Source organism: Psychrobacter sp. BI730 (assembly GCF_013414195.1).
Taxonomy (GTDB): Bacteria; Pseudomonadota; Gammaproteobacteria; order Pseudomonadales; family Moraxellaceae; genus Psychrobacter.
Genome location: NZ_JAATTV010000009.1, coordinates 57,672 through 115,342, shown reverse-complemented (window position 1 = coordinate 115,342; position 57,671 = coordinate 57,672). Strand labels below are relative to the sequence as shown.

The following is a 57,671-nucleotide window of genomic DNA, read 5'->3' as shown; positions in this document are numbered from 1 at the left end:
CCATAATAAGCGACTACTGCGTTAACCTCATTTAAAGTACGATTTGTACATCTACGCTTAGTCTTTGCACTTGGTTTCTTTGTATTAACATTATTATGGATTGACCAAGAGTTTGTTTGAGTATTTACATAAAAAATATAGAGAAAGTTATGCAAAAAGACAGTAATAAAAATTATAAAAGCCTATTGGTTAACGTCGAGCAGCACGTGGCGACAGTGACCTTAAATCGTCCTGAGATACGTAATGCTTTTAATGATGAAATGATTGCTGAGCTAACCGATGCGTTCAATACGCTTGGTGCTGATGATGAGGTACGTGTCATTGTGCTAGCCGCTGCTGGCAAGGCTTTTTGTGCAGGCGCTGACCTCAATTGGATGCGTGCCATGGCAGATTATAGCTATGAAGAGAATCTAGCGGATGCTGATAAATTGGCGCAAATGCTTAAGACTATTTATGAATGCCCTAAGCCAACAGTCGCGGCTATTCAAGGCGATGTATACGCAGGTGGCATGGGTCTAGTCGCTGCTTGCGACGTAGCCATTGCGGTCAAAATTGCTAATTTCTGCCTCAGTGAAGTGCGTTTGGGCTTGGCCCCTGCCACTATCAGTCCTTATGTTATCCGAGCGCTAGGTGCTAGAGCATCGCAGCGTTATTTCTTAAGTGCTGAAGTATTTGATGCCAAAAAGGCACGTCAGCTTGGTTTTATCCATGAGCGTGTTAGCGAAGAAGGGCTGGCCGATGAAGTGGCTGCATTCTGTAATAAGGTCGTCAAAAATAGCCCTGATGCGGTAAAAACCTGCAAACAGCTATTACACGATGTCGCGGGTGCGCCTATTACAGATGAGCTGATTGCTGACACGGTCAAAGGTATCGCTGATATCCGCTCATCAAAGCAAGGCAAAGAGGGCGTGCAAGCCTTTTTGCAAAAGCGTAAACCTGATTGGCTAATGGCAGACTAACTAGTAGCAGAACAATGATAGGCAAATGGGTAAATAGACAAGACGTCAAATAATAACGACAAGACACAGGGATAGTTATGTTTTCTAAAATTCTAATCGCCAACCGTGGTGAAATTGCTTGCCGAGTGGCCGCGACTGCTAAGCGTCTTGGCGTCAGTACCGTTGCTGTTTACTCCGATGCGGATCGTGAGGCCAAACATGTGGCTGTCTGTGATGAAGCTATCTATTTAGGCGGTTCGGCACCGAAAGACAGTTATCTAAAAGGCGATGCTATTATTGCGATAGCGCTTGAGACGGGCGCCCAAGCGATTCATCCAGGATATGGGTTTTTAAGTGAAAATGCTGATTTTGCACAGGCTTGCCAAGATGCTGGCTTGGTATTTATTGGCCCATCGGCAGATGCTATTCGCGCTATGGGCGGTAAGTCTGAGTCTAAGCGCTTGATGGAGTCGGCTGGCGTGCCGCTGATCCCCGGTTATCATGGTGACAACCAAAATGCACAGTTTTTGCAGCAGCAGGCCGATAGTATTGGCTATCCTGTCTTGATTAAAGCGAGTGCAGGTGGCGGTGGTAAAGGTATGCGTATCGTTGAAAAAAGCAGCGATTTTATTGACCTGCTAGACTCCTGTCGCCGAGAAGCGATTACCAGTTTTGGCAATGATCAGGTATTGGTTGAAAAATACGCGCTAAAACCACGTCATATCGAAATCCAAGTATTCGGTGATACGCATGGTAATTATGTGCACCTGTTTGAGCGTGATTGCTCAGTACAGCGTCGCCATCAAAAAGTACTAGAAGAAGCGCCAGCGCCCGGTGTTGATACTGCCATGCGTGAAGCGATGGGCACAGCGGCAATCGAAGCAGCACGTGCGGTTGATTACGTGGGTGCAGGTACGGTTGAATTCATCGTTGAGCAGCGTGAAGACTCTATGAATTTTTATTTCATGGAAATGAACACGCGCTTGCAAGTTGAGCATCCAGTTAGTGAGGCCATTACGGGTGTCGATTTGGTCGAGTGGCAGCTGTTGGTTGCTGCGGGTCAGCCATTGCCAAAAACGCAAGACGATCTGGTTATCAATGGTCATGCTATTGAGGCGCGTATCTGTGCCGAAAACCCTGACAATAATTTCTTGCCAGCGACAGGAACTTTATTCACTTATCAAAAGCCTGAGCATAGTACCTTTAACATTACCGATGTGCGTATCGACGATGGCGTACGTGAGGGTGATGTGATCAGTCCTTTTTACGACTCTATGATTGCCAAGCTTATCGTGCATGCTCCTACGCGCGAGCAAGCGTTGGCGAGACTAGACCATGCATTGGCACAGACTCGTATCGTTGGTCTGCCAAATAACGTGGCATTTTTGCGTTATATTTTAAATACCGATTCATTTAGCAACGCCAATCTTGATACGGCATTGATAGAACGTGAGCAGGATAAGCTTTTTGATCAGCATCCGCTTGGATTATCGACGCTTGTGGTGACTGCTATTGCTCAGAAGCTTGCGAGCGAAGCGACCACGGAGAGCTCAGATCCATTTAGCAAGCCAACGGGTTTCCGTGCTTACAGCGATTATGCTCGTTCATTTAGCTTGGCTTATGATGAGCAGGCTTATAGCGCTCGTATCAGTAATTGGCATAATGCGAGTTGTACTGATAGCAAAAAAGGCGGCGATAATCTCAGTAGTTTTACGCTCGTCATTGGTAAAAAAATCGCGAATACGCAGGATGATAGCAATATCAATGTGGCTGCTCAGACCGAAACGGTTTATGAAGGTCAGATCAGCTATGATAGCAGTGACACGCACAATCATACTTTATGGTTAGATGGTGCACGTATCAGTGCCCAAAGCTGGGTAAATAACGAGACAGTCTACGTATTCACAGATAGCGGACGTGATGAAATTACGCTTATTGATATCATGGCACATGTGGGCGAAGACACAGCAGCAGTTGGCAGTTTGAAATCACCAATGCCAGGACAAGTGGTTGCATTCAAAGTAGCTGTTGGCGATACTGTGAAAAAAGGCGAACCACTTGCCGTCATCGAAGCTATGAAAATTGAACACACGATTACCGCACCGACAGATGGTGTGGTAGCAGAGCTATTATTTGCAGCAGGTGACTTGGTCGCTGATGGTGATGAGCTACTGCGCATCGATAGCGAAAGCGCATAGCTGACGAAGCCTAATAAAAAAGTCTCATAAAAGGGCAAATAACAAAAAGGACGACAAGTATGAGCCATTCGTATCCAAGCCATGTCAGCATCGTTGATGTCAGTCCGCGTGATGGACTACAAAACGAATCCATGACGGTGCCGACTGAGGTTAAGCAAACGCTTATCAATGATTTGATTGCGGCGGGTGTCAAGAAGTTAGAGGCGACCAGTTTTGTCTCGCCAAAGTGGGTGCCACAAATGGGCGATAACAGCGCGTTGCTCGACGCACTAGCACCGACGCGGCAGACGGACGTTTGCTACTCGGTACTGGTGCCCAATATGCGCGGATTTGAAAATGCCATCGTACATCGCCCTGATGAAATCGTCATCTTTGGCTCAGCCAGTGAAACCTTTAGTCAAAAAAACATCAACTGTAGTATTGATGAGAGTATCGAACGTTTTGCGCCAGTGGCTGCTGCGGCAAAAGCGCAAGGCATCAAAGTACGTGGCGTGATTTCTTGTACGGTTGGTTGTCCTTATGAAGGTGAGATTGACCCTAGCCAAGTAGCGTATGTCACCAAGCGTTTGATTGAGATCGGTTCAGAGCAGATTGGCATTGCCGATACGATCGGTGTGGGTACACCGCTCAAAGTACAACGAGCCTTGCAGGCAGCACTTGAGTATGCCGATATCTCTATGCTATCGGGTCATTTTCATGATACTTATGGTCAAGCATTGAGCAATACTTTGGCTGCCTTGCAGATGGGTGTGAGTGAGTTTGATACCTCTGTCGCTGGCTTGGGCGGTTGTCCTTATGCTAAAGGCGCAACGGGCAATGTCGCGACTGAAGATGTGGTGTATATGCTGCATGGCATGGGTATTAGCACAGGTATCGATTTGGGAAAATTGGTCGTGGCAGGCGAGCGTATCAGTGCGTTCTTAAAGCGTCCGAATGGCTCAAATGTGGCACGTGCCATCATTAATAAACGCCAGTCTTAATTAGTATAGTCAATGCACTGTGAAGGTATGACAGCGTTAACCTCGTTTGAAGTATTCGATATACATCTACACTCGGTTGCCTTGCCATACTTTCACATTAAATTGACTATGACATTAAAAACGGTATCAAAAATACAGTTATATTGGCTTTAAAAAACAGATTAAAATTCAAGATATTAAAAATATTTATATACAAGGAATAGTTATGAGTTTACCTGGATTGAATTTTCAACTTGGCGAAGATATCGACGCCCTACGTGATGTCGTACAGCAGTTTGCAGCAAACGAGATCGCTCCACGTGCTGCTGAGATTGATAGCAGTGATGAGTTCCCAATGGATCTGTGGCAGAAGATGGGTGACCTCGGTCTACATGGCATTACCGTTCCTGAAGAGTACGGCGGCTCCAACATGGGCTACGTTGCCCATATGGTCGCGATGGAAGAGATTAGCCGAGCTTCGGCATCGGTAGCGCTTAGCTATGGTGCACACTCTAATCTATGTATTAACCAAATCAAACGTAATGGTTCTGAAGAACAAAAGCAGAAATATCTGCCGAAACTAATCAGCGGTGAATTCATCGGTGCATTGGCAATGAGTGAGACAGGCGCTGGCTCAGACGTCGTTAGTATGAAGCTAAAAGCTGAAGAAAAAGACGGTAGCTATATTTTGAACGGTAGCAAAATGTGGATCACCAATGGTCCTGATGCTGACGTAATGGTGGTCTATGCCAAGACCAACCCTGAGATGGGTGTAAAAGGCATGACGGCCTTTATCGTTGAAAAAGGTATGGAAGGTTTTGGTACCGCACAAAAGCTAGACAAGCTCGGCATGCGTGGCAGCCATACTGGCGAGATGACTTTTAATAATGTAAAAGTACCAAGCGAAAATATCTTGGGCGGTCTCAATGAAGGCGTTAAGGTATTGATGAGTGGCCTAGATTACGAGCGCGCTGTATTGGCTGCAGGTCCTATTGGTATCATGCAAGCAGTGATGGACAATGTTGTGCCTTATATCCATGATCGTAAGCAGTTTGGTCAAGCCATCGGTGAGTTTCAGCTTATCCAAGGTAAAGTTGCGGACATGTATACCATACTGCAAGCCGGTCGTAGCTTCCTATATACCGTGGGTAAAAACCTCGATATGTTGGACGCGCGCGGTGCTGGTCATAGTCGAGAAGTGCGTAAAGACTGTGCCAGTGTGATTCTATGGTGTGCCGAAAAAGCCACATGGATGGCAGGCGAGGGTATTCAAATATTTGGCGGTAATGGCTATACCAACGAGTATCCACTTGGTCGCTACTGGCGCGATGCCAAGCTGTATGAGATTGGCGCAGGTACCAGTGAAATTCGCCGTATGCTAGTCGGTCGTGAGCTGTTTAACGAGACCAAATAAGAAAGTATTGTGGCAATAACTAGAAACACGTTAGCTATTTTCTAATAGTAAAATAAAAAAGCAGCACGTTCAAAACGTGCTGCTTTTTTTGTGTCAACGTTAAACCGAATTATCTATAAGCGGTTAAGACTTATTGCGATAATCAAAGTATCTTGCCAAACCATTTAGTAATAAATCATCACGTAAGCGCACTGGACGATTAACGTGCTGCGAAATAATAGCTGCATCACCGCCTGTCATAATCAATTCAAAATTAGGGTGACGATGGCTAATCTCATTGATCGCGCCGACGATAGAGAGCAAAATACCGCGATGTACCGCGTCTTGAGTGGTTAAGCCTTGGTTGACGCTATCAAAAGTACCGTTCGAGATAGTGATTTGCTTAGTACCAGAGAACAGTGATTCACGTTGCAGGTAGATGCTAGGGAAAATATAACCGCCCAAATGCTCAGCATGATCAATCAAATCAATGGTTACCGCTGTACCACAACCAATCACACACTGGCGTTTTTTCTTATCGACCGCACCGAGCATCTGTAGCCAGCGATCACAGCCGAGCTGCTGATCATTGTAAGCACTTTTCATCAGCGCATGTGCGGCATCGACATGGACAAACTCAAACGGAATATTCAAACGACTGAGTGTCTCTGATACTTTGGCATTGAGATTGTCACCCAATACCGATGAGATACCAATAAAGTCAGGCGCATAACGCTCAAAGCGATCCGTCAGACCCATAAGTAATTCGGCAGGCGCTTGCAGGTGCTGCTTGGCATCATGCGCGACTATTTGTCCGATATCATCGGTGAGCCAGTATTTTAGGCGGGTATTTCCAAGATCAAGCCAGAGCATAAAAGTCCCTTTATATAGTGCTCGTTAATGATGATGTTCATCAATATAGTTGTCTAAGCCTAATAAATAACGTCGATGCGTCCAGTAAAAAGCGTAGAAATCTTACCGTTATCTTGGCGCAATTGCAAACAGCCATGTGTGTCGACACCGCAAGCGATTCCTGTCACGACTTTTTCTTCGTTATTATAGTCCTGGGTGACGCGCAAATGTAGACCTGATAGCGCATCCATCGTCGCAAACTGCTCCAAAAAACTATCCAAATAATAAGTATGACCCGTTGGCTGTTCTATGCCCAAATGCTCAAAGCGTGTCATCGCCGCCATCAATGCTTTGCACATCTGCTGATAGAGCATTGGTAGGTCTGGTAGGCTCGCAGGTTGTGTCTCTAAAGACAGCATCTCATTAATGTCTTGTAAGCTAATCGCTTGGTAACTCATGCCCTCAGACGTTTGTGTGGTGAGCTTTGGTGCTGCCTGTACGTTTAGGCCAATACCTAGCACCACACCGATCAACCTACCAGCCTTCGTCACTGGCTCTATCAAAATCCCAGCCAGTTTATTAAAGGGTAGCGTACGCTGATTTGCTACATCACTATCCAATACGGAATCCAATACCGAGCTGTCCGTCATAGATTGCTCTTTGGATTGTTCTTTAGATTGGCTCTGAGCTTGCTGATAAAAACCCAAGTCATTTGCCCATTTCACACCAATTGGCGTCAGTCCCTGCGCTTGTAGTTGCTCGTTCAACATCTGAATGACGGGCATTTTTGCCAGCTCAAGACCAATGATGAGCGATAATAAGCCACTGATTGGCATATGCACAGGATGGTATAGCGACAGATAGACATTGCCGCGCGGTGATTGCCACGAGCGCCCGTGCTGTCCACGACCTGCGCTTTGGGTTTCCGCGGTCAAAACGTGTACGGTGGCGACATCTAACGCCCCGTTTTGCAGGGCTTCTATCAGCTCACTATTGGTCGAGGCGCTACTAGCCACATGACGGTGATTGAGCTCGGATAAATAGGTAGAAAAACTAGTGAGTGGCGGCATAAGTTTAGTCGATGTGGTTAAAGGAAACTTTGATATACTGAGCGATTGTTGCGGTCAGACAGTACCGAGTAAACAGCATAAAGGTCGCGTTGAGATTTGGCAAATACAATTAAGCACGCCTAAGCGCTAGTGAGTACTATAGTGCCAGTCAGTATTATAAAAGGTTCGTTCTATGATGTTATATGTGTGGTTTGTGATTGCAGGCGCGTTTGCAGGTGTCAGCGCGGGACTGTTTGGCGTCGGCGGTGGTATGATTATCGTGCCCGCATTGGTTTGGATTTTTACCGCTTATGACTTTTCGCCAGAAGTAATCACCCATTTGGCCATCGGGACGTCACTGGCAACTATCGTAGTGACCTCAATCAGCTCATTGACTGCACACAACAAGCGTGGCGGCGTGCGCTGGGAAGTATGGCGCAAGATGGCGCTTGGGTTGGTCATCGGTAGTTTGGTTGGCGCTGGTATCGCGGATATGATTGATGGACAGGCGCTACAGGCTATCATTGGTTTCGGTGCGCTATTAGTCGCTCTAAAAATGCTGTTCTTTTCGAATAAAGAGCAGGTGGGCAAACCGTTACCATCGGCCGGCATCCAGTTTGGTGCAGGTACTGGCATTGGTATGGCGTCCTCTATTTTTGGCATTGGCGGCGGCAGCTTGACCGTACCTTTCTTAAATTGGGCAGGGCTTCCGATGAAACAATCAGTCGGCACGTCAGCGGCATGTGGTCTACCAATTGCTTTGGCTGGAGCAGCGGGCTTTGCTTGGTTCGGTCAAGACGTGGTCAACCTGCCTGAGGGTACGATAGGGTTTGTCCATGTCACAGGATTTTTGTTTATTTCAGTCGCCAGCTTTGCGATGGCAAAGGTGGGCGCCAAGCTTGCCCATATCTTACCTGCGCTCATGCTTAAGCGCGCATTTGGCATATTATTGATATTTGCTGGAGGGCAGTTGTTACTGAGTGGATTGGGTGTTTTATAGCAATAATGAGTTTTTATAAAATTAGTATGCAAACCGTGAGACATTATTAGTATGAAAGCTGCAGAAAAATACCGCCGTGTTTTCGGCTCAATGAATCATCTAAAAGACCAGTTATCATGGACGACGGGTCTCTCTAATATGGTAGAGTTTTTGGCATGGGAGCCGCAGCGTATTTTAGGTATTACTAAAAAGCAATACGTACGCCAAATCATTGAATGGGCGGCCCACCCAGAGTTAAAGGACAAAAATATAGAGGAGATTGAGCAATCAGTCATCAAAAAGCTCAATACAAAAATGAATGAAACTGAGCAGCTAGAGACGTATTCAACGCAAACGATGGGTATCTGTAATGCGAGAGAAGCCGTGCGCCGCGTAACGTTCTTTTCTGAAGACTATCTCAATAAAGAATTCGATATCTTTTTGAGTTTGTGCAGTGATGTTTATCTGAACTTATTTTATCAGCAATTTATCAGCTTTGAGCCGAGTGGATCATGGTCGACACATGGTAATAGCGGTATGTTTGAAAACAGTACAGAGCTAAAAGCCATGTATATGGACAACCTAGCCTATAACCATCAGGGGAATGTATTGATAGCGAATGAGTTAAAACTCGCTGGTCGGAAAAACCCAGACCCAATCCTAAAGTATTGTTTGATGTATGAGCACTTATTAGAAAAAGGCTTTATCGATAAAGGGGCAAAGTTTTTATTGTTATTTATCGGTGGTGACGCGCTAAAGCAAAACAAGCAAACGCTCGTAGATCGGGAGCTGGCTCTATGTCATAAACGGCCAAGAAAGTATCAGCATTTGCTAAGACCAGAGCTGTTAGAAATAGTCGATCACTTAGAAGTAGCAAGTATCTCTTGGTCAGCCTTCATCGAGTTTAATAATCGCTACTTAGCAGAAAATAGCGTCTGCCAAGTGGAGCAAAAACTATTACGAGGGTTCCATCAAAGCCTAGAATCAAAATCGTTTATGCACTTAGCAGTTTAACCCTAAAAACCCACTACAATTTCAGGTAGAATAGCCGCCTGTTTTTGCTAAGTTTATTGACTCTTCATGCGTTTAAAATCCCTAAAGCTGGCAGGCTTCAAATCCTTTGCCAATCCAACCACTTTTACTTTTCGTCATGGTATCACCGCCATCGTCGGGCCGAACGGCTGTGGCAAATCCAATGTGATTGATGCTATCCGCTGGGTGCTGGGCGAAACCTCAGCCAAGCAGTTACGCGGCGGGGCGATGAGTGATGTTATCTTTGCTGGTACGCAGGATAAGACAGCAAAAAGTGTCGCCAGTGTTGAGCTGACTTTTGAGCATACCCAAGATGAGCAGACTGGCATTCGCCACGAGTTTAACTTGTACCAAGAGCTATCGGTTCGCCGTCAGGTAAATAAAGATGGCCGCTCAGATTATTTTATCAATGGTACGCGTTGTCGTCGCCGTGATGTGGTCGATGTGTTTTTAGGTACAGGGCTGGGTGCACGTAGCTATGCGGTGATTGAGCAAGGCATGATTGGGCGCATTGTTGAGTCTAGTCCCGTGCAGCTGCGTGAGTTTATCGAAGAGGCGGCAGGTGTCTCGCGCTATCAGGCGCGCCGTGAAGAAACACAAAAGAAGTTAGAGAGAACAAAAGACAATCTAGCGCGCCTGCACGATATGCAAAGCGAGCTATTACGCCAACAAAAGTCACTGTCTAAACAGGCGGCTAGTGCGCAGCGTTATGAAGAGTTGGCATTAACACTAGCTGATATCGAGCAGCAGCTCGCTATTCAGCAGCTCTATCAAGCTAAGCAAACGCATCAACAGCAGAAAGTAGCGCATGAGCGTAGTGCTGCTGAAGTATCAACGCTACAGGCCGATTATGACACGCTCAAAGCTCAGCAAGACAAGCTCACTGCTCGTATCAACCAAGAGCAATGGCTCAAAGACGATGCTCAAAGCGCTCACTATCAGCAGCAGCTCGGCTATCAACAAGCGGAACATAAGCTAAGTGATGCTAAGTCACAGCTGAAAGCTATTGAGCAGCAACTGTCTGGCTTGGCTCAACAGCGTGCGCAATCACTCGCTGATATTGAACGCCTAAAAGCTGAACAAGCTGAGCAGAATCAAGCGCTAGAAGCGTTACGCCCGCAGCTGACTGAGCTAACTGATAAACGCGATAACTATAAGCGCAATGAGCAGCCGCTACAACGCGTGTGGCATGAAACGCAAAATAATCTGTCACGCTTACAAGATAAAGCCCGTTCGCTTGAGCAGCAGCAAGCCATTAACGCTCAAGCACAGAAACGCCATCAGCAAAGCTATGATAAATGGCAACGCCGTGAGCAAAACTGGCAAAATCTGTGGCAGCAATTACAGCAGTCTATAGCGCCGTCTGCATCTGACAGTGCTGATGTGAGTAAAACGGATGATGAGCAAGTTCTAAGTCAACTGCTAGAACAACAAGTCACTGAGCTAAACACACAGTTGCAGCAAGTTGAGCGTCAACGCGAAGCCGTCGATGAACGCTTGTCTGAGATACAACCGCAAGCGCACAGCTTGCAGCAGAGACTAAACGCACAGCAGAGCAAGCTGAGCGATAATGAAAAGCGTCATGCGCTGCTGGCAGGCGAATACGATACCCTGCATCAAATACTGCATCCGAAACCTACACAAAAGCAATCAGCAAAGTCGAAAGTTATCGAGACAGATAATGCAGATAGCGATGGCATACATCATCAGCCGTTAGCTATTGCAACGCTACGTGAGCAGATTGAGCTAAGTGCAAAAGGGCAGAAGTATGCGCCGCTACTCGATAGTATCCTAGCATTATGGCTAGACAGCCATGTGCTGGTTGCTAACCAACAAGCGAATCAAATTAAGCAATCAGACGCTAATAACGCTAACGGTATTTCTCAAAGTGCTGATAGCTTATGGCAAGCGCTTGAGCATGACATTACAGATTTACTGACTTATCAAACGGCACAAAACACGTCTGCCAGTGCAAATGATAAAGCTCTAATAGAGACAGGTCATAGCCTATGGTTGCCTACGGCGCAAAATGATATTAGTGACCATGACTTTATCAGCGAATTGCCAGATAGTTTGATTGATAAAGTGTTGCCATTATCGCAGTTGATTAAACAGCCTACATTAGCGCTTTGGCAGCAGTGCTATATATATACAGCGCAGTTTGAGACCAGTCAGCAGCATGAGATTGACACACTTACTGATGTTCTAAAGTCATTACCACCATCAGCGATATTGCTCACCGCAGATGGTTGGCTCATCAGTCGTCATGGAACCATTAACTTAAGCAAATTCGCTGGTGCACAGGATGAGCAAAACGATAGCAATAGCCAATTCCTCACGCAGCGTCTGCAACAGCGTACGCGTTTGCAAGCGTTAGAAGACTTACTTGATGAGTTTGAAAGCAAAATACAAGAGCAGCAAAAATCTATTGCAAAAAATCAGCGCGATTATGATGCGTTGATGGTTAGCTTGGAAGAAACGCGCGCGCAAGCCGAGCAGTTAACCCGTGATAAGCATAAATACCAGCAGCAATTAATTACCGAGAGAGCTAACGCCGAGCGCTTGCAAGCGGATAGCCAACGCCTGAACGCTGATAAAGCAACGCTTGAGCAAGAAAAGCAAGAGTTGGCACAAGAGCAACAAACCCTTGAACAAGAACAACAGCATATTGAAAGCGAGATTGCTACGCTAACGCCGCAAATAGCAGAAGCACGAGCGACAACTCAGCAACTGCAAGCTGAGCGCAGCGAGCTAAACCGTGCGCGTCAAGCTGATGATGATGCTTGGCAAGCATTGCAGCTGCGTATTCAGCAATACGAGATGCGTTTAGAACATAGTGTTAGCAGTCTGGCTCGTGCAACTGAGCAACACGACAACTCGTTAGAGAATGAGCAAAGTCTACAGACGCGTCATGAGCAGCAGCAAACTAAACTGCCAGAGCTACAAGCAGCGCTACAGTCTGCCCAAATAACGCGCGATGAGCAGCAAGTGCTATTGAATGAGCGTGATACTGCGCTAACAGCACTAAAACAAACGTACGCTGAGCAGCAGACGGCATTTGATACATTGCAAAATACATTGCAAAAGCAGCAAAGCGAGCTTGCCCATCATGCTACTGAGCTGGCATTAAGCGCGGCACGGTTAGAGGATGCTAGCGCACACACGCAGAGCGCTTTAGATGCTTATTATCGTGTAAGTCATAAATATAAAGCGCAAGCAGAGCAACCGCAACAAAGCATAAGCGTCTCAAACTTGCTAGCAGATTTCATCGCTCATGATCGCCGCGTCCGTCCAGACAAAATCGCTGAGCTAGAGTCCGAGCGCGCCAAGTTAACCCAGCAATTGAGTAAGATTGGGTCAGTGAATTTGGCAGCAGTCGCAGAGTTGGCTGAGGTGAACGAACGCCTAGAGCCACTCGCACAGCAGACGGCAGATATCGCGGCCAGTATGCAGACATTGACTGAAGCGATTGCCTCTATTGATGAGACGACCAAGACGCTGTTTATGCAGACACTTGATGCGGTCAATAATGAGCTGGCCAATTTATTTGCCAAAGTCTTTGGCGGTGGACAAGCTAGCCTGACGTTGAACACTGATGAGATGCTAGCCAATACGCCAAAGTCCGAACAATGGCGGGCAGGGCTTACCTTAATGGCGCAGCCAAAGGGCAAACGTAATAGTCGCTTAGCGGTATTATCGGGTGGTGAAAAAACCCTTACTGCATTGAGTTTGATTTTTGCGATATTTAAGCAGCATCCTGCACCGTTCTGTGTGCTTGATGAGGTCGATGCACCGCTTGATGATGCAAACGTTGCGCGCTTTACCAGTCTCATCCATGAGCTGGCAGATGATTTGCAGTTTATCTTTATCAGTCATAATAAACTGACGATGCAAATTGCTGATGAGCTAAAAGGTATTACCATGCCAAGTGCAGGCATTTCTACACTAGTCAGTGTGTCGCTTGATGAAGCTGCGCGTTACGTAGAGAGCTAAGCGTGAAATAGTCGACATTAAAAGTGCTATGAGAATCAGCGCGATGCAAATATAATCAATCAATTGGCATAAATGCAAATAAGCTTGACCTCAGTCCAGCATACTGGTTATAAAGTACACAATGTGGTGACGATATAGGTCAGCCATGCTAGAATATTGCCATTTATGCTCGTTTGTGTATTCCCTTTTGTTATATATACTAGGATGTATTTATCATGACCGTTATTCAGTTTATATTGATTGCCATTGCCGCGTTTATCGTGCTCGCAGGGCTGTTTATGGTCATTCGTAGCTTTAAGCGCCGCGGTGCTACCGAAGCTGCTGCGGTCAATTATGATAAAAATGGTATTCCGATCATACCGCGTCACGAGCGCAATATCGTCGATCAGCCAGACCTTGATGATACGGTCGCAGGCGAGACGAGCATCGGTCCAGATCGTAGTTACTTGGATGCTGTGGTTGAAGAAGAGCCATTGACGCAAGCGCATACCAACGTTGACGCTCAACTAACGGCTGAGCGTGACCATATAGCAGCTGACGACCATGACGTCATCGATGAAGCCGACTACGCGCGCTGGCAAGAAGAGCAGCGCCGTGCCGATAGTGCTGAGTTTGTAGAAGTCGCAGATCAGATGCATATCGAGCAAGAGCCTGATGCATTCTCTAGCCTAATGTCAGCGACCGATAGTCTGATGCCAACCATTGATACGGCAGAAGAGCCAAGCTTCGATGATAATAGCCCGATACTGGATCAGCATCTATCAGAGTCAGGTGATGATGCGCAAAACGGCCCGTTGATTAATGCCAAAGACAATATCAATATCACCATCTTGCCGCACCAATATCGTGACCGTCCAGCGGCGATTATCCGTGGTCGTGATCTGTTAGCATTGATTGATAAATACGGTCTACGCTATGGCGCGATGAATATGTTCCATCGCTACGAGCAAAAAGACGGCACGGGTATGCTGTGGTTTAGTATGATGGGCATTACTGATAGCGGTATCGCACCGTTTGATCCGCATAGTGTTGCGACCAACACCTATAACGGTATCGTCGTGTTCTTGTCATTGCCGCATCCACAAGCCGTGCGCAGCTTTGATAGTATGATGAGCATTGCTTATATGATGGCAAGCGATCTTGATGCAATTATGCTTGATGAAGAGAACGAACCAATCACGCCTGAATACAAGCAACAACTGCGTAACCAAGTTCGTGATTATGAGGGTTAACGTTTTAAAAGCTACGAAAGTTAGAAGCTATACATATTGAGAGCTGCTTAATAGCAGAAATCATAAAAAGGGCAAATAGCGATTAACGTTATTTGCCTTTTTTAATGAGCTATAGTTTCTGCAAAATGCTAACCATAGTAGACTGAGCAAGCCTGACATGGTATTTGATTTATATAGGATTGACTATACCGAGCTTCCTACAAACTTGTTATCATATCGACATCTTGAATTGCAAAAAAGACGCCGACTATGACTGACTCTACCTCATCAAATAATTCTAAAAATCCATCTGCTCAAGTAGAAAACCAAGCGCCTGCGACCTCTAATATACCCAGTCCTACCGATAGTAGTACGGATAATAGTGTAGAGATTGTCTCAAAAATGCGTGCGCTTATTGAAGCGATTAAGACGCATAACTATGCCTATTACGTGCTGGACAATCCAATTCTAGAAGACAGTGAATACGACCAGTTGCGTCGCTCGTTGCTTGAGATTGAAGAAGAATATCCAGATTTGGTGCAGCCAGATAGCCCAATTAATCAAGTCGGCGATATGCCGCTATCTGCCTTTACCCAAGTCACGCATGACATTCCAATGCTGTCGTTGGGCAATGTCTTTGAGTATGATGATTTGCGCGATTTTATGCGCCGTGTCAATGACCGTCTTAGCGTGTCGCAGCAAAACCCTGAGTATGAGATGGAACTAAAGCTTGATGGACTGGCTGTCTCACTGAAGTATGAGCATGGTAAGTTTGTCCAAGCGGTCACGCGCGGTGATGGGCAGACGGGTGAAGATATTACTCAAAATGCCAAAACCATTCGTAACTTGCCACTATGGATAGCCGATGCGGCTGACATTGAGTTGCTAGAAGTACGCGGTGAGGTATTGATGCCAAAGGCAGGATTTGAGCGTCTTAATCGATTGGCAGAAGAGAAAGAAGGTAAAACTTTTGCTAATCCGCGCAATGCCGCTGCTGGTAGCTTACGTCAGCTAGATCCAGCGATAGCAGCCAGTCGTCCACTGGCATTCTATGGCTATTCGGTCAATCAAGGTTTGCCAGATACTATCGACACTCAGTCAGGGGCGCTGGCATGGCTTACCGAGCTTGGATTTACAGTCAGCGCCGTAGAAGTGGTGGCAAATCCACGCGCCGCGCAGACCTATTATGAGTCAGTGATAGAAGGGCGTAGCGATCTGCCATTTGAAATCGATGGCATGGTGATTAAGGTAAACAGCCTTGCGTTACAGCAGCAGCTTGGGTTTTTATCTCGCGAGCCGCGCTGGGCGACTGCCTATAAATTCCCTGCCGAAACGGTGATGACGCGTCTCAACGATATCGAATGGCAAGTCGGCCGTACGGGTCAAATCACACCAGTTGGTAAGCTTGAGCCTGTCAAAGTCGGCGGCGTCACTGTCAGTAATGTCACTTTGCACAACTTTGGCGAAATTCAGCGTTTAGATGTGCGCGCAGGCGACACGGTCAGCGTTCACCGTGCAGGTGATGTCATCCCCAAAGTCACTCGTGTCTGGCACGATCAGCGCCCAGCCGATAGCGAGCCGGTCACGCTACCTTCGACTTGTCCTGTCTGTGACTCTCCTGTCGTGCTGCCTGAAGATGAAGCATTGGCGCGCTGTACGGGTGGGCTGTTTTGCCCAGCGCAGCAGCAAGAAGCGCTTATCCATTTTGTCTCGCGTCGTGCGATGGATATCGATGGACTTGGTGCAAGTTGGCTGATTAGCTTCTTTGAGCATGGTCTGGTCAAAACCGTTGCTGATATCTATCAGTTGCACAATCATGCGGATGAGATGGTCACCTTTGAGAAACTGGGTGGAAAATCGGTACAAAATATCATTAACGCTATCGAAGCCAGCAAGCATACGACATTGGCTCGCTTTATCTATGCACTCGGTATTCGCGGTGTTGGCGAAGGCACCGCACAGAACCTTGCGCAGCAATTTGGTGATCTTGACGCATTAATGACTGCCGATATTGAGACCTTGATAAAAACGCCAGATGTTGGTGAAATCACTGCCGAGCTGACTTATAAATTCTTCCACGCGCCGCACAATATCGAAGTCATCACGGCATTACGCGCGGCTGGTGTGCATTGGGATAAGGTCGAGCAAATTGCATCCGAAGGTCTACCACTCGATGGGCAGACGTGGGTTATCACAGGTGCGCTCGATAGCATGGCGCGTGATGAAGCCAAGGCGAAGCTACAAGCATTGGGTGCAAAAGTTTCGGGCAGTATTTCTGCTAAAACCACGGCATTACTAGCAGGCGAAAAAGCAGGTTCAAAAATGGCGAAGGCTGAGAAGTTGGGTGTGAAAGTGGTGGGTGAGGACGAGTTTTTGGCGATGGTTGGGGATGAGAACCGTTAAAAAATTGCACTGCAATTTTAGGTTCGCAAGTGAAAATCCCTTAGAGGGGATTTTCTGGTTAGGTCATACTTTAATAACACGCCCGTCCCTAGCGCAAGAGCAAAAGATTTAAAAGCATGGCCTCAGCATCGCTTACTTTAATAGTGGGCGAATATGCGGGTCATGAGCCGTCTTTCTTTAATGGTTTACTCGGCGCTCGTCCCTCGCGTATGGCTATCGCCTTGTATAGAGATAAGGTAGACATTGTAGAGGTGTAGAATTCACTTCATGTACTTTTTACAAAAAGAGTTTTTAGGCTATAAGTTTTATCTGATAAATATGTGAAATAGTCTACACGAGGGATTGATTTCAGTTATTTGCTATACATTATATGGCGCCGTTGAGTGCACACTATAATAAATTACTACTTCTAAATAATTTTTGTAGCTGGTAAATCTCTAGGATTTTTGATATGAAAGTTTTCAATTCCGACGAACCTTGCGAATTCACTCCAAAAAAATATCATAACTTCTTCAGCTTTTTTACTTAACTCTGTATCTACTAATAACGAATTCTTAATAAAATGGCAGGGTATTAGTATGTTGTCACTAATATCATTTACCTTATACGAACTTTGAATAAATGCTACTTGATGTATATTTGAATATTTAGGCGTTCCATCTACATTCGTTTTAAGAAGCTCTCTACAAATGTAACCAGCCAAAATTTCAGGCTGATAGAAGTCAGCACGCTCATTAATTATAGTTAAAAATCCATATGTATTATGAGTCATGCCGAAGCTATTGATGGTTGATTTTATTTGTTTGTTTGCCTTCCTCATTACTTCTTCTATTTGTCTAAAATACAGGTTATCCAACTTAGTTGTAAGTTTTTCGCCATCTTGTAGTATTTGAGTAGCTTCTCTAAAGTTATGTTGCCCATAAAAAACAGGAAGTCCCTCAGCTTGATTAATTTTATCTGTTTCACTTTGCACATAACCTATAACTTTATCTCGTGGATTGGACTTTAAGGTTTTTAGTTCAATGACAAGCAAATTATCAATAAGGTAATCTGCAACCTTTTCTTTATCTGAAAATGTTTTGGTTACTTCATCTAAGTCAGTAATCCCCTTCAAATTTGCGACGAACTTCTTAAAGTTTTCTTCAGTGGCAAATTTCGGATAGTCATCTTGCATCGATTTTTTCCTATAAAGTAGACTTACTTAGTGGTCACAAGTAGTATTCCGCACACCTTTCACTTTGAGCAATTTTATTATTTTAAATTTGTAAATACGCTATTATGGTACTTCTCCATGCGCCTTTGCGTCACCTTTCTTACCATCTGGCTGTATCACGATAGGTAATACCAGCCCTTTGGCAAAGTCATCAGACAGCACATAATCGTAGGTACTGGCAGCAACATCGGTCGTGGTATGAATGATAAGCGTCATTTCATTACCATCGGTTAGCTCGTGTGAGACATAGGTTTCGCTGAGTTGATCCAAGGCTTTCGATAACGCTTCGTTACTTGCCATGCTCACCGTCAGATTATGCTGAGCGGTCGCAGCGTCCACTTTGAAGTAATCTGCATAGTCTCGGACATTTTGACTGTCGATGGCAAACGGATACTTATAATTGGTAGGGTCAGCAGGCTTTTCGCCGCTATCTACCAGTGACCAGTCGATGGTGTCGGCTGCTGGGGCGGATGGATCTGCTGTTGTCTCCGCAGTTTGCTCAGCGGCATCGACAGAATCGGTAGCGTTATCGCAGCCTGTCAGCGCCCACATGCTTGCCGTTGCAATTACCATCATATTTATCAGACGCTTCGCCATCGAGTTACCCTTTTGATTGTTGGTCATGATTGATTTGCTTTACCTGCTATTTTGACAGCTTTCTTGGTGCTTCTCTAGCGAAATACATCAGATGGTAAGTTTTGATAGAGTCAATCCTCTATAAAAGAATGACAGCGTTAACCTCGCTTAAAGTATCACAGTTACAACTGCACTCGGCTGCCTTGTACTACTTTTAAATTGAATCAACCATATAGTCAAGTCTATATAAATCCGCTACATCGTCATCCTCGCTAAGCATACTAATGTATAACTTGCACTCGGTTTCCTTTTATCGAAATTATATTGAACTGACTGTACAACCGTCTATTTGGAACTGGTTTTTATAGCCGTCTTTATAAACGTATCAAACGAACACGCATAAAAAAGCAGCCACTATTTAATGACTGCTTTTTATCTATTACGACTATTTGTCTATTACGATATGAGCTTATCTTTAATTGATTAGATTTGGCAGTTTACTTGGTATTCTTTACCATCAGCCCACTTCATCGCAAAGATACCTTTGTCACCTTTCATGTGCCATGCATAGACGACTTCTGGGTTTGAGTCGTTTACATAGCTTGCGACTTCGCCTTTCACTTTACCGTTTAGGATGATTGGCTGCTCTGCCCATTTTACTTTTGGTAAGGTAGCGTTGAGCATCACTTGTTCTTTGTTGATAGATTGCTTTGCCATGATTTTGCTGTCATCGGTACAGGTGTATGGTGCTGGTGCCATACGATCATAGGCAGCGGTTACTTTTTCTGGAACTGGCGTATCAGTTGCATCTGGGGTAGTGGGTGCGGTAGTCGCACAAGCGCTCAATAAGGCAAGGACTGGTAGGGTGGTCGCAATTTTAGTTATCATTTTCATAGTGCTCTCCAAAGCTTTTCGCTGATGTCATTTACTTGTTCTTAATGATGCGTTTAGCATATGAGGGTTATAGTAGCGAAAACGAACCATTTCAATGTTAGAAATTGTTCATTACCTGTTAGCTTCGTTACCCAACCGCTGTCTAATGTAACTTGCAATTTGCGACATGGTGAAAAGTAAGCCGTGTTAGCTATGAAGTGCGCGTCTATAAAATTGGTGCATAAAAAAGCGTCTATCAACGAGTGGCTGATAGGCGACTTTTTGTTTTACTTAACATGCTCTAGATTGAGCATGTATTTTTATACTATGAACATTACTTGCTATGAATACTACTTGGTTTTGCGCGGTGGCAGACCCGTATGCTGAGTCTGGAAATTGCCTTTGCTGACTTTCTTCTTACCCGCCATGCCTTTGCCTGCTGCACCTTTAGCTGACACACTGTTGTTTGACGAGCCATTACTGCGCTTCACTGAATCATTGCCAACACGGCTATTCTTTTTGCGCGCTGATTGATAGCTGTCCTGCGCTGCATCACGGCCTTCTAAACTGGCATTAAATGGTGGAATCAAGCAACCACGGTTTTTACCGATCAAATCACTACGGCCCATGTCTTGTAGGGCTTTACGTAGTAGTACCCAGTTTTTTGGGTCATGATAGCGGAGGAACGCTTTATGCAGTTTGCGCTGCTTGCCAGATTTGACGATATCCATGTCACCTTCACTACGGCTGACCTTATGTAGCGGATCTTTGTGCGTGTGGTACATGGTGGTCGCAGTCGCCATCGGGCTTGGATAAAATGCCTGCACTTGGTCAGCGCGATATCCGTGACTTTTTAGCCAAAGTGCAAGGTTCATCATGTCTTCATCTTTGGTACCCGGATGGGCGGCGATGAAGTATGGAATCAGATATTGCTCTTTGCCCGCTTCTTGGCTGAATTGCTCAAACATAGCTTTGAATTGATCATAACTGCCCATGCCAGGCTTCATCATCTTTGATAGCACGCCTTCTTCAGAGTGCTCAGGCGCAATTTTGAGATAACCACCGACGTGATGACTAACCAACTCTTTGACGTATTCAGGATCTTTTACTGCCAAATCATAACGCAAGCCTGAGGCAATCAGGATTTTTTTCACGCCTTTGATATCACGGGCTTTGCGATATAGCTTGGTCAAGTTGCTATGATCGGTCAGCAAGTTTTCGCAGACATCAGGATAGACACAAGACGGCTTACGGCAGTTCTTTTCAATCGTCTCGTCTTTACAATTGAGGCGATACATATTGGCTGTTGGTCCGCCCAGATCAGAGATCACACCTGTAAAGTTAGGCGCGGTATCACGAATGGCTTCCACTTCACGTAAGATAGAGTCTTCTGAGCGGTTTTGAATAATACGGCCTTCGTGCTCGGTAATTGAGCAGAAGGTACAACCGCCAAAACAGCCGCGCATAATATTGACCGAAAACTTAATCATGTCATAAGCAGGGATACGCGCATCGCCATAGCTTGGATGCGGTAGACGGGCATATGGCAAGTCAAATACGTAGTCCATCTCTTCTGTCGAGAGTGGAATCGGTGGCGGGTTCAGCCAGACATCGATAGAAGTATGCGAGTTACCAGCACCGCTGCTATGACGTTGTACAAGCGCACGCGCGTTACCTGGGTTGGTCTCTAGATGCAAGATGCGGTTGGCATGGGCATAGAGTACAGGGTCAGATTTGACATGCTCATAATCAGGCAGACGAATCACCGTTTCCTCACGGGGCGGCATCTTGATCTTGTGCTTGCGTGCGGTCTTTGGCTTATCAAAGCCGCGCATTTGCACTACTTGCGTGTCGGTGTCTACTTGATTGGCGTTGATGACTTTATTGGCAACTGGCTCAGCGACAAAACCCTGATACTGTGACGACATTGATGAAATGGACGACGGCATGGCTTGCCCAACAGGGGAGTCAGATGGCTTTTCTTGCTCGATTGAGCATTGGTCTACATCTTCTGTCATCACATAAGGGTTGATGATTGGATCGACACGGCCAACGGTATCAACATCATTACTGGCGACTTCTGTCATGTCCGATTGCCAATGACGGCGAGTCGGTGTCAACAGATAAGAGGTGCCACGCAGTTTACTCATTTGCTCAAAGCTATAGCCTTTAGACAGACCATGTACCACATCGACGATCGCACGCTCAGCATTACCATATAGTAAGACATCAGCACGCGCATCCAGCAAGATACTACGGCGGACTTTGTCTGACCAATAATCATAATGAGCGATACGGCGTAGACTGCCCTCAATACCGCCCAAGATAATTGGCACATCAGGATAGGCTTCACGGCAGCGCTGGCTATAGACGATAGCTGCGCGGTCAGGGCGTTTGTTTGCTACATTGCCAGGAGAGTAAGCATCATCGCTACGGATTTTACGATCTGCGGTATAGCGGTTGATCATGCTGTCCATGTTGCCCGCGGTCACGCCATACGCATAGACGGGTTTGCCCAATTCCATAAAGGCGTCTTTGCTCTTCCAATCTGGCTGCGCGATGATACCAACACGAAAGCCTTGCGACTCAAGCAAGCGACCGATAATCGCCATACCAAAGCTTGGATGATCGACATAGGCATCACCTGAGATGATGATGACGTCACAAGCATCCCAGCCTAGATCGTCCATCTCTTTGCGGCTCATCGGCAGATAAGGCGCTGGCTCGTAGCAGCTCGCCCAGTGTTTGTCATAATCGTAAAGTGGCTTGGTGCCTTGTTTAAAGGCAGTGCGGGCGATGGTATCGGCAGACATGGGCGGACCTGTTAATTAGAAAAATGGCACTAAAAATACAGCCCTTATTACCCAGTGATAATAAAGGCGAATTTAAAAGCGCTCATTTTAACATGAATCGCCTTCACTATGCGACCTATTCTATGAGTGGCGATTGCCGATAAGTTATTGATAGCGTGAGATAAACTGCTCATGCAAAGTAAGCTGCCAGCACCACGAGATAATAGTAAAAATAGCTTAGCTATAACTGTCACGCTGTTATTTTCATCACTAATTCTATAAAGGTCATTATCAGCTTCATAAAACTTATTGTTAACGAGCATTCTCTGTCCTAGTTCAATTTATGCTCATATCGTTGCAAGCATAATTATCAAAATACTGTTTTTTCTGAAACTGGTCATTTGTTCTCTTGCATTTTTAACTTGCTTTAATTGCTAATAATAGATTTTGGTACAGGTTTTGCTCCAACCCTGTTAGGGCTTATTTGTGTGCATCAATGAGTAAAAATAGTGCATCGATAACATTTGAATAGCTGGATAAGTGTTTGGAGATAAAATGAGAGCATCATCTGTAGGACTAGACACGATAAAGACATTGTTAAAACGATCACAGTCATCGCTAAGTAATAGGCTGGTACTAAGTACAGTATTGTTTGCAGCAATGGGTAGCGCCCAAGCCGCTGAGACTGACACATTGACCGTGGCACAGCTGCTCGAATATCAAAATGTCGCTTGGATTATCTGGGGCGGGGTATTGGTGTTCTTTATGCAGGCAGGTTTTGCTCTACTTGAGAGCGGATCAGTACGAGCGAAAAACGCGGTAAACGTGATGATGAAAAATTACACTGACATGTGTATCGGCGGTCTGGCGTTCTACTTGGTGGGTTTTGGGCTGATGATGGGTACTAATAATTCAGGATTCGTCGGCACGGATCATTTTATGCCAGTCGCGTTGTCCAATATGGACTGGGCTTTGATGTTCTTTCAGATGATGTTTGCAGCGACAGCGGTGACGATTGCAAGTGGTGCAATGGCAGAGCGCGTTTCATTTATCGGCTATGCGGTAGCGGCATGTTTGATTTGTCTATTTATTTATCCTGTGTTTGCCAGCTGGGTATGGGGTGGTTATTTTGGTGGCACGGGTTGGCTAGCTGAACTTGGCTTTATTGATTTTGCTGGGTCTACTGTCGTGCATTCTATCGGTGGTTGGTTGGCGTTGGCAGGTATCTTAGTCATTGGCCCAAGGCTAGGCCGCTTCGCACCTGATGGCACGCCAAGGCTAATTGCAGGGCATAACATGACGTTGCTAGCGCTTGGCGGATTTATCTTATGGTTTGGTTGGTTCGGCTTCAATGCTGGATCGACATTGTCTATCACTGGCAATATTGGTCTAATCGCAATCAATACTTTTGTCGCAGCAGTCAGTGCGGTGGTGAGCTACATGCTGATCTCCCGATCGCTTAACAAAGCCATTTTGCTGAGCGATAGTGTTAATGCCAGTTTGATTGGTCTGGTATCGATTACTGCAGGTTGTGCGACCACAACGCCTGTCTTTGCCATCATCATCGGTGCGGTTGCTTCCGTGGTGTATATCCTATCGTCGCAAGCGTTATTAAAATTCAAAGTAGACGATGTGGTCTCGGCAGTGGCAGTACATGGCTTTGGCGGGGCGTGGGGTACGCTCGCAGCAGGATTATTCTATACAGGAGATTTATTTAACTTATCGCGGCTAGGCGTACAAGCGTTGGGCGTCGGCGTGGCGTTAGGCTGGGGACTGGGATTGGGGCTGGTAATGTATAAGCTTATCGATCTAAGCTTTGGGTTAAAAGCAAGCCGCTTACATGAGCAGCGCGGTCTTGACTATACCGAGCATGCAGAGCTTGGTTACCCTGAATTTCAGAAGCAAATGTTTGATTCCAAGAGTTTAACCGAGCGGCATTTATAGGAGAGAGCTGATGAATATTGATACTCAATCCGTAGACCAAGCTGTGACTGCGATGGCAGAAGTGCTTGCCGATTATCTACATCCTGAAGAGGTGCGACTGCTTAAATCGCAGTGGCAGCGATACTCGACTGTCTCTGTAAAAATGATGCAACAGTGCGTCTTGGATGCGACAAGGCGCTATCCTGAGCTGCAAGTTTATAAGTCTGATATTAGGAAAGGCTTTTGGGCTACGTTGCAAACGGACAGTCAGCAAACAGTCGAGTCTGATAGTCACAATGGTTATAATAGTCACAATAGCCATAATAAAGCAATCAAAGTGCCAGTTCCTGTCTCTGAGTTGGTTTTGGCGTTTTATACTGTCATAGAAGCGCTGCGCAGTCAGCTATCAGAAACAGAAAGTCGCAATCTATTTCTGACCATGCACCAAACTGTTTCGCAAGAGCGCACCTTCAAAGGGCATAGCCTTAACATTAGTCAATTTTTAGAAGGCAATCGCCCGTCTGTACCTGATAATGAGCACCTGTTAAATAATTTGATGCAGTTGGCTTATGTATGCTTATGCGATGTTACAGGACCTGTCGAAGCAGATGAGATGATGTTTCGAGCGGCAGAGAAGGCAAAACAAAATTACCCGAAAACACTGGTCGAAAAGTTATTCTAAAATATTAAGCAGGCACGTTACGATTTAGTATGGAATACCTTTCGATAACGTACCTTATATAAAGGGGCTTTTATAACGTAGCTTTCAAGATGTAGCTTTCAAGATGTAGCTTTCATGACGTAGCCTGAAACTTGATACTAGACGATGAGCGGTATAATAGTTAACTATCTAATCTAATAGCTGAAACGGGAAAGTAACCACGTCAAAGGCGAGGGCAAAGGGTAGCAGTACCAGTTTTTGTGCGCCATTTGGACCGCTACGAGTGACGACATCTTGCTGAGTTTGTGTATAAAAACTCACCGTATATGGTTTGGTCAATGCGCGATAGTTTGACTGAATTAACCCCAAGTTACTAACTTGCGGATAGATAGCGCCTTTGACAGGAACGCTAAAACAAAAGCGCTGAGCATTGATACGTTGATCGCTCGCTGAGGTACACTCTTTACCGTTGTTTTGCAAAAAGAACTGATAGTCTGAGCGCCCAAACTCATCTTTTAATTTAGCATAAGACAGTTTCATCTCACCTTGGAAGTACCCATCGTTATTGGGTACATGAAAGCTCATGTCGTTATCCACTTGAATGTTTTTTTGCGTGAGGTTACTCAGTAAGTTCACCATTTCTATCCCACCTTGGGTGAGAACGTAGCTGTTCTTTTCTCCTACGATAACCATTGACGCGTTTGGTATTTTTGGTAACGCTTGCGCAGGACGACCAAAAGCAACAATTTGATCTTCAGACAGAATTTGCTTCGTCGTGTTTGTGGTGACGTGTCCGCTATTGTCTAATAGCGAGCTGGTCGCACAGCCTGAGCTGGCTAGTACCGTAGCAAACAAAGCGCCTGCTATTACCTTTTTTGAATTTGACGGTTTTAGTAACGCTTTCATGTTGTTGTTATCAGCGTTTGTATGGTCAATCATGATTAGGCTTCCTTGTCTAACAAATGGGCTTACGAAATTAACTATCGAGTTTTTATTTCTTCTCGGATGTCTGGTGAATATCGTACAGTGTTTATATGTAACTTAGCTACTTATCATCCATTGTCATATGATAGGTAAGTGTAGCTGAGACTGTTAAATTATAATTAATCTAGCGTGATTTTGGTTCCACTCTTGGTAAAGTTCATCACAAACTGGCTTTTGAAATTGCGCACATTATTTTCGTAAGTCAGTAAGCTGCGCGTGAACTGATGATAGTCGCTCATATTTTTTGCATTGACCATCAACATAAAATCAAAATCACCTGATACTTCATAGCAGCTCATGATTCGCGATTGCGCATCCATCAAGCGCTCAAACCGATGTTGCATTGAAGTGTTAGAGCGCTCCATTTCTATCATCACTACGGCTGTCAGGCCATAGCCCACTTTGTCAGGATTGACGATGGCGACTTGTTTGGTAATCACGTCACTATCTATCAGCGCCTGTATGCGCCGCTGCGCCGTCGCAATGGATACATGTACTCGCTCTGCGACAGTTTTGAGCGGTAATGTCGCATCATCTTGCAGCAAGTTCAAAATAGCTTTATCAATATTATCTAAAGTATGGCTCATATCAGGATATCCTTAATAGCGAAGTTTTTGTATTTTATAAATATTATCACTAAAATTGCTAACGTAAGAAAATAGCTATTTATATGATATTACCTTGATAATATTATTCATAAATACGTCTATATAGAGATAATATATCAAAGCACCCTAGTAAAATAGACTGTACCAATCAGAGCTGCTTTAAAAAAAGAGCTAGCAATTGGTTTTTTATCATCTATTAATAGCTACGGTGCTTATCATGTCTATCTCAATGCTCTCCAATGTATTCGCTAATACGCTAGCAACAACTGTTGCACGTTTGCCACTACCTGCGATTTGGACGACAGGTAGTGCACAACAACGCACTCTGATATTAGGGGTGTCTTTTGCCATATTGTCCAATGTGCTATTTGGCGTCCTCTATGCCTATAGCAGTTTTTTAGCGCCATTATCAGGGACGCAAGTTTTTATCTGGCGCATGCTCGCGATGTGGGCAGCGTTGGTCGGATACTTAATGGTCAGTGGACGTCTGGGATTGCACATTGATAAATTAAAAGTGCTCAAAGGCGCTAAGCAATGGGCTTGGCTGCTACTACCTACACCGATATTTCTCAGTCAATTTTGGTTATTTATGTGGGCGCCAGTGAATGGGCAAGGTGTGCAAACCGCGATGGGATACTTCTTATTCCCGTTAATGATGGTAGTGTTTGGTTGTGTCCTCTTTGGCGAAAAACTAAGCCGCCTGCAATGGTTGGCAGTAGCCTTTGCCGCGTTAGGTGTGGGTAGTGAAGTTATCCGTACCCAAAGTGTCTCTTGGGCAACGCTATGGGTATGCGGTACGTATCCCGTTTACTACATTTTACGCCGACTGCAGGGAATCGGTGCCGTGACCGGATTATTGGTTGATTTAACGATATTTGCGCCCTTTGCGCTGGCTTATTTGTTCTTCTTTGCTCCAAGCAGTTTGGCATTGGTTAGTGGCTCTGGTTTCTTTATCATGATGCTAGTAGGTTTGGGTGTGCTCAGTGTCTTGGCGATGAAGACCAATATTGATGCCAGTCAAATGCTACCAGTTAATGTCTATGGCATGATGAGCTATCTAGAGCCAGCGTTGCTATTTATTTTGGCAGTGACCGTACTAGGCAACCCATTTGAGTCAGCGATGATCTATAGCTATGGTCTGATTTGGCTAGGTATTGCATGTCTGATTGCTCATGGTGTTAAGCAATTGCGTCAGGCTAGTAGAAAGACAGCAGCATCTCTAGAAGAGCAAATGGCATAGAAAGCCACTGGCTAGATATTATAAAGGTTACTATTTTATTAAACGTCACAAACAACAAAAAAGGACGGCTCAGTAAATATTGAGCCGTCCTTTTTTATATAGATTAAATAGTGCTTAATCTAAATGCTGTTTGAAACCGCGCTGCTTATCACGTTCCCAGTCACGATCTTTTAGTGTTTTACGCTTATCATGTTGCTTTTTACCCAAGGCTAGGCCAATTTGGCATTTCACCAGTGAGTTTTTCCAGTAACAAGACAACGGTACACAAGCGTAGCCTTTCTGGTTGATTGCCCCAGATAGTTTTTCGATCTCACGACGGTTCAGCAGCAGTTTACGGGTACGAATACTGTCTGGACTAACGTGCGTTGAGCTCGATAGCAATGGCTGAATGTGCGCCCCAAACAAGAAGGCTTCGTTATTACGGAATATGACGTACGCTTCAGTAATCGTCATTTTTCCTGCACGAATGGCTTTGACTTCCCAACCTTGTAATGCCAGTCCTGCCTCAAAGGTTTCTTCGATAAAATACTCATGACGCGCCTTTTTATTGGCGCAAATCTGATTATCTGGCTTTTTTGATTTTTTTGACATAATTTCTCCATAAGGATGACCTAAGACATAGGCTCCTTATTTAATCAGTCCCACTAATTCCTCATCCTAATCCAATAACTGGTCTTGTTTTTTATTTCGATTATGAGATGGATGAGTCGAACTGCCTATTGTATCAAAGCCTCTAGTGAAAAGGTAAATCAGCTGTTAGGACAAATGTAGCAGATAAGTATTAAGTTTGAGCAAAATTTGCTAGCATATGGCCTAATATCACCGATTATATTAGCCATGCTATGAGCCACTCTATTTCTCCTAATTCCTCAAAGCTACACACCAAAATTCTATACCCTGGTACCTTTGATCCGATTACCAACGGTCATGTAGATTTGGTCACACGCGCCGTCAAGCTATTTGATGAGGTCGTTATCGCGGTTGCCTCAGGCCATCATAAAAAACCCTTGTTTAATTTTGAAGAACGCGTTGCTTTGGTCGAAACCGTATTTGCTGATTTACCGCAAGTATCTGTCATTGGTTTTGAAGGGCTGCTTGTTGATTTTATGCGTGAAAAAAACGCCACGGCAGTTTTGCGTGGCTTGCGTGCAATGTCAGATTTTGAGTACGAGTTTCAGCTAGCCAATATGAATCGCGAGCTTGATGAAAACTTTGAGGCAGTGTTTTTGACCCCATCTCAAAATTACTCATTTATCTCATCTACCATGATTCGCGAAATTGCCAAGCTTGGCGGTGACGTCAATAAATTCGTTCCACCTTGTGTTTTGCAAGCATTTGATAAAAAGCTAAATATCAAATAAAAGATGTTGCATCAAAGATATGCTGCTAGCACTTGCTAAAACAGTAAGGAGCAGCCATATATGACTGATATAAGCAAAAATATAAGGAACAGTTCATGGCACTATTAATCACTGATGAGTGCATCAACTGTGATGTGTGCGAGCCTGCTTGCCCCAATGAAGCCATCTCAGAAGGGGATGATATCTATGTCATCGACCCTGATCTATGTACAGAATGTGTCGGACATTTTGACGAGCCACAATGCGTTGTGATTTGCCCAGTTGACTGTATTCCTCACGATCCCAATCATGTCGAAACTGAAAGCGACCTGCTATCTAAATACAAACGTATTACGGGTCAATAGAGTACTTATAAGCGATTGATGACGTCTGGGTTTACAACGTTTTAGGGACAACACGATGACCACGCAAACAACAACCACGCAATCTATCCAAGTCACAAACGACTTTGATCAGCAACATCTTTGGCACCCATATGCCAGCCTGCCACCTACTTACTCTAATATCGTAATCGATCGAGCTGAAGGTATTTATCTCATTACCGAAGATGGCACGCGCCTGATCGATGGTATGTCGTCATGGTGGGCGAGCGTTCATGGTTATAACCATCCAAAACTGAATGAAGCATTGACTAAGCAATTGGGTAAAATGGCGCATGTCATGTTTGGTGGATTGACTCATCAGCCAGCGATAGATTTGGGCAAAAAACTGCTCGACATTGTCCCTACTGGACTTGACGCGATTTTTTATGCGGACAGTGGCAGTATTGCGGTAGAAGTGGCGCTAAAAATGGGGTTGCAATATCAAGTAGCTGCCAAGCGTCCAACCAAGCAACAATTTGCATCAACCCATTCAGGGTATTACGGAGACACGTGGCATGCCATGAGTGTCTGTGACCCTGTTAATGGTATGCACAGCCTATATGGCAAGCAGTTACCGATGCAGCATTTCGTCCCTGCGCCGCCCATTGGCTTTGATCGCGCATTGACAGTAGATGAACGTGAGACGCTGGCTCAGTTTTTTGTAGAGTATGGTGAGCAGCTGGCGGGTTTTATCATTGAGCCAATTATTCAGGGTGCAGGCGGGATGCGTTTTTATAGTCCTGAATATCTGCAATTGCTGCGTCAACTGTGCGATGAGCATGATGTACTATTGATTGCAGATGAAATCGCCACTGGGTTTGGCCGTAGTGGTAAATTGTTTGCGTGTGAACATGCTGGCATCAGACCTGATATCATGACTATTGGCAAGGCGCTAACGGGTGGCTATATGACTTTTGCCGCAACGTTATGTACCCGCAAAATTGCCGATACCATTCATAATAGTGACTATCCAGCCCTTATGCATGGCCCAACCTTTATGGGCAATCCACTGGCTTGTGCAGTTGCGTGTGCATCGATTGATTTGATTATGTCTTATGATATTGAAGCGCGTACCGCAAACATGCAGACTATTATGGAACAGCAGTTAGCGCCTGCTGCGTTATTAGACGGTGTTGTCGAGGTACGTTGTTTGGGTGCAGTCGCCGTCATTGAGTTGCATGAAGCAGTCGATATGCCTACATTTCAGTCTTTATTGATTGATAATGGTATCTGGGTCAGACCATTTGGTAAGCTGGTATATATCATGCCACCCTACGTGATTACTGATGATGAGCTGACTACCTTATGCCAATCACTGCTAAAAGTAGTGCGTACGTATTTAGAAAACCGAGGTCAACCATGAGTGTTTTATTTGTTTCTGGTATCGATACCGATATTGGTAAAACCTATGCTACTGGACTGCTTGCCAAAGCGCTTATGCAACAAGGTGTGAGTGTCATTACTCAAAAGCTAGTACAAACGGGCGTATCGATAAATCCAGATAATGGTGAGATGAATATTGCTGATGATATTATTACGCATCGTCAATTAATGGACATACCTCTGCAGCCATGTGACCTCGATTTTACGACTTGTGCTCATCGTTATAAGAAGCCTGCGTCTCCTCATTTGGCTACTAAATTATCAGGAGAAACACTTGATCCTGATATGATTACTAACGCCACCAAGCGTTTGCAATCTGAGTATGAGCTGGTACTACTAGAAGGTGCAGGTGGTTTACTTGTGCCGATTACAGAGAATCTACTGATATTAGATTATATTGCCGAGCAAGGCTATCCAGTTATTTTGGTCACCTCTGGTCGATTGGGCAGCATCAATCACACTTTACTGAGTTTAGAAGCTATAAAGTCGCGCGGATTAATAGTACATAGCGTAATTTATAATCATATTCATGATGATGCTGAGCAAACGGATACTGAGATCGCAAATAGCACTATTGAATTTCTACGAAAATATTTGGACAATCATTATCCCGCAGCGCATTGGCTACAGATACCATATCTAAAAGATAATGTGGTCGGTAATATTGAAACACTGCCAGAAAATTTTGTTTAGCTTATTTATATTGTCCACAAAAATAAATCCAAAAGACATGCGCAGGCAGTCATAAGTTTGCTATACTAGCGCGCTTGGTAGACTAGGCGATCGCCGCTGCACACTGGCAACAGATGAGCAGGGGAGGAAAGTCCGGGCTACATAGGGCAGCGTGCCAGCTAACGGCTGGGCAGGGTAACTTGACGACCAGTGCAGCAGAGAGTAGACCGCCTTTAGTATCTTAGGATATTATCGGTAAGGGTGAAAGGGTGCGGTAAGAGCGCACCGCGTGAATGGCAACATCTCACGGCATGGTAAACTCCACGCGTAGCAAGACCAAATAGGCATCGGCATGGCGCGGCCCGCGTTCGATGCGGGTAGGTTGCTTGAGCGTATTAGCGATGATACGCCTAGAGGAATGATCGTCCACGACAGAACCCGGCTTATCGGTTTACCAAACCTTTTTTATTGTTTGTTATAGTAATAGTTGCAATTAATCTGAATTAAATTCATTTTTTTGCAAAAAATGCTTATTAGGGGTTGACGGCAGTCAACAGCTTGGGCATAATGTGCAGCCTAAAACGGCGATGTAGCTCAGCTGGTTAGAGCGCATGACTCATAATCGTGAGGTCAAGAGTTCAAGTCTCTTCATCGCCACCATATATAGCAGTACGAAAAAAACCAATCTATCGAGATTGGTTTTTTTTTGCCTAAAATAAGTGGTTTTATAAACTAGAAGCAATTGATAGATAGCGTTTTAGGTGTGATTTACTTACAGATTTCTTACTAAATCATAGATTTCTTACTAAATCATAGATTTATCTGTCTAAGTACAGATTAATTCTTGTAACTTATGTCGCGCTTACTTATCATAGGGGCTGTTTTCGGTAAAGTCCTGTAACGCCATGTCTATACAATTACCTCCTTATCGTCCTGTTCAGCATCGTAGTGGCCTTAAAGTCATGGGTGCCGCATTTCATGCTTTACTAATGCGTGAGCTCCAAACGCGCTTCGGCGGCTATCGCTTGGGCTATTTATGGGCGCCGTTAGAGGTTATTTTTCAAATTCTAATATTCTTGGTGATTTTCGGTGCCTTTCGTGAGCGCCTAATACCAGGTATGAATTTCTCGTTATTTTTAGTAGCAGGCATGGTACCTTTTCGTATGTTCCAAAAGATGGCAACGAGAGCGCTAGGTGCTGTCGAAGGTAATCGTGGCTTGCTTATATATAGAGCAATTCGGCATATAGATGTTATTATTGCTCGCTCATTTCTTGAACTTATTATTTATTTTTTTACTTTTATCTTATTATTAGCTGGATTGTCTTTTTTCGGTATATTTCCAAGTCTAGGTAACTTACATATTGTTATTTTTTGCTGGATAACACTTTTTTTATTTGGATTTGGCACAGCGCTTATTATGATGGTTGTTGGACATTATGGTGGTGAGATATCTAAAGTAATAACAATATTTTTTACAATTCTATATTTTACTTCAGGTGTTATTTTCCCTTTACTTATTGTTCCAGAACCTTATTTTAGTTATTTGTTATATAATCCATTAGTGCACAATTTGGAGCTTATAAAACACTCTCTAGCCCCAAATTATCCCTCCTATCACATTGATATAGGTTATTTTTTAGAGTGGACAATTGGTATAAATTTTTTAGGGCTTCTGATGTATAAAGCAGTTGAAAAAGATCTGATACGTTCTAAGTAAGTAGATTGAAATTTAATCGATATTTTATTCATGTTATTGATAATTTATGGTAAATAAATGATTGAAGTTAAGAATGTTTCAAAGTCATTTATGACTACAAAAGGTCGGCATTATCTGTTTAAAGACTTGAATCTAACCATTGGTGATAAGCAAAGTGTTGGTTTGTTAGGTCGTAACGGTGCGGGCAAGTCAACCTTGCTACGTATTATATGTGGCCTTGATGAGCCAGACCACGGTGAAATTATTAGCGACTCAACCATCTCTTGGCCAGTAGGGGTGGCAGGTGGTTTTCAAGGGAGTTTGACCGGTCGTCAAAACGTACGTTTTGTTTGTCGTCTTTATTCAAGCGGTCCTTATATCGACGAAAAAATTCGTTTTGTCGAAGAGTTTGCAGATATCGGTAAGTATTTCGATATGCCTGTACGTAGTTACTCATCTGGTATGAGGTCAAGGCTTGTCTTTGGATTAAGTTTAGCTTTTGATTTTGATTACTATATGCTTGATGAAGTGGGTGCTGTTGGTGATGCAGCCTTCAAAAAAAGATCAAGAGAGATTTTGAAGGCTCGAAAAGAAACGTCTGGAGTACTAATGGTATCTCACAGTTTAAAAGATATAACTGCAAGCTGCGACATTGGTATTGTATTAATGGATCAGACAGCACATGTGTTTGATGATATAACAGAAGCGATTAAAGTTTATGAAAAGCATGTCCACAAAGCAAAAAAATAACATACTCAATTTTTCGCTTTTCATCGGCTTAGTGATTTTGCCTTGGGTGTTGGTGATATTCTATGTCATGACTATAGCCCACCCAAGATTTGTTTCTACTGCAGATGTAGTGGTTAAGCAGGTTAGCGAGTCTAGCGTACCATCTGGTGGCGGACTATCAGCTCTATTGGGCGTTAATAGTACCAGTAAAGAAGATGCGACCTATTTGACAGAGTATATTTTGTCGAATGATATGGTGAAGCGACTCGATAATAAGTTTAAATTTCGTGAAGCTTACCATGTTGATGGTTCAGACCCTATTTATGAAATCGATCCTGATGCGACTCAGGAAGATTTGCTCGAATACTTCAAGAAACGGGTTCACATTGATCTCGATGAGCAGAGCTATGTGCTTTCGGTATCAACAGAAGGCTTTGACTCAAAGTATGCTTTTGAGCTGAACAAAGCTATCTTGGGAGAGTCTGAACAGTTCGTAAACCGTATTTCGCAAGAAGTAGCTCGTGATCAATTGGCGTTTGCAGAAACTCAGTTAAATGAATCAGAAGAGCGCCTAAATGATGCCAAAGAGCAGCTATTAAACTATCAGAACGAAAACGAAATCTATGATCCACAGGCCAATGCACAGATCGTCAATCAGTTAATTGGTAGCTTACAAGCACAATTAAGCTCGTTGCGTACCGAAGAGCGCCAGTTACTCAGTTATCTAAATCCAGATGCGCCGCAAGTGGTTTCACTAAGAAGCCAGATAAAGGCCGTTGAAGAGCAAATCACTCAAGAACAAACCAAATTGACCTCGCCAAATACAACCAAGTTGAACCGTCAAGCGGTACAGTTTGAGACCATCAAGGCAGATGTGGATTTTGCTACCGAATTGTATAAATTGTCGTTGTCATCGCTTGAAAAATCAAGACTAGAAGCATTCAAGAAAATGAAAAACTTGATTGTGATCTCAACGCCCTACGAAGCTGAAGATGCAACTTATCCGCGCCAAGCGTATCTTATTTGGACATCGCTTGCGTTGCTCTTAATGCTATACGGATTTGTACGTTTGGTAATGGCAGTTGTCCGTGATCACCGTAGCTAATCTTGAAAAACCAGATATCAGTAATGATCGATAGATCAGGAAAGGAATATAACTCATGAATATGAAACCACGTTCTATCGTGATAGCGACAAGTTTGGCAATGGCGGCGACTAGTATGTCTGCAACAGCTGCAAGCAGTTATGCAGATCAAATATCAGGTTCAGGCTTTGGCACAAGCAGTAATAACATGAGTCAATCTCAGAACCAGAGCAATATTAACGTGTCTACCCAAGCATTTGCTGGGGCAGTACCAGGGCAAGCAACAACCCAAGAAGCGGTTAACGCAGCAAGCTTACCAAGTCAGTCAGTTATTAATACCACGCGTCCTTATCAAGATATTAAAACTCAAGATATGATGTTCGGTGAGCAATTGTTCCGTGGGGCATTTTCGACGACTTCAGGCTCTACCTTTAATGACAGTTATGTGATTAACCCTGGCGATAACGTCCAAGTAAGAATGTGGGGCGCTTACCAGTATGCTGCTACCATGACCGTCGATCCACAAGGTAATATTTTCTTACCGAACGTTGGACCAGTCCGCGTCTCTGGTGTGCAAAATGGCAGCTTACAAAACGTGGTCAAAAATGCTGTCAGTCGTATCTACCGCTCGAATGTAGGGGTTTATGCTTCATTAGAGCAGGCGCAACCCGTTAAAGTATTCGTCACAGGTTTTGTTAAGCAGCCAGGCTATTACGGTGGTCTAGCAGCAGACTCGGTATTGTCTTATTTAGATAGAGCAGGCGGCGTTGACCCAACACGCGGTAGTTATATCGACATTCAAATCAAGCGCAATGGTCAAATGCTACAGCAAGTCAATTTATATGACTTTTTGCTAGCAGGTAAATTACAGGCTTTTTCATTTCGTGATGGTGATGTCATCACCGTGGCACCACAGAAAAAGACATTTGTGGTAAGCGGTCAAGTTCAAAACGAATATACCTTCGAGTTCGATGTGAGTGATCTGACTATTGGTGACGTGTTGCAAGTGTCTAATCCGGCAGCCAATGCTACTAATGTCAGTATCACTCGTAGTGCAGGGCGCGCACAAACGGCAGAGTACTACTCATTAAGTGAAGCCCAAAACGTTCCTGTCTATAACGGCGATCAAATGGTAGTAACCTCAGATCGTTATGCAGGCACCATCGCTGTACAGGTAAAAGGTGCGCATACTGGTAATGGCGCGATGGTTGTGCCATATGGCGCGCGTCTAAAAGATATCGTGCCACAATTACAGCCAAGCCCATTGGCGAAATTGACGCATTTAACAATCTACCGCGAATCTGTTGCTGAACAACAAAAACGCATGATTAACGAGTCGCTCGATCGTCTAGAAGAGCTAACACTTGCTACCCAGTCAACGACTCGTGAAGAAGCTGCACTACGTCAAGATGATGCAGCATTGGTCAAACAGTTCGTCGCCAAAGCTCGTAATGTACAAACCGATGGTCAAATCGTTGTGGTACCAAACTCATGGCAAGATATTATTCTGCAACAAGGCGACATCATTGAGATACCAGCCCAAACATCAGTCATTACAGTCAATGGTCAAGTACGAGCACAAGGGGCACTTACCTTTAATCCTGACTATACCGTTGGGGATTATGTGGCTAATTCTGGTGGTTTCTCTGATAACGCTGATACAAAGGATATCTTAATTATTCATCAAAATGGAGCGAGCCAAGTGGTCAATACTGCGTATCGTATCCAGCAGGGTGACGAGATTATGGTATTACCGAAAGTCAAAACTAAGCGTGTGGAGATTGCGCGCGGTCTATCACAGATTGTTTATCAGTTAGCAATTGCTGCCAAGGTAGTTTTAGATCTATAACGGTTAGCCAGTCATGACTTAACGATGACTGTTGAACGAATTTAACCAAAACCAATGAGTAAAGGTATCAAAGATATGGCAAAAGAAGCAGCGAATGAAATCAAGGTATCTACTATGTCCACCTCTGATCATGCGCTACTTTCGCCATCGTCACAGTACCAATCACCAAAGCAACTGGCAGTAGTTGGTAAAGGTATGTGCCGCAATAACTTGCTACTCTCGCAAGTATTGCAAGCTGATATCCAACGCTGGTATCCATGGTCAGGCTTGCAACAAAGCCTGATAAATCGCAAGAAAAAACCACAACTTGAGGCATTTATTGGATGGGGGCACAAGAAAAGCTTTCAACGAGCTGATAAAGCTGCCACTCGTCAGGACCTGAATACATTAAGTATTGAAGATGGATTTTTGCGTTCATTGGATTCAGGTATTAGTAGTCGCTATGGTTTAAGCGTGGTTGTCGATGATGTTGGCATCTACTTTGATGTGACGCACCACTCACGCCTCGAGCAGTTGATTGTTGAGCGTACCAAGAGTACTAGCAATGATCGCGCGGCAGGCGAGGCACGTGCTCATCATCTGATGGCACATATATGCGAAGAAAAACTGAGTAAATATAATTCCATAATCGATTGTCCGTCGTTGGATAAATTGATTAATGAAGAAAATATTAACGAAAAAGAAAACGCTGCACAATCACATATCCTGTTGATTGACCAAGTAGCGGGTGATGCCTCTGTTAAAGGCGCTGGTGCGAATAAACGTCAATTTAAGAAGATGCTAAAATCTGCATGTCGCAACCATCCTAACGCCCATATTTGGATAAAGGCTCATCCTGCATCAAAATCAGGCTACTTATCCAACTTAAAGCTGCCTAAAAACGTTAGGTTATTGACTGAGTCTCTCAATCCTATTGAGCTGCTTAAACAAGTAAGTGAGGTCTATACTGTCAGCTCACATATGGGCTTTGAAGCATTAATGCTAGGTAAAAAGGTGCATTGCTTCGGGGTCAGCTGGTACAGCGGTTGGGGGCTGACCGATGATACTAACGCACCTAAAAACCTACTTAGATCAGTTCAGAAACGTCGTTTAGCATCAGCTGCGATACTTCTCAACAATAAAAGTTTTTCGAACTTAGCAATGTTTCCTGCGACGTCACATAAGACGCTTGAAACGTCATTAGAAACATTATTTTATAGTGCTTATATTGATTACAGTCGTTATGTAGATCCAGCAACGAAACAAGCTTGTGATATCGATGCAGCCATCGAATGGCTAGTGACCAATCGGCGATGGCAAGCGCGCTTTGAAGGCGATTTAACAGTATATGAATTTAGTCGTTGGAAGTTGCCATTTGTCAAAGCCTTTACAGACCTACCGCGTACGACATTATTCGTTAAACCAAAACCGCGTCTAAAAAACCTTCTACATCCAGACCATTTCCGTGTCAATTTCAGCGAACCTTTATTGGTATGGGGTTTGGCTAAACGCCAGCAAGTACAGAAGAAGCTACAGAGTAAACTTGCTGAACAAAGCTTAGATATGCCAGCTATTTATTGTATGGAAGATGGGTTTATCCGATCAAATGGTTTAGGTGCTACTTTACTGGCGCCACTGTCTGTTGTCATAGATAAACAAGGTATTTATTACGATGCGACCCAACCTTCAGACTTAGAAACATTGCTGCAAAATTGTCAGCCATTAAGTTCTGAACAGCGTCTTCGCGTAAAAAAACTGCAAGATAAACTGCTGAATCAGCGGGTAAGTAAATACAATGTTGGGGCGGGTATAGATGTTTCTAGCATTCAAAATAATTCGTGGATGCAGGATGCCAAAATATCTGGGAGACGACGCGTTCTTATTATCGGTCAGGTAGAGGACGATTTGTCAGTACAGTACTGCGGCTCTACAATAAAGACAAACAGTGGTCTGATCGAACGTGTACGACAAGATAACCCAGACGCTTATTTGATTTATAAGCCGCATCCTGATGTCGAAGCAGGATTGAGAGCAGGTAAGGTATCAGAAGCTCATCTACAACAAGTTCAAGCGGTTGCCTACGATACTGCCATGCCTGATTGTTTAGAATGGGTGGATGAGGTTCATACGATCAGCTCACTGACTGGTTTTGAAGCGTTGCTGCGTGGATTGGACGTCACCTGCTATGGTTTACCATTTTATGCAGGTTGGGGGTTGACCATAGATATTGACGAGCAGTCGTTACCAAAAGCTACCTATCTAAAAAGACGTCAACGAGATATACCTTTGACTTTTGAGCAGCTAATATATGGCGCGCTTACATGTTATCCGTTGTATCGTCTGCCTGATGGCTATGGATTAGCACAAGTAGAACAGGTGATCGATTATTTATACCCTCTCAAAGACTCGCATCTGCTTGCGAATAGTGAAGAATCGCAATCTGAAATGGCTAGTACTTCAAATAGTTCAGCTAAGACTGTGAACTCGTCTTTACCTACAAAGTTTAAACGTCACGCGACCACACGTTTTATGCAGCAACGTCATCGATGGCAACAAAAATTGCGTAAAATGTCTCGTTGATTTACCAGAGTAGCACCGTATAATTGCATTGCGACAAATAGGTGCTTTTTCGGTATAATCATTTTTACGCTATGTGTTTTCGCACGGTTGCATGACCTTTCTCATTTTTATCTCTTATTTTCTCATTTAATGGTAGCCCAGTACTATGGCAGCTTCGATGTCTCACTTGCTTACTCATCGACATGTCTTGCTACTACAAGGGAAAATGGGTGGGTTTTTTAATCGCTTTTCGTCATTCTTGCAAATTCAAGACATTAAAGTAAGCAAAATCAATTTTAATGCAGGCGATGCCTTTTTTTACCATCACGACAATACCTACGAATATACCAATACATTAGCGCAATTTTCTTCTTGGTTGCAGGCGTTCATTAAAGAAAATGCCATTGATGCGATTGTATGTTTTGGCGATTGTCGACCGCATCATACTCAAGCAGCGTGTATCAGTGAAAAATTGGGTATTTCATTTTTTGTTTTTGAAGAAGGGTATCTACGTCCTGATTATATTACCTTGCAAGAACATGGGATTAACGGTTATTCACGCCTAAACACTGCTGAGATTAAAGCGCTTAAGAAAGCCAATGATCAGCCTTTATACACACATAATCGATTTTATCGCCTCAGTATCGCAGCCATCGTCTATTACATTATTGCTTGGCTTTATAAAAGCCGTTATCCACATTATTCGCATTATCGTGGTATGACCGCCTGGCAAGAGGCCATCGCTTGGTTAAAAGCACCGTGGCGGAAGCTTCGAGGGTATTTACCAGACAAACAATTGCAAAATAGACTGACCAAGCAAGAAAGTAACAATTACTTTTTGATTAGTTTGCAAGTGCATAATGACTCACAGATTACCCATCATAGTGATTATCGTGATGTGGTACAGTTCATTGATGAGTCTATCGCAAGCTTTGCAAAATTTGCTAAGCAAAAACAGTTACTCGTGTTTAAGCATCATCCATTGGATCGTGGTCATAGAGACTATCGGGAGCTGGTAGCTAGCCTAGCTGAGCGCTATCAAGTATCTCACCGTGTTTTCTATGGTTGTGATATGCACCTGCCAACTTTGATGAAGTGTAGTATTGGCATGGTGACTATTAACAGTACGACAGGCTTGCAGTCGGTTTATCATAAGAAACCTACTAAGGTTATGGGTCGTGCAATTTACGATATTCCTAAGCTAACAGATCAAAAGCCGCTTGATGATTTTTGGCAGCAGCCTAAGGGCCCAGATAATGAATTTTATTTGAGATTTCGTGAGTACTTGATAGAGCAAACTCAAATAAATGGTGCTTTTTATGGCAGATCGCCATGGATGTATAAGTATCTGTACCAAAATGGCAGTGAAACTACAGACGTAGATATGTCTAAAACCAATTTACCCTAGTCATTTATTCGCTTTTGTTTCTAAGAAGTCATAGTAATTATAATAGTATCTATATAAAGAAACGAAGTTCAACAAGTGTAACGATTGTTGCGTTATCCTTTTTTAGCTTGTCATTTCATCTGTAAGTCACATCTCTTCTAACAAAATCGCCTTACTTTGCAGTGGAAAACTGCTAGAATACTCTTTTATGTCTACGCATAAGAGTTAATGTGCTTGACTATGGATTTTAGACGGTAGTATTAGCCCGATCGGCTTGTTATAACGGTTAACCTTCAAAGAGTACAAGCACGTTATCAATTGCATCTGACAGTATTTATTTTTTAGTTTTATTACTCTATCACCCTTAATTTAGTAGGCGCTTTGTGACTGCATTAGCCAATATTCGTAACTTTTCAATCATTGCCCACATTGATCATGGTAAGTCGACGCTTGCCGATCGTTTTATTCAAATGTGCGGTGCCTTGCAAGATCGCGAGATGCAGGCGCAGGTACTCGACTCAATGGATATTGAGCGTGAGCGCGGTATCACTATCAAAGCACAGTCAGTAACACTGTTTTATGATCATCCAAATGGTGAGCGCTATCAGCTTAACTTTATTGATACCCCGGGTCACGTCGATTTTTCCTATGAAGTGTCGCGCTCATTAGCGGCTTGCGAAGGCGCGCTATTGGTTGTTGATGCCGCTCAAGGCGTAGAAGCGCAGTCAGTGGCCAATTGCTATACAGCCGTTGATCAAGGCTTAGAAGTCATGGCGGTGTTAAATAAGATTGATTTGCCGCAAGTCGAGCCTGAGCGCGTCATTCAAGAAATTGAAGATATTATCGGTATCGATGCAGTTGATGCACCGCGAGTATCAGCCAAATCTGGTCTGGGTGTTGATAAGCTGCTAGAAGCGCTAGTAGAGTTTATTCCGGCACCAACTGGTGATCGTGAAGCACCATTGCAAGCACTAATTATTGACTCTTGGTTCGATAATTATTTGGGTGTGGTCTCATTGGTACGGGTGCGTGAAGGTACTATACGTAAAGGTGACAAGTTGTATATCAAATCGACTCAAGAGGCACATCTGGTTGGCTCGATTGGTGTCTTTACCCCTAAGCCTGTAGATACGGGTGTTTTAGAAGCAGGGGAAGTCGGCTTTGTTATTGCGGGTATTAAGGATATTGCCGGAGCGCCGGTAGGCGATACTATCACTCATGCTAAAACCCCTGATGTGGATCGTATCCCAGGTTTTAAACAAGTCACGCCACAAGTCTATTCTGGTATGTTCCCAGTAGATTCGAGTGATTTTGAAAAATTCCGTGAAGCTTTGCAAAAACTGCAAATCAACGATGCTTCGCTGTTTTTTGAGCCAGATACGTCGGATGCGCTTGGCTTTGGTTTCCGCTGTGGCTTCTTGGGTATGCTGCACATGGAGATTATCCAAGAGCGTCTAGAGCGTGAATATGATCTAGATTTGATTACTACAGCGCCCTCAGTTATTTACGAAATTGAGAAAAAGAACGGTGATGTAATCTATGTAGATAACCCATCACATCTACCTGAGCCAAACAACATTGAAGAGTTCCGTGAACCAATTGCCCGCTGTCAGATTTTAGTACCGCAAGAGTTCTTAGGCAATGTGATGACGCTATGTATTGAGCGTCGCGGCGTTCAGGTTGATATGCGTTTTATGGGTCGACAAGTGCAGCTTATATTCGATATTCCAATGGGCGAAGTTGTCATGGATTTCTTTGATCGCTTAAAGTCGGTCTCACGTGGTTTTGCATCGTTAGACTATAACTTTGAGCGCTATCAAGCCGATAAGTTGGTGAGAGTTGATGTACTAATCAATGGCGATAAAGTCGATGCCTTAGCGATGATCGTGCACGAAACCCAATCACGTTATCGTGGTAATGCTCTAGTTACTAAGATGAAAGAGCTGATTCCGCGCCAAATGTTTGATGTCGCCATTCAAGCAGCTATCGGTAGCCAAATCATTGGTCGTAGTACGGTAAAAGCCATGCGTAAAGACGTATTAGCAAAATGCTATGGTGGCGATGTATCACGTAAGAAAAAGCTACTGTCTAAGCAAAAAGCTGGTAAAAAACGTATGAAGCAAGTAGGTAACGTGGAAATTCCACAAGAAGCCTTCTTAGCTGTGTTGCAAGTTGATAGCTAATCGCTAAACGTAACCTAAGATAGTCATTGTAGATAACAGTCAAATGTAGTGGATCTTATCGTAAAGGTGTTAGATAAACCGCTCGTTAATAGGCAATTTGGTATGGATTTTGATTTTAATTTAATTTTAGTGCCGTTAACTATAGTCCTAGGAATTGTTTGGCTGTTAGATAAGCTAGCGCTCAAACAGCGCAAAACTCGTGGTCGAGGTCAAGAAGGCTTACTGGTTCGCTGGGCTTATGACTTTTTTCCTGTGTTAGCAGTGGTATTGATAGTACGCTCATTTTTAATTGAGCCATTTAATATCCCATCATCGTCTATGGTACCGACGCTATATACGGGTGACTTTATTGCTGTCAATAAGTATGCATATGGCGTGCGCTTGCCGTTAACTTATAATAAGGTACTAGATACTGGTGAACCTGAGCATGGCGATGTAGCAGTGTTCCGCTATCCTGAAAACCCGAGCATTTATTATATTAAACGCGTTATCGGTTTGCCTGGTGACACCGTAAGCTATAGTCAAGGCACGTTATCTATCAATGATGTACCTGTTGAGACTAAGTCTGTAGATTTCGCGGCAAATGCTGAATTGACTTCACAGCTATACTTACCAGGTCAGGTTGGTCCAGGTCAAGTACTGACTGAGGAGAGTGCTTCTGCAATGGGTCAGCAAGAAGAAGATGCGGCACAATATTTTGAAGAAGTACAAGGTGACAACAAGCATCTCGTGCGCTATTTAGATGGCATGAACAGTTCACAGTACGCGCCATTTTTACAACAACAATCACCAGAGGTGGTAGAGTCAGAAGGCACTGAGTGGCGCATTGACGTGCCAGAAAATCAGTATTTTGTGATGGGTGATAACCGCGATCGCAGTGCAGACGGTAGATTTTGGGGCTTCGTTCCGGATGAAAACCTAGCAGGTAAGGCAGTTTATATTTGGATGCATAAACCTCCTGGTCTTAATCTACCAACCTTTGAGCGTAATGGTACTATCAATTAAGATTATGAGATTGTCTAGAGGTTGACTGGTTGATAATGGTTTTATGCTAATATCGTTGCTAAATAATTAATAGCTATTTATTATTTATACACTTATTCAAAATAGTCGTTTATCTTTAGAAGGATATCATAATGCAGCAATTATCTGGTTTGGCTATACAGCGCGGTGCCAGTGTGACAAATGTTGTTCTCATTATTATACTTCTAGGTATTGCGACTAAGTTGATAGTAGCTATCGTACCGGCTCAGATTGGTGATTATCAATTGACCAAGGTATTAAGTGCACAGCTAAAAGAAGCCAATAATAATAACGAGACAGCCAAACAATTTGTTGAACGTGTCAACAAACAGTTATCAATTAACGCAGATTACGATACTAAAGCGGAAGATGTATTTACCTTTACGGATAAAAAAACAGGTCAATTGGCTATCTATAAAGAATATGCAGTGACTAATAACTTTTTTAGCAATGTCGACATCGTAAACCGTTTCGAAGGTAACATCGAGATGGCAACAGCAGAGTAAGCTATCATAGTACGACATAGCGCTTTCATTATTTTATAAAATATATCAAATAATATTATTAAACTAAATCTGTCAAGCAGAAGGGATAACCATAAACCACGCATGAAACCAACTTCGCACCATTCCCAAGCGGTTCCTACTTCCCAAAAAAATAGTACGTCTGTTGACACGCTTGTTGTTAGCTCAGAATTTATTCAGCGGTTAGCAGTATTAACGCGTAAGTTAGGCTACGAGTTTAATGACTTGAGCCTACCTAAACTTGCGTTAACGCATCGCTCATTTGATAGTAAAAAGAACTATGAGCGCCTAGAGTTTTTAGGTGATGCACTGTTAGGGATGATTGTGGGTGAAGCTTTATATCATCGTTATCCTAGTCAAAATGAAGGGCGCTTAACGCGTATGCGTGCGACATTGGTGCGCCAAGAGTCATTGGTAATTATCGCCCAAAACCTAGAGCTGTCTAACCATCTTATATTAGGAGTAGGTGAGCGCAAAGGTGGCGGTCGCAATCGTGCTTCCATACTGGCGGATGCGGTAGAATCTCTGATCGGTGCTATCTATTTAGACAGCCAAGATATGGATATTACTCGTAAATGTGTTCTCTCTTGGTATGGTGATTTGATTGATAATGTTAATGACCAAAAAGCATTGAAGGACGCCAAGAGTCGGCTTCAAGAGTGGCTACAATCTAAGCAGTTTGACTTGCCCAACTACGAGCTCATGGAAACGCGTGGTAATGCACCGCATCAAATTTTCGTTGTACGTTGTCACGTCAATATCAATAATTGCCCTGATATTACTGAATCTGGTGAGAGCCGCCGTATTGCTGAACAGAAAGCAGCAGAGCTTATGATTAACCAATTACATAAATTGCCAGGATCTGCCAAAAAACGTGTATAGCCGATGTCTATTAATGCATTTTTAGATGCAGAGTATTAGCTTAGATTGGTTTATAGCCTGAAAAACATACATTAAAACTACCTCACATATTATTTATTTTAAAACTTTAAATGTCTCTAGCCCGTTTTTAATGGTGACTAAATAAATTTAGCATCAAAGACTGTTCGGCTAGTCACAAACCCTATAGGATTAACTTATGAGCAATCATACTGATTTGCCATCAAACAATGAAGACAGCACCCAAAATTTGGGTGAAAATACAGATATTGATTCAAGCCAGAACAATATCGAAGTTACCGAAGAGACTCATGGTATTGATGCAGAAGATATTGCATTAGACAATGATATGGCTATTGAAGAGTTTTTTGCGCCAAGTAGCAATGCTCGTATGGCTGATGATTTTAGAGCAGGTTATGTCGCTATTGTTGGACGTCCAAATGTGGGTAAATCAACTTTGATGAACCACTTATTAGGTCAAAAGTTGTCTATCACTTCACGCAAACCACAAACCACCCGTCATCGTATTCATGGCATTTTGTCAAACCATGAAATGCAAGCGGTGTTTGTTGATACACCCGGCATTCACCGTAACGAAGTACGTGCTATCAATGAACGTATGAATAAAGCGGCGGTATCGGCGTTAGTAGATGTAGATTTAGTACTGTTTGTTGTCGATTCAGATCAATGGCGTGACGATGATTTATTGACCTTGCAAAAGCTTGGTGAGACCAATCTAACGGTCGTCTTGGTTATCAATAAGTCAGATACTCTAAAAGATAAAGGCAGCGTGCTACCACTTATCGAAACCTTCAACGATAGTTTCGATTTTGCTGATATCGTTCCTGTATCTGCACTAAAAAATCAAAACTTAGATCGTTTGCAAGAAGTGATTGCCTCACATTTACCAGTTGCTGCTCCCATTTATGATACAGAGCAAATCACTGATCGCTCTGAGCGATTTTTGGCCAGTGAAATCATTCGCGAAAAAATCATGCGTAGTGCGGGTGATGAAGTGCCATATGATTTAACGGTACAGATTGATGAGTTTAAAGACGAACCTGCACATACTGATCCAAAGACAGGGCGTCCACGCAAAGCTTGTACTTTCATCGATGCGACTATCTATGTTGAACGTGGTGGTCAAAAAGCCATCGTTATCGGTGACAAAGGTCAGCGTATCAAACAAGTTGGTATGGATGCTCGTAAAGATATGGAGCAGTTATTCGGTAAAAAAATCATGTTAACGCTGTGGGTCAAAGTGAAACGTGGTTGGTCTGATGACGAGCGTGCGTTGACCAGTTTGGGCTATTGATAGCGGTTAAGAACGGACGCTGCAAAAGTACTGTCTGCCTTTTAGCTATTTAGGTAATAAAAAATGCGTAATGAAGCGCTCGTCGGGTATTTATTGCATCAGCGTCCTTATCAAGAAAAGCGCGCTTTGTATTATCTTTTTTCTCAACAACACGGTGTGATACATGGTGTTGGAAAAAAGGGCGCGCCACTATTTATGCCGTTGCAGCTTTTTGCTACTGGTAAACGCGACCTAAAGACCTTTAATCAAATTAATATTGCCTCGCAAGATACAACTCAAGCTGACAGTGTTCAAAAAGACGGTGTTCAAAAAGATAATGCACCTGCTGTCTTAGAAGCCGTACCTTACGCTAATATCAGCGGCCAACATCAGTATGCCGCACTATATATAAACGAGATACTGTGGCGGCTGTTACCTACTGAAGACCCAATGCCTGTATTGTGGCAGCATTATCAAATCAGTCTACAACAACTCAAGCAGCCCTTAAGTAATAGCGAGCTTCGTCTCTGTCTACGTCAGTTTGAGCAGTATCTATTTACCGAATTAGGATTCACTTTAACGTTAACGCATGACAACGTTGAAGATCCCATCGAGTATGATTGTACTTACCGTTTTTTACCGGATGTCGGCTTGCTCCCTGTATTGGTACATAATGAAGAGTCTGAGCATTTAGCCAGTGAGTCTGGACAGACCGTCTTTAAGGGTGCGGATATCATAGAAATGGCACGTTTAGGTATTACTGAACAGACGCTGAACCATTGGTCCAAACTACATCGACATCTTATTGATCATTTGCTTGATTATCAGCCTCTACAAAGCCGTCTATTATGGCAGCAGCAGCAGCGCTATCAATAAAGTCTCAAATATTATCGTAGTATCAACTATATAAGTTAGGCTTAATTGCCCAAAGGATTTTTTATGAGTATCTCTGTATCTACCTCATCTGAAAACAATTCAAAAAAACCTTTGCTAGGCGTGAATATTGATCATGTGGCAACACTTCGTCAAGCGCGCGGTGTGAGTTATCCAAGTCCTCTAGCTGCTGCATTACTGTGCGAAAAGGCAGGGGCAGATGGTATCACTATACATTTACGTGAAGATCGTCGTCATATACAAGATGCTGATGTTTATGAAATGGCAGGGCAGTTGTCGACGAGAATGAATCTAGAGATGGCCGCAACTGATGAGATGCTTGCAATTGCCTGCGAAGTTAAACCTTTTTGGGTATGTCTAGTACCCGAAAAGCGTGCAGAGTTAACGACAGAAGGTGGTCTTGATGTTGCAGGGCAAGTCACGTCTCTAAAAGAGTATGTTCATAAGCTACAAGACTCTAACATTAAGGTTTCTTTGTTTATTGATCCAGATGATAAGCAGATTGCAGCTGCAATAGAATGTAGTGCAGACGCGATAGAATTGCATACGGGTGCTTATGCTGAAGCAGGATTAGCAAATGATACTGACGCACAGTTGGCTGAACTTAAAAGAATTGAACAAGCAGTAGCTACAGCACAGAGCATAGACGATAAATTGCTTATTAACGCAGGTCATGGTTTAAGGTGTGACAATGTGAATGCCATTGCAAAAATTGATGGTATATATGAATTAAATATTGGTCACGCACTTATTGCAGATGCGGTGTTTGTAGGACTGGAGAGCGCTGTGACAATGATGAAAGAGGCCATGTATAAATAGTTTTGCATATATGGCATCCATTACCCATTACATTTCGTAGGATGGTCTGCGTTAAGTTTATGTTTGACGATGCCAGATTGGTTAAAAGAGATTTGGTACATTGACTTGTTATAAGAAGAGGTAGGGCAATATTTTATATGACCGAAGTGTCCTCGCGGTCTGCCACTATCACCCCAAAATTTAGTGTAGTGACGCCTACCGCCAACTCGTAACTTCACTGTACTATATCTTAGGTTTAAGGATTGCTGAGTTAATAAGGTATCTACTTGAGAATCAAAATGCTTGTTGTTATTTTTATCTACGAATAGCAGAAGCGTTTTATCACTGTTCCTATGGCACTGCTGTGCATCATTCGATAAACAAACCAAGACATCCTGCCGACTTATATAACTTTCGGCCTTTGCTAAGGATAAGGTGTTCTCTAATTGATGCTTGACCCTTTGGGCTTCCATTCGTGCTAAGTGCGTTAAGATACTTGGCGCCGCAATAGCTGCAATAATTCCTAATACCATTGTCGTCACAGTTAGCTCAACGAGAGTGAAGCCGTCTGATTGTTTGGCGTTTGAAATATTATTATTTTGAAGGGATGATTTCCTATAACTGACTAACTTCAATAGTTTATTAAATAACCTAGATGCAATAGCTAAGAAATTATCAATTCCATACCTGCCTTTTCTACAAATAGGTAAACAAAAGGTAAAAATGACTATTCTCTTATAATGGGCCAGTACCTTACTAAGTAAGTTCATAATGCGCTACATCCTATAGCTATTTGTCATTCAAGTAGAAAACAACGTCTCACACATCCTTGTGTTGACTATCTTTTAAGCACACCAATTGTCCAAATTCTTTAAGTTTTTTCTGACTTAACTGTATATAAGACAGATGTAATTGCTAATTACTTGATTTTCAGAAGAATATTGGTTTTTTACAATATATATGTAATATATAGCGACTGTCAAAAAATGTTTCAATTAGTGAAAGAACGATATTAGCAATAGAGAAAAGATTCTAATTGTAATAAAATGCTTCAAGAAAATAGCTATCAATGGACTACTCATCTATCGCAAACTGATGTGTAAAAGATAAGAAGCGTAAGGTGTGTTAGTTCTGGGTAACTTAGACTGTTTACTGTGTTTTAGTTACAACATTATCGTGTAATAATGTGTAGCTCGTTAACGAAAAAAGTTGTAAACTGAATTAATAATCGCTAAGCTACTCCTTAATTGGTTTTGCTTTGTAACTTAAAATGCGTAAGAGATGTCTATCTTAGTACGTCTTGAGAATCGGTTTTGCTTAATGCATCACTAAAATTATCCTTTGGAGGAAGTCCATGAAATTGAATAAAATAGCTCTAGCCCTTGTTGCTGTAGCGGCTGCACCGATGGCAGCTAATGCTGGTGTTACTATCAGCCCATTGTTACTTGGTTATCACATGACTGAAGAATTCAGTGATACCTCTGACAAGCAGCGTGAAGTTCTTACTACTGGTAAGAATCTGCAAAACAATACAGATCGTGCCGGTAACGATAACGGTGGCGTAGCTAAAGAAAGTGGCTTATACACTGGTGCAGCACTAGGTATCGAACTTACTCCTTCTACTCAGTTCCAAGTAGAATATGGCGTATCTGATGCTAATGGCGAGGCTTCTGAAGATTCAGCGAAGTCTGGCGCTAACCGTTTTGACATCGAACAAGAAATGATTTCTGGTAACTTCTTGATCGGTACTGAAGAATTCACTGGTTACACTGATAGCGCACTTAAGCCATACGTACTAGTAGGTGCTGGTCAGTCTAAAATCAAAGTAGAGAACCAAGAACAGTATACTAACTCTAACGGTGAAGTAGTTGCTGCTGGTACTGAAGTATCAAATTCTAAAGACACTATTGGTAACCTAGGTCTAGGTGCTATGTATCGCATCAATGACGCGCTAAGCCTACGTGGTGAAGCTCGTGCGATTCATAACTTTGACAACAACTGGTGGGAAGGCATGGCTTTGGCCGGTCTAGAAGTAGTACTAGGTGGCCATCTAGCACCTACAGTAGCAGTACCACCTATGCAAGAGCCAGTAGTTGACAACACTCCAGTAGTTGTTGTTGAAGCTGATCTTGATTCTGACGGTGATGGCGTACCTGATAGCATCGATGCATGCCCAGGCACTCCAATGAACGTTGTAGTTGATGAGCGCGGTTGCCCAGTACCAGTAGACATTACTGACGAACTGAAAATGGAACTACGTGTATTCTTTGATAACGACAAGTCAGCTATCAAAAACCAGTACAAGCCAGAAATCGCTAAAGTAGCAGAGAAGATGCGTGAGTATCCTAACTCTACCGCTCGTGTAGAAGGTCATGCTTCTAAGACTGGTCCTTCAGCACGTTATAACCAACGTCTATCTGAAGCTCGTGCCGTTGCTGTTAAATCTATGCTAACTAATGAATTCGGTATTGCTCCAAACCGTCTATCAACTGTAGGCTATGGCTATGATAACCCAATCGCTTCAAACGACACTGAAGAAGGTCGTGCTATGAACCGTCGTGTTTATGCCATCATCACTGGTGACAAAACAATGACTGTTGAACAAACTAAAGATATGGTTGTTCAATAAGTATTAGCAAAATAACCGTATAGTAAAATATACAGTTACAAAAAAAGCCACCCATTGGGTGGCTTTTTTTTATTTATGTATTGAGAAAAGTGAGTTATTACATAAATTTATGAATCAATAATGTTATACTAGCCACCCAAACATTCTGTAAATTAACAGTATGTACATTAGCATAGCAATCTGTATGATGAATTCGTCAGTATAGATATTTGATTGTATTGAACTTTTTTATTTGATAGCATTCTTTTTTGCGTCATCTTAGATTCAATATCTATCTGATTGATGATGAAAGTTTATTCAGCAGCGCTTACTGCTACTGCATTTTTTTAAGACGAAACGAGCATTTTATATGGCGAACGATATCAAACACCTGCGTAACATTGCAATTATTGCCCACGTTGACCACGGTAAGACAACTTTGGTTGATAAGTTATTACATCAGTCTGGTACTTTTGGCGACCGTGCAAACATTGCTGAGCGTGCAATGGACTCAGGTGATATTGAGCAAGAACGTGGCATTACCATTTTGGCTAAAAACACAGCTATCCGCTGGACAGATAAAACTTCAGAAACTGAATACCGTATCAACATTGTTGACACCCCAGGTCACGCCGATTTCGGTGGTGAAGTTGAGCGTGTAATGTCTATGGTTGACTGCGTACTTTTGGTTGTTGACGCTGTTGATGGCCCAATGCCTCAGACTCGTTTTGTGACGCAAAAAGCCTTTGAACAAGGTCTAAAGCCGATCGTTGTTATCAACAAAATCGATCGTCCTGGCTCACGTCCTGATTGGGTAATGGATCAAATCTTTGATTTGTTTGATAACCTAGGTGCAAACGATGAGCAGCTTGATTTCCCAGTTGTTTATGCTTCAGCATTGAACGGTATCGCAGGTCTAGAAGCAGATGATTTAGCTGACGACATGACCCCATTGTTCAAAACTATCGTTGACGTTGTTCAGCCTCCACAGGTTGATGCTGACGCTCCGTTCCGTATGCAAATCTCAAGCCTTGATTACAACAGCTTTGTTGGTGTAATCGGTATTGGCCGTATTCAACGTGGTAAAGTTAAACTTAACACGCCAGTGACTGTTATTGATAAGCATGGCAAAACGCGTAACGGCCGTATCCTAAAAATTATGGGTTATCATGGTCTTGATCGTATTGACGTTGAAGATGCACAAGCAGGTGATATCGTTTGTATCACGGGTATCGATGCGCTAAACATCTCTGATACTATTTGTGATCCTAACAACGTTGAAGCGCTACCAGCACTAACGGTAGATCAACCTACAGTATCTATGAACTTCCAAGTAAACAATTCACCATTTGCTGGTCGTGAAGGTAAGTTCGTGACTTCACGTAACATTCGTGAGCGTCTTGAGCGTGAGTTGATTCATAACGTAGCATTACGTGTAGAAGACACTGAGTCTCCTGACAAATTTAAAGTATCAGGCCGTGGTGAGCTGCATCTATCTGTACTTATCGAAAACATGCGCCGTGAAGGTTTCGAGATGGGCGTATCAGGTCCAGAAGTTATCGTAAAAGAAGTTGATGGTAAGCTACAAGAGCCATATGAAAACGTTGTTTTCGATATTGAAGAAGAGCATCAAGGTTCTATCATGGAGCAGGTCGGTCTACGTAAAGGCGAGATGACCAATATGGAGCTTGATGGTAAAGGTCGTATGCGCATTGAAGCCACGATCCCAGCTCGCGGTTTGATCGGTTTCCGTTCTGAGTTTCTAACATTGACTTCAGGTAGCGGTATCATGACGTCAAGCTTCTCACACTACGGTCCACAAAAGATCGGTGATGTTGGTGGTCGCTCTAATGGCGTATTGGTTTCTATGGCAAACGGTACTTGCTTAGGTTTTGCTCTATTTAACCTACAGAAACGCGGTAAGTTGTTTGCTGAGCCACAGCTTGAAGTTTATGAAGGTATGATTGTTGGTCTTAACTCTCGTAACGATGATATGACTGTTAACCCGACGACTGCTAAACAGTTAACCAACGTACGTGCTAGTGGTACTGACGAAGCATTGACGTTGACGCCAGCAGTGAAATTCACTCTTGAGCAAGCGCTTGAATTTATTCAAGACGATGAGCTAGTCGAAGTAACGCCAAAAGCGGTACGTATTCGTAAACGCTACTTAACTGAAAGTGAGCGTAAACGTCACGGCCGTGGTAAGAAAGGTGCTTAATATCAATAAGTGAGTTACTTAGTAATTCATAGTATTGATGTTTGACGCGAACACTTAGTGTCAGTAGTTTCTAAGGGCACTAAGTGATTCAAAAATGAGCAGTATAAGGTGAGCTATTAGTGGTTCACTTTATACTGCTTTTTTTTATGTTGTAATCTTGGAAAAATACAGACAGAATGAATAGTGGTATTAATGTATTCAATTATTAACATGAAAGCTAGATGTGATACTAACTATATAAATATCTATTGGCTTATAGATAAATTTTGAGGAAAAAACAATGAGTATGGTTTCAGAGTTTAAAGAGTTCGCTGTCAAGGGTAACGTGATGGATTTGGCAGTCGGTGTCATCATCGGCGGGGCTTTTGCTACCATCACAAAATCTTTGGTAGATGATATTATTATGCCGATTGTCGCTTTCATTTTTGGCGGCGAGATAAATTTTGAAAACATGTTCTTAGTTTTAGGCGATGCACCTGACGGTATTGCTTTGACTTATGATGCGCTCAAAGAAGCAGGTGTACCTGTATTGGCTTACGGTAGTTTTATTACCGTACTTATTAACTTTTTAATCTTAGCTTTCATCATCTTTATGATGGTTAGAGGTGTCAATAAAATGCGCCGTGCTGAAGAAGTAGAGGAGGTTATTGAAGAAGCAGTAGAAGAGCCATCAGAGGAAGTGAAGTTGCTGCGCGAAATCAGTGCAAAATTAAGTAATACTAGTATTACGAAATAAATTATCAACTCGTTGACAATAAAAAAGGCTAACTACTCGTTAGCCTTTTTTTCTATGAAATAGTCACAGTTATTTTTGTAAACTATTTGGTGTGCCTACTAAAAGCAAATTGTTATGGAGTAACCACTACATAGTCATTGGTGTTAATCAGAATTTCTGATGGTTGATCGACAACGATACGTACTACGTTATTATCAACAACTTGAGATTTATAATAGTTGTCTTCTGCAACTGTGCAGCCTAAACAACGTCCCATCGCATTCCAAGGTTCAACAAATAGCTTCTGCTGTGCTTGATCTGCATTACCACCAATAAGTGAGAAAGGTAGGCTTACGATATAAGCTGCTGTTCCAGCTACCGCATTAACGAGTTGAAGTGGTTTGCCAACAATCGTATCGACTACCATCGTTTCATATGAAGGACCGAAATCAGTTTCATCAATTTCTATAGCTGCAAAAGTAGGCTGGATAGTTGCAGCTACCAATCCTAGAGTTGCCAATACAGTAAAAAATCTCTGCTTAACTGTGCGTTGAGTTTTTGCTTTAACAGTCATAACGATATCCTGAAACTCATAGTATTATGATTAATGGCTGCTGCTATCTTCACACAGGAATCTTGCGGCAACAATAATTAGGCTAAATATTACAGAAAAATAAATGATACGCACTATTTATGTAAGCGCTAGCACTATTAAAGCAAGATGCGCGCTAATAAGCAACAAAAATGAGAATAATCTAGTGATAGCTTTGGCAATATTTGATACTTTCAAACAGTAGATACTGTATCTAAATATTATCTTAATCCAAACGCAGCACAAGTAATCGGATATCATTTATTAGCTATTTTAACGGCTGACAATTTGGACAATAAACACTGGCTCTACCAGTAAGCTTGATGTTTTCTAGCGTCGTACTGCAATGCAGACAGCTTTCTCCTTGTCTGCCATAAACATTTAAGGTTTGCTGAAAATATCCAGTTTGACCACTTGCGACAGTAAAGTCTCGTAGGGTTGAGCCACCAAGTTTGATCGCTTTTTTCAAAATATCCTTTATATGATCAACCAAAATCACCATTTGCTCATAAGAGATTTGATTGGCAGGAGTGGCAGGATGGATGCCTGATAAATATAAGCTTTCTGTTGCATAGATATTGCCGACACCAACCACCACTTGCTGTTCCATGATGACAGATTTTATCGCTCGAACAATGGGTTGCCGTCGTTTATTGGGCTGAGTATTATCGGCTTTGCTATCGAGCTCATTTCCATCAAGTACTGTAATACGTTTAATTAAGCCATACAGATAATCTGCGGTAAACACATCAGATAGGGGCTCAGGACCCAAATGATCCAGTAGCTTAGAACCATATTCTTCATGCCAAAGCACTGAGCCAAAACGTCTGGGATCATAGAAGTGCAGTTGCGATTTGGTATGAGCCGTATCAGCAAAAGTAATCACTAGGTGATCATGCTTGCGCTTATCAGTACCATCGCTATGCTGTTGTAAACTGCCTGACATGCCTAAATGTATCAGTAGTTGACGCGGTGTGACCATATCAGCCGAAACCGAAGCACAATCATTGGTGACTATGGGCAAAAAATTAAGTATCAGGTATTTTGCTCGGCGTTCCACACTATCTAATGTGTAATTGATTAAGACATTCAAGTCATCTGGCATCGCCCAACGCAATTTTGGCTGAAAGACCTGCACATCAACCACCCGTTGTCCCAACAACGGTGCAAGGCTGGTTTTTGTGGTTTCTACTTCAGGTAATTCAGGCATAGTATTTTTTGACAACTCTATTGTGGAATAAACAACGACTGGCTTAAGGTTTTATTTACACGACTGCACGGCGTGCGTGCAAAATACCATGTTGCTGCTCTAATTTTGCGAGCAACTTAGATAGATGTGCTAAGCCTGAGACTTCAATATGGAACTTTAAAAAAGCAATATTGTCGTCATTACTTAACGTTTGAACTTGGCGAATATTGACGTTTTCTTTATCAATTATCTGTGTCAAATCACGTAGCAAACCGCGTCTGTCATATGCTTCGACATGAATATCAACAGGCTGATAACGACCAATCTGTACTTGCCAAGCGGCTTCTATCTTGCGCTCAGGATCACGCTCGACCAGACGTAAGTACTCTGGGCAGCCTCGATTATGCACGCTAACGCCACGCGATAAAGTGATGTAGCCAGCTATCGGTTCGCCATGCACAGGATGACAACAACCTGCCAAATTGATTTCGATATTATCCAAACCATCGATATGGATTTTATACGCATCGAGCTTACCTGTATCTCTATTATCTACATGAGGTACAAAGCTCTCTGGTGGTATCTCAGGTTCAAGGTGTAGCTGACGAGAGATATGACTGGTTAACTGATTAAGGCCAATATCACCTGTCACCAGCCCTACAATAATATCGTCGGTCGTATTGACATGAAAATGCTGAATATAGTCGTTCAGATCAATACTATTAGGATGAACAGATAGGCGCTCAAGCTCTTTGCTAAGCATTTGGCGACCTATTTCAATATTCTTATCACGGTCTTGCTTATTGAACCACTGGCGCAGTTTTGAACGGGCACGGTTGGTATGAATATAACCTAACGAGGCTACCAACCAATCACGATTGGGCTCACGTGATGCCTTAGTGATAATCTCAACTTGCTCACCTGTTTTCAACTGATACGTCAGTGGCACATAGCGCTGATTGACACGAGCAGCCTGTGCACGGTTGCCAACTTGAGTATGCACATAGTAGGCAAAATCAAGAACGGTCGCGCCTTTTGGTAGCTCAGTAATATCACCGTCACGACTAAAGATATAAATACGTTCTAGCTCATCAAAATCAACGAGTTGCTCTTCTTCGTCAAACTCGATATCATCTATTTCTTCGCCCGCTACAACAGCTGAGCGTGGCTGATTGCGAGTTTCGTTATTGATAGATAATAATTGGCGTAATGAGCTGATTCTTTGATTCAGATAATTGTCTTTTTTGTTCTTTAGCCCTTCTTTGTAATTAACGTGCGCACACATGCCAAGCTCGGCCTCAAAGTGCATCTCATGAGTACGAATCTGGACTTCTAGTGACTTATTTTCCGCAATTACAGCAGTATGTAGCGAGCGATAACCATTAGACTTAGGGTTAGTAATATAGTCATCAAACTGCTCAGGAATATAACGCCATAAGCCATGTACTAGGCCTAAAACGTGATAACAGTCAGAAGGGCTATTGACCAACACACGTAAGGCGCGAATGTCATAAAGCTGATCGAACGATAAGCCTTTGAGCTTCATTTTTCGATAAATAGAGTAGATATGTTTGACGCGCCCAGATACTTCGCCTTCGATACTGGCATCTGCTAATGATTCATTTAGCTTGTCTTGTACGCGCTGAATATAGGACTCACGTTCGCTACGTTTTTCTGACAGCAGCTTAGCAATTTCTTTATAGCGGTCAGGCGCAAGATAACGGAAAGCTAAATCTTCGAGCTCCCATTTTAACTGTGCAATACCTAAACGATGGGCTAATGGCGCATAAATAGTCATGACTTCACGTGCGA

The 57,671-nt window shown here is 43.2% G+C and carries 46 protein-coding genes, 1 tRNA gene and 1 other RNA gene (1 of these 48 only partly in view); 35 read left to right on the top strand and 13 right to left on the bottom strand.

The window, feature by feature from the left end:
• Positions 1-149 precede the first annotated feature (149 nt).
• From HCZ91_RS08720 to HCZ91_RS08705, 4 genes are all read left to right on the top strand, one after another.
• Positions 150-959: an enoyl-CoA hydratase/isomerase family protein gene (locus HCZ91_RS08720; RefSeq protein WP_179799066.1), complete on the top strand. Its 810-nt coding sequence runs from the start codon at positions 150-152 to the stop codon at positions 957-959.
• 77 nt (positions 960-1,036) lie between these two features.
• A complete protein-coding gene (locus HCZ91_RS08715) occupies positions 1,037-3,136 on the top strand; it encodes an acetyl/propionyl/methylcrotonyl-CoA carboxylase subunit alpha (RefSeq protein WP_179799065.1) in 2,100 nt (699 codons plus the stop codon).
• A gap of 59 nt (positions 3,137-3,195) precedes the next feature.
• Complete coding sequence (locus HCZ91_RS08710) at positions 3,196-4,116, top strand: hydroxymethylglutaryl-CoA lyase (RefSeq protein WP_179799064.1); 921 nt, start codon at positions 3,196-3,198, stop codon at positions 4,114-4,116.
• Between the two features lie 205 nt (positions 4,117-4,321).
• Positions 4,322-5,509, top strand: a complete 1,188-nt coding sequence (locus HCZ91_RS08705; RefSeq protein ID WP_179799063.1) for an isovaleryl-CoA dehydrogenase — start codon at positions 4,322-4,324, stop codon at positions 5,507-5,509.
• Between the two features lie 123 nt (positions 5,510-5,632).
• Here the strand turns inward: HCZ91_RS08705 and HCZ91_RS08700 are convergent, their stop codons facing one another.
• Together HCZ91_RS08700 and HCZ91_RS08695 are read right to left on the bottom strand one after the other, a co-directional pair.
• Complete coding sequence (locus HCZ91_RS08700) at positions 5,633-6,361, bottom strand: pantothenate kinase (protein ID WP_165598299.1); 729 nt, start codon at positions 6,359-6,361, stop codon at positions 5,633-5,635.
• A gap of 59 nt (positions 6,362-6,420) precedes the next feature.
• Positions 6,421-7,410: a biotin--[acetyl-CoA-carboxylase] ligase gene (locus HCZ91_RS08695; protein WP_179799062.1), complete on the bottom strand. Its 990-nt coding sequence runs from the start codon at positions 7,408-7,410 to the stop codon at positions 6,421-6,423.
• Positions 7,411-7,585: 175 nt separating this feature from the next.
• Between HCZ91_RS08695 and HCZ91_RS08690 the strand changes: the two genes are divergently transcribed.
• The 6 genes from HCZ91_RS08690 to HCZ91_RS08665 all read left to right on the top strand — a co-directional run bounded on the left by HCZ91_RS08690 (position 7,586) and on the right by HCZ91_RS08665 (position 17,264).
• Entirely contained in the window at positions 7,586-8,389 is an 804-nt protein-coding gene (locus HCZ91_RS08690) for a sulfite exporter TauE/SafE family protein (RefSeq protein WP_179799087.1), read from the top strand.
• Between the two features lie 51 nt (positions 8,390-8,440).
• Entirely contained in the window at positions 8,441-9,382 is a 942-nt protein-coding gene (locus HCZ91_RS08685; protein WP_102094569.1) for a hypothetical protein, read from the top strand.
• Between the two features lie 66 nt (positions 9,383-9,448).
• Positions 9,449-13,393, top strand: coding sequence for an AAA family ATPase (locus HCZ91_RS08680; RefSeq protein ID WP_179799061.1), 3,945 nt, complete (start codon positions 9,449-9,451; stop codon positions 13,391-13,393).
• 215 nt (positions 13,394-13,608) lie between these two features.
• A complete protein-coding gene (locus tag HCZ91_RS08675) occupies positions 13,609-14,625 on the top strand; it encodes a cell division protein ZipA C-terminal FtsZ-binding domain-containing protein (protein ID WP_179799060.1) in 1,017 nt (338 codons plus the stop codon).
• A gap of 381 nt (positions 14,626-15,006) precedes the next feature.
• Positions 15,007-17,007, top strand: coding sequence for an NAD-dependent DNA ligase LigA (gene ligA / locus HCZ91_RS08670; RefSeq protein ID WP_257020025.1), 2,001 nt, complete (start codon positions 15,007-15,009; stop codon positions 17,005-17,007).
• Between the two features lie 116 nt (positions 17,008-17,123).
• Complete coding sequence (locus HCZ91_RS08665) at positions 17,124-17,264, top strand: hypothetical protein (RefSeq protein ID WP_179799058.1); 141 nt, start codon at positions 17,124-17,126, stop codon at positions 17,262-17,264.
• Between the two features lie 152 nt (positions 17,265-17,416).
• Here HCZ91_RS08665 and HCZ91_RS08660 read toward each other — a convergent pair whose 3' ends face one another.
• From HCZ91_RS08660 to HCZ91_RS08645, 4 genes are all read right to left on the bottom strand, one after another.
• Positions 17,417-18,181, bottom strand: a complete 765-nt coding sequence (locus tag HCZ91_RS08660) for a hypothetical protein (RefSeq protein ID WP_179799057.1) — start codon at positions 18,179-18,181, stop codon at positions 17,417-17,419.
• Positions 18,182-18,283: 102 nt separating this feature from the next.
• On the bottom strand, positions 18,284-18,844 hold the full coding sequence (locus tag HCZ91_RS08655; RefSeq protein ID WP_257020020.1) for a hypothetical protein: 561 nt from the start codon (positions 18,842-18,844) through the stop codon (positions 18,284-18,286).
• 435 nt (positions 18,845-19,279) lie between these two features.
• Positions 19,280-19,690, bottom strand: a complete 411-nt coding sequence (locus tag HCZ91_RS08650) for a hypothetical protein (RefSeq protein ID WP_134292608.1) — start codon at positions 19,688-19,690, stop codon at positions 19,280-19,282.
• A gap of 329 nt (positions 19,691-20,019) precedes the next feature.
• On the bottom strand, positions 20,020-22,482 hold the full coding sequence (locus HCZ91_RS08645; protein ID WP_179799056.1) for a YgiQ family radical SAM protein: 2,463 nt from the start codon (positions 22,480-22,482) through the stop codon (positions 20,020-20,022).
• A gap of 639 nt (positions 22,483-23,121) precedes the next feature.
• On the opposite strand from HCZ91_RS08645, the gene HCZ91_RS08640 reads away from it, so the two are divergent.
• Positions 23,122-24,405 (top strand): ammonium transporter, encoded by a 1,284-nt coding sequence (locus HCZ91_RS08640; RefSeq protein ID WP_179799085.1) that lies wholly within the window; start codon positions 23,122-23,124, stop codon positions 24,403-24,405.
• A gap of 10 nt (positions 24,406-24,415) precedes the next feature.
• Complete coding sequence (locus HCZ91_RS08635) at positions 24,416-25,066, top strand: hypothetical protein (RefSeq protein WP_179799055.1); 651 nt, start codon at positions 24,416-24,418, stop codon at positions 25,064-25,066.
• Positions 25,067-25,234: 168 nt separating this feature from the next.
• On the opposite strand, the gene HCZ91_RS08630 is transcribed toward HCZ91_RS08635, so the two are convergent.
• Both HCZ91_RS08630 and HCZ91_RS08625 read right to left on the bottom strand, forming a co-directional pair.
• A complete protein-coding gene (locus HCZ91_RS08630; RefSeq protein ID WP_257020018.1) occupies positions 25,235-25,984 on the bottom strand; it encodes a hypothetical protein in 750 nt (249 codons plus the stop codon).
• Between the two features lie 164 nt (positions 25,985-26,148).
• Complete coding sequence (locus tag HCZ91_RS08625) at positions 26,149-26,616, bottom strand: Lrp/AsnC family transcriptional regulator (RefSeq protein WP_101204277.1); 468 nt, start codon at positions 26,614-26,616, stop codon at positions 26,149-26,151.
• Between the two features lie 238 nt (positions 26,617-26,854).
• On the opposite strand from HCZ91_RS08625, the gene rarD reads away from it, so the two are divergent.
• The gene (rarD, locus tag HCZ91_RS08620; RefSeq protein WP_257020017.1) at positions 26,855-27,877 is read left to right on the top strand and encodes an EamA family transporter RarD; all 1,023 of its coding nucleotides are present in this window, start codon (positions 26,855-26,857) and stop codon (positions 27,875-27,877) included.
• Between the two features lie 114 nt (positions 27,878-27,991).
• Here the strand turns inward: rarD and smpB are convergent, their stop codons facing one another.
• The gene (gene smpB, locus HCZ91_RS08615; protein WP_057758370.1) at positions 27,992-28,468 is read right to left on the bottom strand and encodes an SsrA-binding protein SmpB; all 477 of its coding nucleotides are present in this window, start codon (positions 28,466-28,468) and stop codon (positions 27,992-27,994) included.
• Between the two features lie 251 nt (positions 28,469-28,719).
• Here smpB and coaD point away from each other — a divergent pair, with 251 nt between their 5' ends.
• From coaD to HCZ91_RS08520, 19 genes are all read left to right on the top strand, one after another.
• Positions 28,720-29,238, top strand: coding sequence for a pantetheine-phosphate adenylyltransferase (gene coaD, locus HCZ91_RS08610; RefSeq protein ID WP_102078894.1), 519 nt, complete (start codon positions 28,720-28,722; stop codon positions 29,236-29,238).
• A gap of 95 nt (positions 29,239-29,333) precedes the next feature.
• Positions 29,334-29,582 (top strand): YfhL family 4Fe-4S dicluster ferredoxin, encoded by a 249-nt coding sequence (locus HCZ91_RS08605; RefSeq protein ID WP_021814308.1) that lies wholly within the window; start codon positions 29,334-29,336, stop codon positions 29,580-29,582.
• Positions 29,583-29,637: 55 nt separating this feature from the next.
• Positions 29,638-30,963: an adenosylmethionine--8-amino-7-oxononanoate transaminase gene (gene bioA, locus HCZ91_RS08600; protein ID WP_179799054.1), complete on the top strand. Its 1,326-nt coding sequence runs from the start codon at positions 29,638-29,640 to the stop codon at positions 30,961-30,963.
• A complete protein-coding gene (gene bioD, locus HCZ91_RS08595; protein ID WP_179799053.1) occupies positions 30,960-31,676 on the top strand; it encodes a dethiobiotin synthase in 717 nt (238 codons plus the stop codon). The genes bioA and bioD overlap by 4 nt, the downstream gene beginning before the upstream one ends.
• A gap of 74 nt (positions 31,677-31,750) precedes the next feature.
• Positions 31,751-32,117: RNase P RNA component class A (rnpB, locus tag HCZ91_RS08590), an RNA gene on the top strand.
• Positions 32,118-32,238: 121 nt separating this feature from the next.
• Positions 32,239-32,315, top strand: a tRNA-Met gene (locus HCZ91_RS08585).
• Between the two features lie 245 nt (positions 32,316-32,560).
• Positions 32,561-33,373 carry an ABC transporter permease gene (locus tag HCZ91_RS08580; RefSeq protein WP_179799052.1) on the top strand — a complete coding sequence of 271 codons (813 nt, stop codon included), beginning with the start codon at positions 32,561-32,563 and terminating at the stop codon, positions 33,371-33,373.
• Between the two features lie 90 nt (positions 33,374-33,463).
• Positions 33,464-34,102, top strand: a complete 639-nt coding sequence (locus HCZ91_RS08575) for an ABC transporter ATP-binding protein (RefSeq protein WP_257020016.1) — start codon at positions 33,464-33,466, stop codon at positions 34,100-34,102.
• Complete coding sequence (locus HCZ91_RS08570; RefSeq protein ID WP_257020015.1) at positions 34,080-35,186, top strand: capsule biosynthesis protein; 1,107 nt, start codon at positions 34,080-34,082, stop codon at positions 35,184-35,186. Before HCZ91_RS08575 ends, HCZ91_RS08570 begins: the two co-directional genes overlap by 23 nt.
• 55 nt (positions 35,187-35,241) lie before the next feature.
• Entirely contained in the window at positions 35,242-37,014 is a 1,773-nt protein-coding gene (locus HCZ91_RS08565; RefSeq protein WP_179799049.1) for a polysaccharide biosynthesis/export family protein, read from the top strand.
• A 75-nt stretch (positions 37,015-37,089) separates the two neighbouring features.
• On the top strand, positions 37,090-39,573 hold the full coding sequence (locus HCZ91_RS08560; protein ID WP_257020014.1) for a capsular polysaccharide biosynthesis protein: 2,484 nt from the start codon (positions 37,090-37,092) through the stop codon (positions 39,571-39,573).
• A 145-nt stretch (positions 39,574-39,718) separates the two neighbouring features.
• On the top strand, positions 39,719-40,960 hold the full coding sequence (locus HCZ91_RS08555) for a capsular biosynthesis protein (RefSeq protein WP_179799048.1): 1,242 nt from the start codon (positions 39,719-39,721) through the stop codon (positions 40,958-40,960).
• 362 nt (positions 40,961-41,322) lie between these two features.
• Positions 41,323-43,122 (top strand): translation elongation factor 4, encoded by a 1,800-nt coding sequence (gene lepA / locus HCZ91_RS08550; protein ID WP_101204270.1) that lies wholly within the window; start codon positions 41,323-41,325, stop codon positions 43,120-43,122.
• Between the two features lie 102 nt (positions 43,123-43,224).
• Positions 43,225-44,127, top strand: a complete 903-nt coding sequence (gene lepB / locus HCZ91_RS08545) for a signal peptidase I (protein WP_102091519.1) — start codon at positions 43,225-43,227, stop codon at positions 44,125-44,127.
• A 131-nt stretch (positions 44,128-44,258) separates the two neighbouring features.
• Complete coding sequence (locus HCZ91_RS08540; RefSeq protein ID WP_218870109.1) at positions 44,259-44,651, top strand: DUF4845 domain-containing protein; 393 nt, start codon at positions 44,259-44,261, stop codon at positions 44,649-44,651.
• Positions 44,652-44,753: 102 nt separating this feature from the next.
• A complete protein-coding gene (rnc, locus tag HCZ91_RS08535; RefSeq protein WP_057758394.1) occupies positions 44,754-45,551 on the top strand; it encodes a ribonuclease III in 798 nt (265 codons plus the stop codon).
• A 346-nt stretch (positions 45,552-45,897) separates the two neighbouring features.
• Positions 45,898-46,863 (top strand): GTPase Era, encoded by a 966-nt coding sequence (gene era / locus HCZ91_RS08530; RefSeq protein ID WP_257020024.1) that lies wholly within the window; start codon positions 45,898-45,900, stop codon positions 46,861-46,863.
• A gap of 63 nt (positions 46,864-46,926) precedes the next feature.
• Positions 46,927-47,718 carry a DNA repair protein RecO C-terminal domain-containing protein gene (locus tag HCZ91_RS08525; protein WP_179799046.1) on the top strand — a complete coding sequence of 264 codons (792 nt, stop codon included), beginning with the start codon at positions 46,927-46,929 and terminating at the stop codon, positions 47,716-47,718.
• A gap of 63 nt (positions 47,719-47,781) precedes the next feature.
• The gene (locus HCZ91_RS08520; protein WP_179799045.1) at positions 47,782-48,555 is read left to right on the top strand and encodes a pyridoxine 5'-phosphate synthase; all 774 of its coding nucleotides are present in this window, start codon (positions 47,782-47,784) and stop codon (positions 48,553-48,555) included.
• Positions 48,556-48,575: 20 nt separating this feature from the next.
• Here the strand turns inward: HCZ91_RS08520 and HCZ91_RS08515 are convergent, their stop codons facing one another.
• Positions 48,576-49,304: a GspH/FimT family pseudopilin gene (locus HCZ91_RS08515; protein ID WP_179799044.1), complete on the bottom strand. Its 729-nt coding sequence runs from the start codon at positions 49,302-49,304 to the stop codon at positions 48,576-48,578.
• Positions 49,305-49,888: 584 nt separating this feature from the next.
• On the opposite strand from HCZ91_RS08515, the gene HCZ91_RS08510 reads away from it, so the two are divergent.
• From HCZ91_RS08510 to mscL, 3 genes are all read left to right on the top strand, one after another.
• Complete coding sequence (locus HCZ91_RS08510; RefSeq protein WP_179799043.1) at positions 49,889-51,163, top strand: OmpA family protein; 1,275 nt, start codon at positions 49,889-49,891, stop codon at positions 51,161-51,163.
• 349 nt (positions 51,164-51,512) lie between these two features.
• A complete protein-coding gene (gene typA, locus HCZ91_RS08505) occupies positions 51,513-53,363 on the top strand; it encodes a translational GTPase TypA (protein ID WP_179799042.1) in 1,851 nt (616 codons plus the stop codon).
• Positions 53,364-53,643: 280 nt separating this feature from the next.
• A complete protein-coding gene (mscL, locus tag HCZ91_RS08500; protein ID WP_179799041.1) occupies positions 53,644-54,099 on the top strand; it encodes a large conductance mechanosensitive channel protein MscL in 456 nt (151 codons plus the stop codon).
• 112 nt (positions 54,100-54,211) lie between these two features.
• Here the strand turns inward: mscL and HCZ91_RS08495 are convergent, their stop codons facing one another.
• The 3 genes from HCZ91_RS08495 to HCZ91_RS08485 form a co-directional block, all read right to left on the bottom strand.
• On the bottom strand, positions 54,212-54,652 hold the full coding sequence (locus HCZ91_RS08495; protein WP_101204261.1) for a hypothetical protein: 441 nt from the start codon (positions 54,650-54,652) through the stop codon (positions 54,212-54,214).
• Positions 54,653-54,938: 286 nt separating this feature from the next.
• On the bottom strand, positions 54,939-55,880 hold the full coding sequence (gene mutM / locus HCZ91_RS08490) for a bifunctional DNA-formamidopyrimidine glycosylase/DNA-(apurinic or apyrimidinic site) lyase (protein WP_179799040.1): 942 nt from the start codon (positions 55,878-55,880) through the stop codon (positions 54,939-54,941).
• A gap of 55 nt (positions 55,881-55,935) precedes the next feature.
• Positions 55,936-57,671, bottom strand: the 3' portion of a protein-coding gene (locus HCZ91_RS08485; protein ID WP_101204259.1) for a bifunctional (p)ppGpp synthetase/guanosine-3',5'-bis(diphosphate) 3'-pyrophosphohydrolase. 802 nt of this gene lie beyond the right edge of the window; the window shows 1,736 of its 2,538 coding nt (coding positions 803-2,538); its start codon lies off the right edge, out of view; it ends in the stop codon at positions 55,936-55,938.

Coding starts and splice junctions, on each gene's coding strand:
- HCZ91_RS08630 (WP_257020018.1), bottom strand. CDS start 25,984: ATGATTGACCATACAAACGCTGATAACAACAACATGAAAGCGTTACTA.
- HCZ91_RS08650 (WP_134292608.1), bottom strand. CDS start 19,690: ATGAAAATGATAACTAAAATTGCGACCACCCTACCAGTCCTTGCCTTA.
- HCZ91_RS08525 (WP_179799046.1), top strand. CDS start 46,927: ATGCGTAATGAAGCGCTCGTCGGGTATTTATTGCATCAGCGTCCTTAT.
- coaD (WP_102078894.1), top strand. CDS start 28,720: ATGAGCCACTCTATTTCTCCTAATTCCTCAAAGCTACACACCAAAATT.
- HCZ91_RS08510 (WP_179799043.1), top strand. CDS start 49,889: ATGAAATTGAATAAAATAGCTCTAGCCCTTGTTGCTGTAGCGGCTGCA.
- HCZ91_RS08565 (WP_179799049.1), top strand. CDS start 35,242: ATGAATATGAAACCACGTTCTATCGTGATAGCGACAAGTTTGGCAATG.
- HCZ91_RS08695 (WP_179799062.1), bottom strand. CDS start 7,410: ATGCCGCCACTCACTAGTTTTTCTACCTATTTATCCGAGCTCAATCAC.
- HCZ91_RS08625 (WP_101204277.1), bottom strand. CDS start 26,616: ATGAGCCATACTTTAGATAATATTGATAAAGCTATTTTGAACTTGCTG.
- HCZ91_RS08570 (WP_257020015.1), top strand. CDS start 34,080: ATGTCCACAAAGCAAAAAAATAACATACTCAATTTTTCGCTTTTCATC.
- era (WP_257020024.1), top strand. CDS start 45,898: ATGGCTATTGAAGAGTTTTTTGCGCCAAGTAGCAATGCTCGTATGGCT.
- HCZ91_RS08580 (WP_179799052.1), top strand. CDS start 32,561: ATGTCTATACAATTACCTCCTTATCGTCCTGTTCAGCATCGTAGTGGC.
- HCZ91_RS08665 (WP_179799058.1), top strand. CDS start 17,124: ATGGCCTCAGCATCGCTTACTTTAATAGTGGGCGAATATGCGGGTCAT.
- HCZ91_RS08560 (WP_257020014.1), top strand. CDS start 37,090: ATGGCAAAAGAAGCAGCGAATGAAATCAAGGTATCTACTATGTCCACC.
- HCZ91_RS08705 (WP_179799063.1), top strand. CDS start 4,322: ATGAGTTTACCTGGATTGAATTTTCAACTTGGCGAAGATATCGACGCC.
- smpB (WP_057758370.1), bottom strand. CDS start 28,468: ATGTCAAAAAAATCAAAAAAGCCAGATAATCAGATTTGCGCCAATAAA.
- HCZ91_RS08555 (WP_179799048.1), top strand. CDS start 39,719: ATGGCAGCTTCGATGTCTCACTTGCTTACTCATCGACATGTCTTGCTA.
- HCZ91_RS08700 (WP_165598299.1), bottom strand. CDS start 6,361: ATGCTCTGGCTTGATCTTGGAAATACCCGCCTAAAATACTGGCTCACC.
- HCZ91_RS08690 (WP_179799087.1), top strand. CDS start 7,586: ATGTTATATGTGTGGTTTGTGATTGCAGGCGCGTTTGCAGGTGTCAGC.
- HCZ91_RS08640 (WP_179799085.1), top strand. CDS start 23,122: ATGGGTAGCGCCCAAGCCGCTGAGACTGACACATTGACCGTGGCACAG.
- HCZ91_RS08715 (WP_179799065.1), top strand. CDS start 1,037: ATGTTTTCTAAAATTCTAATCGCCAACCGTGGTGAAATTGCTTGCCGA.
- HCZ91_RS08495 (WP_101204261.1), bottom strand. CDS start 54,652: ATGACTGTTAAAGCAAAAACTCAACGCACAGTTAAGCAGAGATTTTTT.
- rarD (WP_257020017.1), top strand. CDS start 26,855: ATGTCTATCTCAATGCTCTCCAATGTATTCGCTAATACGCTAGCAACA.
- HCZ91_RS08540 (WP_218870109.1), top strand. CDS start 44,259: ATGCAGCAATTATCTGGTTTGGCTATACAGCGCGGTGCCAGTGTGACA.
- ligA (WP_257020025.1), top strand. CDS start 15,007: ATGCGTGCGCTTATTGAAGCGATTAAGACGCATAACTATGCCTATTAC.
- HCZ91_RS08515 (WP_179799044.1), bottom strand. CDS start 49,304: ATGAACTTACTTAGTAAGGTACTGGCCCATTATAAGAGAATAGTCATT.
- mutM (WP_179799040.1), bottom strand. CDS start 55,880: ATGCCTGAATTACCTGAAGTAGAAACCACAAAAACCAGCCTTGCACCG.
- HCZ91_RS08520 (WP_179799045.1), top strand. CDS start 47,782: ATGAGTATCTCTGTATCTACCTCATCTGAAAACAATTCAAAAAAACCT.
- HCZ91_RS08605 (WP_021814308.1), top strand. CDS start 29,334: ATGGCACTATTAATCACTGATGAGTGCATCAACTGTGATGTGTGCGAG.
- bioD (WP_179799053.1), top strand. CDS start 30,960: ATGAGTGTTTTATTTGTTTCTGGTATCGATACCGATATTGGTAAAACC.
- rnc (WP_057758394.1), top strand. CDS start 44,754: ATGAAACCAACTTCGCACCATTCCCAAGCGGTTCCTACTTCCCAAAAA.
- HCZ91_RS08645 (WP_179799056.1), bottom strand. CDS start 22,482: ATGTCTGCCGATACCATCGCCCGCACTGCCTTTAAACAAGGCACCAAG.
- HCZ91_RS08720 (WP_179799066.1), top strand. CDS start 150: ATGCAAAAAGACAGTAATAAAAATTATAAAAGCCTATTGGTTAACGTC.
- HCZ91_RS08635 (WP_179799055.1), top strand. CDS start 24,416: ATGAATATTGATACTCAATCCGTAGACCAAGCTGTGACTGCGATGGCA.
- HCZ91_RS08685 (WP_102094569.1), top strand. CDS start 8,441: ATGAAAGCTGCAGAAAAATACCGCCGTGTTTTCGGCTCAATGAATCAT.
- HCZ91_RS08575 (WP_257020016.1), top strand. CDS start 33,464: ATGACTACAAAAGGTCGGCATTATCTGTTTAAAGACTTGAATCTAACC.
- HCZ91_RS08655 (WP_257020020.1), bottom strand. CDS start 18,844: ATGACCAACAATCAAAAGGGTAACTCGATGGCGAAGCGTCTGATAAAT.
- lepB (WP_102091519.1), top strand. CDS start 43,225: ATGGATTTTGATTTTAATTTAATTTTAGTGCCGTTAACTATAGTCCTA.
- HCZ91_RS08710 (WP_179799064.1), top strand. CDS start 3,196: ATGAGCCATTCGTATCCAAGCCATGTCAGCATCGTTGATGTCAGTCCG.
- HCZ91_RS08680 (WP_179799061.1), top strand. CDS start 9,449: ATGCGTTTAAAATCCCTAAAGCTGGCAGGCTTCAAATCCTTTGCCAAT.
- HCZ91_RS08660 (WP_179799057.1), bottom strand. CDS start 18,181: ATGCAAGATGACTATCCGAAATTTGCCACTGAAGAAAACTTTAAGAAG.
- bioA (WP_179799054.1), top strand. CDS start 29,638: ATGACCACGCAAACAACAACCACGCAATCTATCCAAGTCACAAACGAC.
- mscL (WP_179799041.1), top strand. CDS start 53,644: ATGAGTATGGTTTCAGAGTTTAAAGAGTTCGCTGTCAAGGGTAACGTG.
- HCZ91_RS08675 (WP_179799060.1), top strand. CDS start 13,609: ATGACCGTTATTCAGTTTATATTGATTGCCATTGCCGCGTTTATCGTG.
- typA (WP_179799042.1), top strand. CDS start 51,513: ATGGCGAACGATATCAAACACCTGCGTAACATTGCAATTATTGCCCAC.